The sequence below is a fragment of the Streptomyces sp. NPDC003034 genome (genome assembly GCF_053591375.1).
In genome coordinates this window covers 1-51,875 of the sequence record NZ_JBSFTS010000034.1, presented here as the reverse complement: position 1 = coordinate 51,875, position 51,875 = coordinate 1, and the positions used below count along the sequence as shown (strand labels likewise).

Here is a 51,875-nt window from a genome sequence, read left to right as displayed (position 1 = left end):
CTACCGAACACCGATACCACCCGGCCCACCAACAGCGCCCCCAAGCACAACGTACGCACAGACCGTTGGCGAACCTTCGATACGCCGTCCTCGAATCCCCAGGACAGGCCACCCACACCAACCAACACACCCACCACAACGCCGACGCCGGAACAGATCCCGGATAGATCCCGCTGTCCGGGGGCAAACGCGCCGCATGAACGCACTCCGCCACTGGGAAAATGTCGTTGAGCAGTGGGAAAACGCACTGCTCACCAGACTGTCGCCACGCGAGCCGGTCGAACTCCTCGAAGCCCTACGACAGGAATGCGACCAGCAGGCAGTCATCTGCAGCCACGACCGCGTCGTGGTTCCCAACGCCTACGAAGTGGAACTGCCTCCAGAAATCCACAGAGAACTGGCACCCCAGGCCCACCGCATCGGTCCGCTGCTCACCGACGCCCTCGCCCGCCATGGCGAGGCACACAACTACGAATGGGCCGGCCCCCTGACCGTACGGCTCCGCCCGTCACCCCACCTCCGCGACAACCGCTACCGCATCACCAGCACACCCACCGCCCACATCAGCACCCAGGCGTTCACCGACTGACACACACGCCAGCGCAGCACACCACCGCGCTAGCGGGATGAAAGAAGGGTGGAAATCCTGGAAGCGGGGCAGCCCTCCCCCGCTCTTCCCGCCCGTGAGCGACGGCGCTCCAGCTGCGCCGCCGCCCGTGCCTTCAGTCCCGCTTCCCACCCTCGAAGCTCCACGCGTCCACATCGCGGTAACGGATCGGCCCGGGCCCGCGCGCGGCGTTGCTGGCCACCAGATGCAGACGTCCGGCCTGCCAGCAGCCGCCCACGAAGCCGGTCAGCCCAGCGGCAGCCTCCACCACGGACGACGGATCGTCCCGACGTGCGCGGGCCAGCGTCAGATGTGGACGCAGCGGTCGGCCCTCGAAGGCGATACCGCACTCCTTGACGGCGGCGCGCACTTCGCCGGCGAGCAGGTGCAGCCCTTCCAGATCGCCGCCGATCCCGGTCCACAAGACCCGCTCGTCGAAGTGCCCTCCGCCTCGCAGAGTGAGTTCCAGAGGCCGCCGCGTCGCCGCTAGGCCGGCGAGCGGCGGCCGCAGGAGCGAAACGGTCTCAACGGGGAGCTCCCCGAGGAACGCCAGGGTGATGTGCCAGTCCTCGATACGGTTCCACCGCATGCGCGGGTAGGCGGCATAGGCAGGCCGCAGCTCCCGCGCCAGTTCCTCTTTCGCGACGTCGGGCGGGGCGAGAGCGATGAACACGCGAACGGCCGCAGCCCGCATGCGTTCGTCCGCGAAGGACTTCGTACCGTGTTCGGATGGTTCAGTCATCTTCTGTTCCGTACTCGCAGCCCGGCCGTCGCCAAGCCTCCCGCCCGCGCACCGGCCCCCCGGTCCCCGATTGCCAGCGCGAGGGCACCCGGCGGCGCACGCCTGGCACCGGCGCACGGGCGCGGTAGCTGGCGCAGGGCGGGCGCTGCGACGTCGCTGCCAGAGCCCTGAGAGCTGACCCCGCAGCTGCCTCCGTGAGGCCTGTATTGGCGTAAATAGTGTCATGCGATCCGAAGCCCCGGCATGCGGGGCTCATGCGGGGCTCACGTCTGCCGTGGAGGCCGCTTCGGCTTACGAACATCCGCAGGCCCGGCGGACGGGGCAAGAGCGCTGGTCGGCACCGCCCAGGCCCGGCCTCGGGGGCCGGGCCCGCGACGGTGCTGCGGCACTGGTCGCGCACGCCTTCTCCGACGGGGCCGGGCGCGGAGCCGGGTCACGTCTTCGGGCGACACCCCAGCGGCAGGAGGTACTGCAGCGGCTGGTCGAGGTCGTCCAGTCCGAGGAGTTCGTGGGCCAGGTCGTCGTGGAAGCCGCCCAGCGGGGTGCCTCCCAGGCCCAGGGCGGCCCCCGTGAGCAGCAGCGTCTGGGCCAGATGGCCGGTCTCCAGCAGGGCCAGCCGCAGAGCGCGCAGGCCGTAGCGGCGGCGCAGCAGACCGAGGTCCGCGTAAAGGGCCAGGACCACGGGCGCCTGGTTGATGCCGATCCAGTCGGGGTCCGTCGCCGGACGGGACAGGTAGGTCGACAGCGGTTTGATCTCCGACACCGGGGGCACCGGCCCGATGTGACGCAGGGTCCGGCGTTCCGGAACACAGTCGTACGTGCCCGCCGGGACACCGGCGACCTCCAGCACCAGCAACCGCACCCGGGCCGTGTACAGCGCGCCCGCGCTGGGATAGGGCCGGTGGACCAGCGCCCGGACCGAGCCGTCGTCGAGGTGCTGTTCGGAGCGGCTGCTCTCGGACAGGGAATGCCACAGCAACGCGCCCAGGGTGCCGGCGTCCAGCGGGCCCCCGAGCGCGCCGCGTGCCGATGACCGGTCGGCCAGCACGGTGCGCAGCGGAACGTCCGGAAGCGGATCTGCCGGCAGGGCGACCTCAGGGCGGGGCGCCAGCGTACGGGACGGCGGCGTACGCGGCGGCAGCGGCCGCAGCGCCGTGTCCTCATTGCGGCCGATCTGGAACTTGCTCCGTTCCAGGTACTGGAGGTCGGGCGCGGTGTGTCCGGACGGGAAGTAGCCGGGATGCTCCTCGGTCTCCAGCAGGGTTCGGGCGGCCAGCCGGCACACCGCCCGCTCCTCGTCGGGGGTGACGCCGAGCCGGTTGAGCAGCATGTGGAGCTGCGAGGCCCATACCTGGGCGGCCGCGGCCTCGGGCAGGTCCTCCCGGCCGCGCAGCAGTGCGTCGGCCTCGCGGACTCCGTCCGCCCACCGGTGGAGCCAGGGCGCGGCGGTGCCTGCCGCGAGCTGTTCCCGCAGGTGGGCCGCGCGCCCCGTCAGGCTGGTGCGCTGCGCGGCGTAGACGGAGTTGACCCGTGTGTGCACGGAGGCGCCGGGCAGCAGCGCCACCTCGGTGACCCACCGCCAGCCCGCCGCGTGCCGGCGCAGCCAGCGCGCCGCGGTGAGCCGGTCCATGCCGAGCGCGTAGCCCGTCGCGTGGGCCAGGTCCGCCGCGGATGTCAGCCGCGCCGCCGCCGTGCCGCCGTGCACCTGCCGCAGGGCCTCCAGCGCCACCTGTGTGGAGGTGGCGAAGACCTCCTCGGCTATGGCTTGTGTCTGCGGCCCGCCGCCGTAGCGCTGCGTTTCGGGTACGTACGCCGTGGCGCGGACCTCGCCGTGGCGGGACGGCCACGGGCCCGGCACCGCGGGCACTTCCTTCGCGGCCACGGCCAGCTCGTCCGGCAGTCGGGCGGCGGCCCGTGTGCTCAGGCCTCGTACCCGGATCCGGACGTGGGGGCCGTCCTCGCCGTAGCGGATGAAGAACCACTGGGCGGCTTCCCCCGATGCCACGAGCCCGTCGAGGAGCGCGGCCGCGTGCCGGGTCAGGAAGGTGTCGACGTCCTCGGTCGTGGAGTGGAGGAAGAGGTGGAGGCCGTGCCAGGTGTCGGTCGTCGTCATGTGCGGTCCTCGTGGTGGGGTCCGTGGGCGGCGGGCATCAGGGGAAGGGGTGCGGATGGATCGCGAGGTCCTCGTGGCGCAGCGGCCGGTCCGTACGGCCCAGCCGGTACGGCACCTCCAGCAGCCGCGGCAGCCCACGGGTGCGGTGGTTGACGTGCCCGAAGGTCATCGGCAAGGAACCGGGTACGACGACCTTCACGCAGTGCAGGCCGAGCCGGTCGCGCAGCCCCGGCTCGGTCTGGTCGACGGCGATCACCTCCAGGCCGGCCCGGGACAGCCGCTCCACGGTCGCCTCGAGCAGGGCGGTCAGGTCGTCCACCGGTGCGGGGGCCCCCGGCCAGGCTTCCGCGATCGTCGTGTGCGGTGTGTCGGCGAAGAGGAACTCCAGGCGGGGGCCCGCCTCAGGAAGGGTGTTGAGGCCGACGTGGTCGTCCAGGCTGGTCACCAGTTCCGGCTGGTCCAGCATCGGCCGCAGCCGCCCGGGATCGCGCGGGCGGCCGGGGGCGAGGGAGCGGTGCCCCGACTCCAGCACGTTGGTGACGACCTCGGCCACCGCGGACCGGATCGCCGCGCGCGGGTCGTGGTGGGCTCCCGCCGCCAGGAACATCCGCGGCGCGTCGGGATGGGAGCCTTCGTACCGGCAGACCGCCACGACGGCCGGGATGCCGAAGTCGTTCGTCGCGTCCAGCAGGATCAGCCGGTAGCCCGCCAGGGCCGCCCGGTCGGTCAGCAGGGCCGTGTCGAGGTCGTCCGGGGCCGGTTCGACGCGTCGCAGCGGCGTCGCCGCGTACCACGCCATCAGGAAGGCGTCGCGCTCCGCCACCTCGAACAGGCCGTAGAGCGCGGCCTCTTCGGGGCTGTTGCCCAGTCCGCAGCCGTTGGAGGACTCGTACACCACGCGGGGCCGGCCGGCGCCCGGCACGTCCCAGTACGCGACGTGTTCGGGGACGGCGATCGCCCGTCGCCGGGTGAGCGACCAGCCGTGCACCCAGTCCAGTTCCAGATCCGGTGTGTACGGGACGGTCGTCGACGCCGGATGCCCGTGGTAGGCGGGGTCGGGCAGGCCGAGCCGCCGCGGGTCCAGCGCCCGGTCGGGGCCCAGCTCGGCGAAGGAGGCCCGCAGGTTCGTGCGCCGGCCGGTCGGCCGCATCCCCGCGTACCTCTCGACGCTTTCGAACAGCGCGATGCGCTCGCTGTCCGCGAAGTCCGCGGCCCGCCCGTATCCGCCGTCGTCCACGAGCCGTCCGTCCGTCACGAACGCGGTCGTCAGGCAGAAGGCCGAGTCCTCGGTCCGGAACAGGCGGCGTACCGGACCGAACCGCTCGTCGTGCAGTGCGCCGCGCAACCGGTTCAACCCCGTGCGGGGGTTGGCGGCGCGCAGCACGTACGGGTCGTCCAGCGGGCGGGGCGCCGAGGGCAGCGGGGCGGCGCCGGCCGCGGAGTCCGGGGGCAGGGGACGGCACACCGGGCAGCCCCCGACGGGCCGGACGTGGTGGGTGGACCAGGTGCCGCGCCCCTGGTGCACCACATGGACGACGGCTGTTCCCGGGTGCTCGCCGGGCGGCGGGTCCCCGCCGTCCAGCAGGTCCGTCGCGAGGGCGCCGACAGCTTCGGCCAGGGCGGGGGACGGTACGCCGGCCAGCGCCAGGGCCGGGCTCTGCCAGGGCACCCGGCCGCCCGCCGTGGCCAGCCGCTGGTATTCGGCACAGCACAGGCAGGCTGCCGCGCCCGGCCGCAGCACGGGCCCGACCACCGCCTGGGCGCCGTCGAAGCGTACGGGGACGAGGGTGACCGGATGACTGAGCGCGTGCCGGCTCAGTTCCTCGGCGAGCCCCAGTGTCCACTGGGTCAGCAGCACCACGGCCGGGCCGGTCGTCGTCCCGGTCGCGGACGCGGAGTCGAGCACCGGCACGGGCAGGACGCCGAGCTGCCCGGGCCCGGGCGGGGACTTCGTCGGTTCGTTCATCGTGCTTCCTCGGGGGTGCGCAGGACGGTGAAGCCGAAGGCCCGCAGCCGGTCGGCGAGTTCTGTGGGCCGCAACGGAACCTGCGACGGGGCCTGTGACGGCGCCTGCACGGGGACTTGCGACGAAACCTGCGGCGGGGCGGGCGCCGGGGCAGGTGCCCGTACGGGGACGGGCACTGCCGCAAGCCGGCGCAGCGCGTCCTGGAGCGCCTCTTCACGGGCGGCCACGTCCGCCAGCCAGCCGCCGGTCCACCCGCGGTCCTCCCATGCGGCCGTCCGGGCTCCCGCGCCGGCCAGCGGGGCGATCGCGCCGCCGGAGGGGCGGGTACGGCGGTCCGGCGCCCCCGTGGCGCAGACGGCGGTGACCGCGGCGAGGGCGGCGAACGCCGCCGCGTCACCGGGTGTGGCCTCGACCGCGCCGCCCAGTACGACGGGCGCAGACGGCTCTCGCAACGGATGCCCGTCCGTGCCCGCCTGACTGCCCGCGTCCCCAGCCGGTACGGTCCGGCGGACGGTGGCGTGGTACACCTCCTCGCCGCGGAAGGGACGGGAGACCTCCAGGTGGGCGGGAACGGCCAGACGGACGGTGAGCGTCGTCCACCAGTGGCGGACCTGTGGATGCCCGGACCACCGTGCCGCCGGCACGGACGTGTGCCCTGCCGAGGCTTCGAGCCGGCGGTGGGCAGCCGCGCGCAGGGCACGGCCCCAGGCGTGCCCGGGGTTCGCTCCGACGGTGAAGTGCTCCTGCGCCAGCAGCAGTTCGGCAGCCCGGCAGAACACCTCCAGGCGGGCGAGGTCCAGCCGCGGCGCGCCACCGACCAGGGGCCCACCGAGTCCGGCCGCCTCGGGCAGCGCGCAGGCGGCGAGCGGCACGGGCAGCTGCCGCAACGGCGCCGGGAGCGGCTCGGGCAAGGCCCCGCACCGCTCGTCACCGAGGGCCGCCGCCCGCCGCAGCGCGGCGCCGAGGGTCTCGGCAGGGGGCAGGTCCGTCCGACGGTCGGGATCGAGCCGGTCGGGCCCCAGCCAGGTCCGGTAATCGGCCCGCAGGGGGCGGGCGTCGGCCAGGAGCACCGCGGGAAGCCCGGGCAGCAGCCGCTCGTCGTCCCCTTCGCTCGCGGGGTCCGGCAGCCCGGCCACCTCACACAGCAGGCGGTGCGCCGCGGAGCCGGCGAGCAGGGCGGCGAACGCGGCGGCTCCGGCGGGCGCGGCGGCTCCAGCGGGCACGGCGGAGCCCGGAGGCTCGGCGGCTCCAGCCGGCGCCGCGGCTCCTGCGGCCGAGACGTGAGTGAGGCCTGCGGCGGGATCCGGGGGCGCGCCAAGAGCCAGCCGTGCCTCCAGAGCCGCCGCGTCGGAGCGGACCTGGGCCGCGCTGCCCGGGGCGGTGGCGTAGCCGCTCCCGCCGCACAGCCCGGCCGCGACGGCCCGGTCCGGTCCGTCACCGCGGGCGTACAGGAGGACCCGCCCTACGGGCAGGCCCGGATCGGCGGTGTACGCGACGGGCAGACCGCCGCGCGCCAGAGCCCGTCCGGCAGCCTTGGCCAGGGGGTCATCGAGGGCGCCGGCCACCACTTCGGCCCGCGTGGTGGTGAGCGAGGCCGCCGCCCGCGCGGGCCACTCGGCCGTCACGTCGAGCCACTGCTCGACCGGACCGGAGCCCCCGTCGTGCCCGTGCTCCGCCGGCCGGCCGGATCCGCCGACCGGTGGGGCGGGCTCCGCCACGAGCAGGTCATGGGCGTCGAGCTGTCCGACGAGGATGTCGACGGCCGCGCGCAGGGCCGAACCCCGCTCCATGCCGTCCAGGAGGTCTTCGAGTGCGCCGAGGCGCAGCGGTTCTTCCAGTAGCCGCCACAGGGCGGGCAGCGCGGTGCTGCCCTCCAGCGTGACGCTCCCGCGCCGGCCCCGCAGGTGCAGGCCGCTCCGCAAGGGGGTCACGGCGACGCCCGGACGCAGCCGCCGCACGATCCGGGCCCCGCCGGCCGGTGCCGGCAGAGCGGTGCCGCCGGGGGCGGCTGACGTTCCGGGGGTCATGCGCCCTCCACCGCGTGGACGGCCGCGCCGAGCTCCGCGCGCCAGTCGCAGCCGGTCAGACCGGGGACCGTACGGACGACGAGGTACGCCGCGAGGTACCGCTCCAGCGGGCGGACGTCGCAGATGGTGAAGAGCCGGTACAGGGCGTTGGTGCAGGCCCGGTACACCAGGTAGTCGGGGCGGCTCCACATCGTGGCCTGCGGGTCGCAGCGCCGTAGCAGGTCGTGGAACTCGCTGTACCGGGTCCGGACGTCGGGGTTCCAGCGTTCGGCCGCCGCGGTGTCGCCGGTGGCAGCGGCCCGTGCCCGGTATTCCAGCGGGGCACCGTGGAGGTCCGCGCCGGCGTCGTACCGGCTCTGCGCCAGTTGCCAGGCGCCCGCCGAGTAGAGCGCCCAGTCCCGTTCCCCGCCGTGGGCTCCGCCGTCGGTGATCCGCCCGACGAGCCCGGTCACCGCGGCGCCCGCGCGCCGCCAGTGGCCTTCGAAAGTCTCCCGCAGCCGTCCGTCCGGATCGTCGTGGAGCAGGAAGTCCTCCAGGTGGGAGACGTACGAGTAGTGGCCGTCCGCGAGGCCGCCGGGGTGGGCGCGGGCATGCGCGGCGAGTCCCGCCACGGCGAGCTGAATGCGGGCCTGCGCGGAGTCGCCGTGCTGCGCGAGGAATGCGGCGCCGGCCCGCAGCGCGCCGAGGCCGGCTCGCAGCAGGTCGTCGCGCAGGTCCGCGCCGTCGTCGCCGAGCAGGGCGCGCACGCTCGATCGGTCGACCGCCTCGATCCGGACCGTGTTGTCCGCCTCGATGGGGCCGTAGGGCGGGGCGATCAGTTCGGCGCGCCCGGCCTCGGCGGCCCGTTCCAGTAACTGAGCGTGCGTCAGGTCGCCTTGCGAGGGATGGGCGCGCAGCCAGTCGCGGATCCGGGCGGCAGCGGACTCGGCGGCGGACTCCACCTGCACGGGCGGGCCCTGGAGACGCAGCCGCAGGTGGGGGCCGTGCAACCAGTGCCGTTCGACGTGGGCGGCCAGTCCGTCGGCCGCGCAGGCCTCGGCGAGCGGCAGCAGCACTCCGCGCAGCAGCGGCGCCTTGACGGGGTGGTGGAAGTAGGCGACCACGTCGCGGGCGCCGTGGTGGTCGGGTTGTGCTCCTGGCACGATGCGTTCCTCCGTCGTCTGCGGGCAGGTCATGCGGGCCGCCCGGCCCGGTAGACCTCCAGTACGAGCTCCACCGCGCGGGTCGGCGTCGCGAGGCCGCCGGACGCGGGCATGGCCTCCTCCAGGACCGCTCCGCCAGGGTGGCGGGAGAGCCACTTGGCCAGGCAGCGCAGGTGCAGCGCGTTGCCGAGGTCCACGAAGTGGGGCTTTGGGCGGTCCAGGGCGCTCAGGAAGTCGTCGGCGGCCCGCCCGGTGGAGGTGTTTGCGACCGGGTGCAGGAAGACCTGCTCGGGGAGGCCCAGCAGCGCGCGCCAGCGGGCGGCGGCCTCCGCCGGGACCGTGCCGGAGCCGAGGTCGGCGCGCAGTTCCCGCACCACCTCGGGCGGCAGCGTCCAGCGGCGGCGCTGGAGCACGACGTGGCGGTGGCGCAGTGCGTGGCTGCGCGTCACCCGGCCGCCCGGCGCCGGGATGCTCTGGCGGGGGCCGAGCGCCCGGAAGTCGACCGCTCCGTTGGGCTGGTCGGCCAGGTGGGCGCCGAGGCGGCGCGGGAGCAGGAGGGGGGCCAGGAAGCCCGCGTACAGCACGTCCAGGAACTCGCCGGTGCTCCGCAGCCGCAAACGCACCTGGTCGGTGGCCTCGTCGTGGTGGAGCTCCACGTCCGCCTCGCCGATCGACGCCCAGCGGCGGTCGGGGCCGATCTCGTCCGGGACGAGCAGGGGGTGGAGGTTGGCGTTGAACCCGCCGACGGGCCGGATCTGCGCGGCCCGCGCGCCGGGCCCCAGCCCGCACCGGATCTGGTGGGACACCTCAGCGGTCGCGCGGGGGTCCAGGGCGTCCAGGAACCGGCTGGTGAACCGGCCCCATCCGCCGTACACGTGGTTCACGCAGAGCAGGCCCCGGGCCGGGTCCCGCTGGAGGAAGTACGCGTAGCTGAGCGCCCGTTCGCGGGCCCAGCCGGGCAGCCGCTCGCCGAGGGACGTGACGAGGCCGGGTGGCAGGACGACCTCGTCGCCGTCAGCCGCCCCAGCGGCCATGGCCTCCCGGACCCCGGCGGCGAACTCCGCGCGGAGTGCGGCGAGCTCGCCGGTTCCCGTGGGGAAGGCGGTCCGGTCGGCCGGGGCGAGGGCGGCGATGCGTCCGGCGGCCTCCCAGGCCTGCGCGACCTCGGCTCCGAACTCCCACGGGTGGGGGCAGCTGCCGCCGTGGCCGTATCGCCCGACGAAGCGGTCCCGTACGAGGCGGCGGACGATGTGGCCGAGGTCGAAGAGCTCCGCCAGGGCGGTGACCTCGCCGAGGGCCTCATGGTCGGCGGCGTCGAGATAGCCGTCGAGCTCCAGCGGGCGGGGGGCGACGACGTCCTCGGACAGTACGGTGAGCGGGGCGGAGGCGGGCGGGACGGGACGCCCGGCGTCGGACAGCTCGCTCCTCCAGCGCTCTGCCAGGTCGGCGAGGAGGGCGGGCCGCTCTGCGGCGGGCGCTGCTCCGAACTGCGCTGTCAGGCGGCCTATTTCACCGATGCGGTCGGCGCGTGCCGCATCCTCGGGGTGTGTCGCGCCGAGCGCCGACAGCCATGCCGTGAGCCGGGCCACGGGGTCGGTGTCCTGTGGCGGGAGGGGGTCGCCCGGTACCAGCAGGCCCGCCTGTACGAGGCGGTCGAGGAAGGTGACGGCGGCGGCGCGGCCATCCTCCGCACCCTTCAGGGCCGCGCCCAGCAGGTCGGTCAACTCATGGAGGGGTACGAGGTGTTGGGCGTGCCCGGTGACCAGGCTCAGGGGACCGCCGAAGGGCAGCTCCACCTCGTCCTCCCCGGACACGAGGTAGCGGCCCCCGGCGAAGGTGGCGCGGTCCCGGGAGTACGCTGCCCGGCCCGCCGTGACCCGGGCCGTACTGGTGATGCGGTGGGGGATCGAGGCCCGGCGGTGCGCAGCGTCCAGGAGGGCGAGGGTGAGGGCGGTCGTCAGGGTGCGGTTGACCTTCACGACCGCGCGCAGTGCGCCCCCGGACAGCCGCGGGGCATCCCAGGACGGGACCGGGCGGCCCGGCGATTGGGGCAGCGTGCCCCACCCGACGGCGGTGAACCAGGACAGCGGGCTGGTCTTGGTGCTGGCCCGCAGGGCGTAGCGCAGCACGGCCGGTTCTTCCTTGCGCGCCCTGCGGTCCGCCGCGCCGGTGCCCGCCCGTTGGACGGCCCGGAGCAGGTCGGCGCTGGTGAGGGCGACGGCCTTGCCGAGGGCCGGTTCCCCGCACTGGGCCGCCAGGGCCGTGCGTTCGGCGGCGAGGGCCCGCTCGCCGGTGGCACCCAGCTCGGCGACGAGCGCGCTGCGGCGCTCGCGGAGGGTGATCCAGGAGGCGAGCCGGGGCACCCGGTCCGGCAGGTCGCCGAGGCGTCGCAGCAGGGCGGAGCGGGGTTCGCGCCCGTTGTGCAGGGCGCGGCGCAGCGGAAGGACGACCTCGCGGTGGAATTGCGCCGGATGGTGGTCCCGGCTGTCGTACAGGTCGTCGCAGAGCGGCGCGTTGGTCTGGAGCAGCTGCGCGTCGACCCGGTGGAGGCGGGCGAGGAGTGCGCGGAACTCCGCTGCGGCCGGCGCCTGGGCCGGATGGGCGAGCACGCTGGCACGGAGGAGCGCGTACGACGCGGACCGCACCCGGTAGCCGTCTTCGCGTGCGGCCGTACGGTGCGGCGGCTGCGGCTGCGGCTGCGGCTGCGGCTGCGGCTGCGGCTGCGGCTGCGGCATGGTGGCCTCGTCCTGTCGGTGATGGCGCGCGGACCTCCCGCCGCACGCGAGGCGCGGCGGGAGGCGTTCGCCGTACTGGTGAGTGGTTACAGCGAGGGAACGTCCGGCGTGGGCTGCGCGCAGGAGGACGAGCCCTGGCAGGAACAGGAGCCGTGGGAGGCTCCGCCCTCGGGCAGCGCCACCGTGTCCCGCATGGAGGTCACGGTGAGGTCGCCGAGGTCGAGTTCACCGAGTTCGAAGCTCGGGGTCCGGGTGTCATGGGTCATGGACATCTCCTCTGCTGGAAGGCCTGGGGTCGGATATTGCGCGTACGGGCGGTCAGCCCACGAGTCCCTCGGCCTGCAGCTGCGGCTGGGCACAGGAGGACGAGCCCTGGCAGGAACAGGAGCCGTGGGAGGCTCCGCCCTCGGGCAGCGCCACCGTGTCCCGCATGGAGGTCACGGTGAGGTCGCCGAGGTCCAGCTCCAGGTCCTGGAGGGCGAATTGCGGGGTGTGTGCTGTGTCGGACATACGTGTCTCCCGGAAGTGGTGGGGAAGCCGAAGGTGCACTGAGACGAAACGCCGCGGTCCAAGGGGGCCGAACGGCCTGCCCGCACGGGCTGGCTCTCGTGGTGATCCGGTCAAGCGCGAGGCCGGACGGCCTGTTCTCGACGGCTGGAAGAGACTGATTCGGCCCCCCGGACCGGACGTTGTCCGGCCGATGATGCGACCGGAGTCGAATGATCGCCCAGCCGGCTGAGGAATCGCTAGCGCGGGACTGACAAAGGTCATGTCGTGGCGCGGCAGCGTTACCCCTGGGGCACGTGACGCCCTGTGTGGGGGATGGGAGGGCCCTGCCCCGCCAGCCCAGGACGGCGGTCCGGGCCGTGAACGCGTAGGCGTACGCGTGGAGGCGCGCCCGTCGGACGTCGTGAACCGCCCCGGAGAGCTGCCGGGCGAGGACGCGCCGTTCCCGGGCCGGTGCGTAGCACGACCCGCGAGGGGTAAGCGCGCGGCACTGCCCGCGAGTGGAGGAGGACCCCGCATGCCTGCCCGGCCCGTCCCCGCGTACGGAGCGCTCCCCGAAGGCGACACCCTGCTGGGTGGTCGCTACCGGCTTGAAGCCCCCATAGGGTCCGGCGGTACGGCGGACGTATTCCGCGCCGTCGACCAAGTGCTCGGGCGTGAGGTGGCCGTCAAAGTGTTCCGCGCCGGCACGGACACGGTCACCGCCGACCGTTTCTGCGACGAAGCGCGCACGCTGGCCCGCCTCTCCCACCCCGCCCTGGTCACCGTCTACGACGCCGGCCGCCACGGGCAGGGCGCGTTCATGGTCACGGAGTTCATCCGCGGTGTCACCTTGCGCACCCGGATGGACGCCGGCCCCCTCAGCCCCGTCCAGGTGGCACGGCTCGGCGCCGACATCGCTTCGGCCCTCGACCACGTACACGCCCACGGCATCATCCACCACGACGTGAAACCCTCCAACGTCCTGCTGCGCGAGGACGGTTCTCCGCACCTGGCCGACTTCGGGCTGTCCAGGACCGTGCACGACCGGTCGCACAGCGGGCCTGACACACTGGTCGGCACGCTCGCCTACATGGCCCCCGAGCAGTTGCTCGGCCAAGGCGCGAGTACGGCCAGCGACGTCTACGCCTTGGGAGTGACCCTCCTCGAAGCACTCACCGGCGACCGCGCGTGCCGGGGAACACCCTTGGAGGTCGCCACCACCCACCTCCTGCATCCGCCCCGCGTACCCGAGGGGCTGCCGGACGGCCTGCGCCGCTTGCTGAAGGCGATGACCGACCAGGATCCCCAGGCGCGCCCCGACGCGACCGGCGTCCATCTGCGCCTGCGGGACATCGCGTACGCAGGCATCTCGCACGCAACGGAATCCCGCGCCGAGGTGAGTCCGGCGCGCACGGACGCCTCCACGCACCGCTCACCGCTGCCGCCCCTCGCCGCCGGCCGCCCTGCCGCTGAACCGGTGCGACGGCTCGCACCGACGGAGAGGCTCGCTCCGGCCCGTCGGCATGCCGCTGCACTCGGTCTCGCGGCGGTGAGTGTCGCCGGCGCCTGTGCGCTCCTGCTGGGCGGCGTTCCCGGGGGCGAGGAGACACCTGCGACCGCGCCCTCGCGCCGGCCGCCGGCATCGGAGGGAGCCGAGGCGGCGGGCCCCCGGGGAACGCCGCCCGCGCCGACGCCCCCCGCACAGTCAGCGTCACAGTCGGCGTCACAGTCAGCGTCCGGAACCCGGGAGCTTCCGGTCGCAGCGCCGTCCGACGCCCCGGACCGGCCGGCGTCCAGCACGTCTGGGGACTCGTACGCCCCGCACCCCGGCGGTGACCGCCCGGCGAAGGCACCGGGGCCGACGAAGGCACCGCGGCCGGCGAAGGCCAAGGACGACAACAAGAAGGCGAAGGGCGATCAGGGCAAGGGACGGTGATCGAGCCGGCGCCCGGCGGTGGCTCGCTCTGCCGTCAGGGCCCGGCACCGACTTTGATCACACGGCAAGGACGCCGACGATGGCGGCGCGGCGTGCGGCGTGCGACTCTGGAGGCAGAACGCGCCCGCGAGCGCCCGGAGCCGAGCCCCGGGGGACTCGGGAGGTCCGATGGGACGGGATGTCCCGGCGCTGGTGTTCACTCGGGAGGACCGGCGTCGTTACCGCAGCAAGACGCAGTCCTGCCTCGACGCATTCGCCCGCATGCTGCGCGAGGCCCGGTTCGACTACGAGAGGCCGCAGGTCGGCCTGGAGATCGAGCTCAACCTGGTCGACGGTTCCGGCGAACCGGCCCTGCGCAACAACGACGTCCTCGCCGCCATCGCCGACCCCGCCTGGTCGACCGAGCTGGGCCGGTTCAACCTGGAAGTCAACATGCCGCCTCGGCGGCTGGCCGAGGGCGGCGGCACCGATGCCTGGGAGCGCGAGATCCGTGACGCGCTCAACCACGCCGAGGAGCGGGCCGCAAGGGTCGGCGCGCACCTCGTCATGATCGGCATCCTGCCCACGCTCCAGCAGCAGGACGTGGGAGCGCACGCCCTCTCGGAGAATCCGCGCTACCACCTGCTGAACGAGCAGGTGTTCGCCGCCCGCGGCGAGGACCTGCGGATCGCGATCGACGGGGTCGAACGGCTGCGTGCGTACGCCGACACGATCACCCCGGAGGCAGCGTGTACCAGCACGCAGTTCCACCTTCAGGTCGCCCCCGAGGACTTCCCCGCCTACTGGAACGCGGCGCAGGCCGTCGCGGGGATCCAAGTGGCCCTCGCCGCGAACTCCCCCTTCCTGTTCGGCAAGGAGCTGTGGCGCGAGACCCGCATCCCGCTGTTCGAGCAGGCCACCGACACCCGCTCCGAGGAGATCAAGGTGCAGGGAGTACGGCCCCGGGTGTGGTTCGGGGAGCGCTGGATCACGAGCGTCTTCGACCTCTTCGAGGAGAACCAGCGCTACTTCCCCGCCCTGCTGCCGCTCTGCGAGGACGAGGATCCGCACGCCACCCTCGAAGCGGGAGACATCCCCGAACTGGCCGAGCTGACCCTGCACAACGGAACCATCTACCGGTGGAACCGCCCCGTCTACGCCGTCGCCCACGGCAAACCGCACCTGCGCGTGGAGAACCGGGTCCTGCCGGCCGGGCCGACCGTGGCCGACATCCTCGCCAACGGCGCCTTCTACTACGGCCTGACCCGGGCGCTGGTGGAGGAGGAACGCCCGGTGTGGTCCCGGATGTCCTTCTCCGCCGCGGAGGACAACCTGCACACGGCCGCCCGGCACGGCATCGACGCCTCCCTGTACTGGCCGGGCATGGGTGAGGTCCCGGCCGCCGAACTGGTCCTGCGCCGGCTGCTGCCGTTGGCGCACCGGGGGCTGGAGGCCACCGGCATGGACGCCGTCCGGCGCGAGCCGCTGCTGGGTGTGATCGAGCAGCGTTGCGTGTCCGGGCGCAACGGCGCCACCTGGCAGTCGGAGATGTTCCACCACCTCGACGACCACCTGCACCGCCACGAGTCGCTGCGCCGGATGACGTGCCGGTACACGGAGTTCATGCACATGAACGCCCCGGCACACACCTGGCCCGTCGACTGACCGCTTCGCGCCCCTTGGCCGGCGGGCGGTGGCCGCGAGCACCTGCACCTCATCGCGGCTCGCGCGGGGGGACCCCTGGACCGGGGTGAGGTTCTCCGGCGCGTCGGGCGGTCGCGCGGGCGTCGGCTCCTTCGGCGCGGCCCTCGGTCCGGCTGCGCTCACCCGCATCTTGCGCGGGCTCCTCGGCGGCGGAGCCCTTCGCGGAACGCGGCCGAGAGCGGGACACCACCACCCCCGCCAGGCAGAGCACCCCACCGAGCAGGGTGAGCCAGGCCGGGACCTCGCCCAGCAGCATCCAGCTCAGCAGCACCACGATGGCGGGCACGGCGTACGTCGTCGCGCCCAGCTTCGCCGCCGGCATGCGCTTCAGGGCGTAAGTCCACGTGGTGAAGGCGAGCGCGGTGGGCACGACCCCCAGATAGACCATGTTGAGCGTCGCCGACAGCGGCGCCCCCGGGAGCTCCGTGGCAAGCTGCCCGGCGAACGGCAGACAGGCCACGGCGCCGACCAGACAGCTGTACGCGGTGACCTGCAGGGGTGTCCCGAAGGACAGCGCGGGCTTCTGAGCGACCACACCACTCGCATACGCCACCGCGGCGAGCAGGCACAGGACGACTCCCAGCACCGAGGTCGAACCGCCTTCCCCCGATGACATGGACAGGCCCACGATCACCGCTCCGCCGAAGGAGACGGCCATACCTGCCAGCAGCCGCGGTGGCAGCGCCTCGCCGAGCAGCCGCGCCGCGAGCAGGGCCATGAGGATCGGCCCGACGTTGACCAGGAGGGCCGCCGTACCGGCATCGACCAGACGTTCACCCCAGTTCAGCGCGACCGTGTAGCCGCCGAACCAGACCACTCCGGACAGCAGGATCCCGCCCCGGGCTCCCCTCGGTGGCAGGCCCTCGCGGCGTATCACCAGCAGGACGACCAGGACCAGCGACGCGGCCAGTAGCCGACCGAGGGCCAGTGCTCCGGGTGAGAACACCGTCCCCGCGCTGCGGATCGAGACGAAGGCGGACGCCCAGGCGAACACAGTGAAGCTGACGGCGCCGATGGTGAGCACGCGCGGTGGGGTCAAAGGGAGCTTCATCTCTCCACTCTAAACACGCGACGTTTCGGCGTCCACCGAAATGATTTCGTATCGACCAGGCTGCCGCCCCGCTGCCGGGCGGCAGGCCCATCCCCTCAGCTCCAGACCTGCGGGGCGATTCCCAGGAGCTCGCCGAAAGCCCGCTCACCCGCCGCGGTCACCTGGAGCACCCGGCCCCCTCCCGCCGGCCGCACCACCCACTTCTCGTCCAACGCCCGTGCACACAGCCGGGCGCCGGCCAATCCGCCCAGATGGCGACGCCGCTCGGTCCAGTCGAGGCAGGAGCTCACCAGCGGTCGGCGCCCCTCCCGGGCGAGGCCGACGCCCGCCCGCTCACACCATTCCCGACCCGCCTCGGTCAGCTCGAAGACCCCGTCCGTGAGCAGCAGCCCGCGTCGCTCCATGGCGTCCGTGACCGCCATGCCCAGTCGCCCGGCGAAGTGGTCGTAGCAGGTGCGGGCGCAGGCCAGCGGGTCGGGCGCGGAGACCACGGGCGCCGCGTGGGCCGCGTCCCGGTACGGGATGGCGTGCGAGGCCAGCTCGTCGACGAGGCGAGCCGTAGCGGCATCGGCGATCCGCACGTAACTGTGGCGGCCCTGCCGCTCGCTCACGCAGATCCCCGCATCGAGCAGGCGGCCCAAGTGCCCGCTGACGGTGGACGGCGCGACTCCCGCGACCCGGGCCAGCTCACCCGCGGTCCAGGCACGTCCTTCGAGCAAGGTCAGGCAGATGGCCGCCCGCGTCTCGTCGGCCAACGCCCCGGCGAGAGCGGCGAGCCGCGCGGCGGGTGCGACGGCGTCGGCCCGAGCCCCGGCATGCGTATTCATGCTCCCAGCATGCCCTAAAAGTTCGGGCTGTGCCGAAGGGCCCCTGAGTCTGCCCAGGTAAGCGCGCCCCTCCCGATCACCACCTGGATGCCCTTGAAGCTCGTCGGCGGTATCAACAAGCGGCGGCCGAACGTCGAGGACCTCGCCGCCGCAAGGGCGTTCGCCGAGCGGCTGCGGGACGGGAAGGGGCCCGTGCTGTGACCGTGCCGCCTCGGGCGCGCTGCCGGGGAAGGCGAGGCAGGAGGCGGCTTCGGCCAGGGGCGGGGTTGCGCGTACCGCAGTGCCGGCTCTGCGTCCGCGAAGGCCGGCGCACATAATGGGCGCCACCCTGGGCTGGCCCCATGCGCGCGCCCTGGTCGGGCCGGACCGGGCGGACAGCAGGCGCCGATCGAGAGATGACATAGAGATGACGCTCAAAGAAGGCCAGCGAGTGAAACTGGCGGCGGATGTCAGGCTGACCGATTCGGTCGCCACGACGGGGGACCCATCGGCCTCGGCCGCGGCCGTCGCCGGTTTTCTGTCCCTGGGAGCCGGCACCGAGGGAACCGTCGAACGGGTGGTGGTCGAGGACCGGCCCCAGAGCCAGGAGGTCCGCGAGTACGAACGGCTCAAGTCACTTCTGGTCACCTTCGGCCATGAGATGCCCGCGGAGAGCAGGAAGCAGCTCGAAGAGCAGGTCGGCTCTCTGGAGCCCGCATGGATCGCGTACCAGGAACTCAGCTTCCGCGTCGTGGTACGCGTCCACTTCGACAACGGTCTCATCCTCGACGACGCCCCCGAAGACATCTTCACGCCCGCCTGATCCACCCGGCCCACGCACGCCCCGGGCCCCTGCCCCACCACGGGCAGATGGGCCTGGCGCAGGGGCCGGGGGCTCGTACGCGGAGGCTAGTGCGGGAAGGCGGCGAGGGAGTCGGGGAGCCGCCGCGGCGGAGACGACGGCTTTCCGGTCGGGTCCGGCGCCTTGCCGCAGAACTCCGCTTCGATCACGTTTATGTAGAGCGATCCGTCCCGCAGCCAGTCGCCGTTGGCGTTGAACGTCAGCTGGTGCGTCCCGTCCCGCGTGCCGACCATCGCGGACAGGGAACCGTTCGTACGGCCGCTCTTGCCCACGACCTTCACGCCGCAGGACAGTTCCGCGAACTCGACTCCGAGCCCGTACCCGAACCCGTCCCCCGCCGGTACCTCATCGAGCATTTCCCTCATCTCCGCAGAGGGCAGTAACTCGCCCCGCATCAGGGCATGCTGGAAGCGGTTGAGGTCACCGCTGGTGGAGATGATGTCGCCGGCCGCGCCCAGCCAGGTCATGTTCTGCTCGGTGGCGTCATGGACCTTGGCGTCGGGGGCATCCTGGTGGAGCCGGGAGTAGCCGATCGGGTGCGGGTTCGGCATCTGCGGCGACGTGCCGGGGAACGACGTCCCGTGCAGTTTCAGCGGCTGGATGATGCGGCGGGTGACCTCCTGCTCGTACGCGTGGCCCGTCGCACTTTCGATGACCATCCCGGCGATCACAAAGTTCGTGTTCGAGTACGACGGCGCCCTCTGCGGATACGGCTGCGGCGGGTACTCGAGCGCGATCCGCACCAACTCCTCGGGGGTATGGGTGTCATACCGGTGCTCCGGAAAACCGAGGCCGGCGGCGTCGTGCAGGAACGCGCGGTCGTCGGTGTAGTTGGCGATGCCGCTCGTGTGATTGAGCAGTTGACGCAGACGGATCTGGCTGCCGTCGTACCCGTTGCCCTGCACCAAGCCGGGCAGCCAGGTCTCGACGCTGTCGTCCAGGCTCAGTGTCCCCTCCGCCTGCAGTTGGAGCAGGACGGTCGCGATGAACGTCTTGGTGATGCTGGCCCCGCGGAAGTGGTCGCCCGCGGTGCGCTTGCGGCCCGTGCCGGTATCCGCGTAACCGGCCGCGCCGGCCCACCTCCCCTTGGCATCCTGGGCCTTGGCGGCCACCCCGGGCAGTCCGCCCTTCGCGACCAGATCGCGCAGTGCGGCCCGGGTCGCCTCGTGTCCGCGCTGCGGCTGCGCCGCGGATACGGGCACGGGCGCGGACGGGGACGCGTACGCGGGCGGGGCGAGCGTGGCCGCTCCCAACGCTGCCGCCCAGGCGAGAGCGAGTGAGGCGGTACGTACAGCCGGCTGCTTCATGGGTGTCGGCCTCCAAGTCACCGAGGGGGGGCCGGTTGTGCCCCCGCGGTGTGGATGACGCCGGACCGGGGCTCCTGGGTTGACCGGCTCGGCCCCCTTCACTCCCTCCCCCGTCGCTCCCCCTCCTGAGGCACCTGGGTGGAATACGCCTGCGGAGGGGTGACCCGAGAGCGCGGGGCACGGCCAGGACGGTGTACCGGGGCAGGATGTCGTCGGCCGCTCGGCCGCCCGTTCACCGGGTCACCCATCACCAGATCGCGAGGACGTGCTCATGGACACCGATCCCCTCTCCCGGTTCCTCCAGGCCCTCACCCCGACGAGACGGGAGGCCGTACGGCAGTTGCCGCGCGACCGGCAGGAGGCGATGGCCGCGGAGTGGGAGAGGCGGCTCAGCGACGACGTCTCCCTCCTGACGGTGAGCGAACTCGACCCGCACGCAGCGGAGGCCCGGGCGGCCGCGGAAGTCGCCGGGGAATACCTCTGACGGAAGGCGTCCGGCGCACCGATTTCGGGGCGGAGAGGGGGCCGCGGGCACGACGGCCGGACAGGCTGTCGCGTACCTGCCGCCGTACCCGCCCCCGCCCCACCCTGGGCACGGCCTGCGGCTATTCGTCGTCCGCGAAGTGCCGCACCACGGTGTCCGGGCCGGGGCTCATGATGGTTTCGTGCCCGTCTTCGAACCGGACCCGGTAGGGCGGGGTGCCGTTCTCTCCCAGCACCTCGATGACCTCCGCCGTCCGGTCGTGTTGACCGACGATCCGCCCGTGCACCACAAGCCGGTCGCCCACAGTCGCCTGCATCCCACATCTCCGTTCAGTAGCTGTGATGGCCCTCGCCGAGGTACCCGGTCCGGCCCTGCCCCACGCCCTGTATCACCCGAACGCGGCCCCGTAAATTGCGGCGCGCGCCGGTCAGTCAGGACAGGGAGAACTGGTCGCGGTGCGCGGCCAGCCAGGTCCGGAAGTCCTGCAGGCCGGGGTGGAGCGCGCGGACGGCTTTGAGGTCGCGGGCCGCGGTGAAGGCATGCTCGCAGTCGGCGTAGTACTGGAACATGTTGCCGGACTCCTCGGCGCCGGGGAAGCCGAGCGCGCGGAAGGCGTCCGGTGTCAGGGACCGGTAGCGGAACGGTCGCCCCAGGACCTCCGTCATCGCCGCGGCCATGTCGGCGACCTTCAGGTGCTCCCCGGCGATGCTGATGGTGGCGGCGATGAAGTCGGTGCCGCCCTGGAAGACGGCCAGCGCGGTCCTGCCGATGTCCTCGACGGCGATGCCGGAGAGCTTGCTGTCTCCCATGGGGAAGACGAGCTCGAAGGTGCCGTCCGCACCCCGCTGGGGGGCGAACATGCCGAGCAGGTTGTCCCAGTAGAAGGTGGTGCGCAGGAACGTGGTGGGGACGCCCGCGTCGAGGAAGAAGTGGTCGGCCTCCGCCTTGGCGTCGAAGTGCGGCACCTTGTACGAGCCCTGGAGGGTCGGCATCCGGTCGTCATCGAGCGGAATGCACTCGCGGGTGTCCTCCAGCGTGGACCAGATCGCGTGCTGCACCCCGGCGTGCCCGGCCGCCCGCGCCATGGCCTGTGCCTGTGCCTGCTCGCGCTCCGCTGACGTGTGCTCCCAGAAATTGGTCATCAGGAAGGCGCCGTAGGCCCCTTCCATCGCCGGCCCGAGGCTCGCCTCGTCATCGATGTCGGCCTTGACCACCTCGGCACCGAGCCGTTCCAGCTCCCTGGCCCGCTCCGAATCCGGATTGCGCGTCACGGCCCGCACCGCGAAACCGCTGTCCTTGTCCTCCAAGGCCGCCCGCGCCAGGGCCCCGCCCTGCTGCCCCGTCGCGCCGAACACGGTGATGATCCGCCTGCCGTCCATCGCCAGCACCTCTCCTTGTCGCAGCCGCTGCAGGAACCTGCTAGCGCAACCTACGGCGGTGAAACCCCCCAGCCGCGCCGTACACGCCGACACACCCCCGGGCCGCCCACGAGAGCGGTCCTCCCGTACTGTCCCGCAGACGGAACGGCATCCGGCATGCCACGCCCCGCTCCCCCGCCCGGAGCTGCTGCTCAGTCGCCGGGGCCCGGGACGGTCAGTGGATGCGGCTGACGCGCTGGCTGGAGAGCTCGTAGCGGGCTCCGACCACCGCCAGCGTCCCCGCGGCGACCCGGGGTGCCAGGTCCGGCTCGGCCGCGAGCCGTGCGCCTACCCGGCGGACGTTCGCGGTGACGGCCGCATCCAGCCGGGCGGCGCTTGGCAGCGTGTGGTCGATCGCCGGGCGGATCTGGTCCGCGAGGTAGCGGACGTGGGCCGGCAGGGCATCGCCGCTTTCGTCGGCGAGGACCGCTGCCGCGATGGCCCCGCAGCCCTGGTGGCCCAGCACCACGATCAGCGGCACGCTCAGCTCCAGGACCCCGTACGAGATGCTCCCCAGGATCGCCTCGTCCAGGACTTCGCCCGCCGACCGGACGGTCAACAGGTCGCCCAGCCCTTGGTCGAAGACGAGCTCCGGGGGCACCCGGGAGTCGACGCAGCCCAGCACCACGGCGAAGGGGTGCTGCCCGGCCACCAGCGTCCGCCGCAGGGCCTGGCCCTCGTCCGGATGCCGCTCGTGCAGGGTGCGCCAGCGGCGGTTCCCGGCCTCCAGTTCCCGCAGGGCGCTCTCCGGCGTGGCCGGCCTCGCCCGCGGTGCCCCGGAGGCGGTGGAGATTCCGGAATCGCCGGACACCAGCCCGGCTCCCACCGCCGTCGCCGCCGCCACCGCCCACAGGAACCGGCGCCGACCCCGTGCCCCTTCCGCGCCCGGGCGGTCGGGTGCCTCATCCTTCCTCATACCGGCCCACGGTAGCCGCCGTTCGTCCAGCCCGGTCTACCGCGCACCGTCGGCACCCGCACGGCGGCCGCCGTGCGGGTGCTGTTGCGGAACTCCTGGCCGGGTAGGAGCAGCGCATATGTCAGCAAGGGAAGAGGAGCGCGGGCGATGACGGGAGCGTTGACTGCCGGAGGATGGGGGCTGTTCGCCGGGGCGGCTCTGCTGATCGGGGCGGGCATCGGCTCGCTGGTGCGCGTCCCACCGCGGCTGATCGCTCTGGTCATGGCCTTCGGCAGCGGCGTACTGATGGCCGCGGTGTCGTTCGAGCTGATCGCCGACGCGTACGAACGCTCGGGTATGTGGCCGGTGGCCACCGGAGCGGTCGGCGGAGCCGCGGTGTACTCGGGTGCCAATGCCCTCCTCGCGCGCCGTGGCGCGCAGCACCGCAAGCGTTCGGGGGGCGTGCAGCCTTCCGAGGACGAGGTGCCGGGGTCGGGCAACGCCATCGCTCTGGGCGCGCTGCTCGACGGGATCCCCGAGTCCGTCGTGATCGGCACGAGCCTGCTGGGCGGGGGCCACCTCGGTGTGGCGACGGTGGGGGCGGTGTTCATCAGCAACATTCCCGAGGGGCTGGCCAGTTCCGCCGGCATGCGGAGCGCCGGACGCAGCCGCACCTACGTGTTCGTGCTGTGGGGCGCCATCGCCGTGATCAGCGGGCTCGCGGCGCTGGCGGGTTACACCCTGCTGGGCGGGGCTTCCGAGGCGGTGATGGCAGTGATCACCGCCGTGGCCGGAGGAGCGATTCTGGCAATGATCGCCGACACCATGATCCCCGAGGCGTACAGCAAGGTCCATCTGATGACGGGGCTGGTGACCGTGATCGGCTTCCTGTCGGCCTTCGCCCTCTCGCACCTGTAAGTCCGAGCGCGCGGCGCGTCGCGGCGGGGCTTACGCCCGTTTGCCGTCCGCTGACGGGGCATACGGCCCCGGGGAGGTGATTCATCGTGCCTGAACCGGACCAGGCGCCGGGAAGAGTCAGGGCGACGGTCACGGCGAGGGCCGACTACCTTCGGCGTGCCGTGCGGGCGGCGGGAAGCGAGCGGGACGACCTGCTCCTCGGCGCCAAGTCCGTGGTCGCGGCCATGGCCGCGTGGATGCTGGCGCGCTACCTGCTGCCGCCGGCGGTCGCTACGTTCGCTCCGTTCACCACCTTGGTGGCTCTGCAGACGACCGTGTACCGCTCGGTGCGGGACAGTGTCCAGTACCTGCTGGCGATGGCCGTGGGGGCCACGCTCGCCGCCACCCTGGCGGCCAGCGCCGGCATCCACGGCTGGACTTTCGGCCTCCTCACCCTGATCGCGCTCTGTGTGGGAAGGATCCGGCGGTTCGGGCAGCAGGGGATCCAGGTGGCCATCGTCGGCTTCTTCGCCTTCTCCTCCGGAGAGGGCCGGATCGACTACATCGGTCACCTGGCCGGCTCCGTGGTCATCGGCGCCCTCTGCGGGCTGGGCGCCCATCTCGTCCTGGCCCCCGCCCGGCACACCCGCCACCGGCAGCAGGCCGTCGCCGATCTCTACCAGGGCATGAGCCGGCGCATCGACGGCCTGGCCGACACCTTCGAGGCGAGCGCCCCGGACGCAGAAGGCGTACGACAGTGGCGCCGGGACTGGCGGCGGTTGTCCGAGGACTGCGAGCGCATCCGGCGCGGCATCGAAACGGAGATCGAGAACGGCCGCCTGAACCCTCGGCGCAGCTTCGCGGGCGCCGACGAGGCCCTTCCGCGGGCCCGCGACGCGGTCACCGCGGCGGAACGCGGCCTGGATCACCTGCGCTCCATGACCCGCACCTTGGACTACGCCCTCGACAGTGAAGAGTTCGAGAACCTGCCCGGCTTCTTCCGGACGGGCTTGGGCTCCGTGTTGCGGACGGTGGCCGCAGCCATGGAGGAGAGGGGCAAGACGTCCCGTACGGACGCCGAGCACCTCGCCGGTGTGCTCGACGAGGCGGAGGAGGAACTCGACCGAGTCCAGGAGCGGGCCCGGGCATTTCCGGACGCCTCATCGGCCGTCCACACCCTGCAGGGCACCCTCCTGACGGATGCCGCCCGCCTCCTGTCCGAACTCCACCCGGACCGCCAGATCCTCACCCCGAGGTCCTGAGCTTGCCAGTGCAGTAGGGCGGGACGGGATGGGGCTGGTCAGCGGAGGTCGAGGCGCATCAGGACGCGGGGGTGGCCGGCCAGGACCGAGGTGGTGTCGGCGGCGTGGACGAAGCCGGCGCGCTCGAAGTTCTTGCGGATTCCGGCGTAGGCCATCGTCAGGTCGACCTTGGCGTCACCGTTGTCGAGGGGGTACGCCTCGATCGCCGGTGCGCCGTGGGCGCGGGCGAAGTCGACCGCACCGGCGATGAGGGCGTGCGAGATGCCCTTCTTCCTGTGACCGGGGCGTACGCGGATGCACCACAGCGACCAGACCGGCAGGTCGTCGACGTGCGGGATCTTGCGGTTGCGCGCGAACGAGGTGTCCGAGCGCGGCGCCACGGCGGCCCAGCCGACCGGCTCGCCATTGTCGTACGCGAGCACCCCCGGAGCGGGCTTTTTGCGGCACAGCTCGGCGACGTACTCCCCCCGGGCCGGCCCGCGCAGCTCGTTGTTGGGCTTGGAGGGGATCCGGTAGCTCAGGCACCAGCAGACGTTGGCCCCGGGGGACTTCGGTCCGAGGAGGGTACGGACGTCCTCGAAGACGGAAGCGGGGCGAACTTCGATGGCCATGCCACCACGATGTCACGGCGTACGGGGCGACGCCCCCGATCTCCGCGCCGTGACGTCGGCGGCGGCGGTGTCCCCGACGCGGCGAATAAAGCGGCAAGTGCGATAATCCCTTCCGTGCGCGACGTCGCGTACCACGCAAGGGGGGATTTAATGCGTCGTTTTATCAGCCTGCTCACAGTGTTCTGCGCTCTGATAGCGGGGTTTCATACACTGACAGCGGCTCCGGCAAACGCCACGGAGATATCCGGCGACGCTCATGTGACCCGAAAGTCGGCGGGCCAGAAATGGGCGCTCAAGTCCCTGGCGAACGGCAAGTACGTATCCGCCGGAATGAAGGAAAACGTTGCGGAATATGAATGGAGCCTGCGAGCGCGAAGTGACGCTCCAAACGGGTGGGAGCGCTTTACCCTGCACACCAACCATGCCGCGAAGACCATCGGCATGCGCTTCGATGCCACGGGATTCTTCGCCTCCGCGGAGTTCGCCGACCCCGCCCCTCGTACGGGGATGCTTCGTGCCGCGGGTGTCAGACTCGGGCAGTGGCAGCAGTTCCACCCCGAGTACCTGGCCGATATCCCACCGGCGGGTTCTCCCGTCGGCTCACGCGTCGTGGCACTGGGGGCCAGGAAGGCAGCCACGGGCTCGGAGGCGCCCGCGGAAGACGAAGTGCTGCGATATGTGTCGGCCGATGTGAGTGAGTCGGGGCAGGGTATGTTGCGTGCCCGCGCATCGAAGATCGGCTCTTGGGAGAAATTCGCTCTGGAGCCCGTCGCGAATGACGAGGGTGCGGCTGACGAAGGGGAGCAGCCCCCGACCGCCGGGTCGGCCCCCGCCAGTGAGCTCAACGTGATGACCTGGAATGTCTGTGCGAACAACAAGGATTGCACGGGATGGAGCGGCGGACTTGCCGGTCATGAGCAATTGACCGCTGAAATCCAGGCGCGCCTGCGCAATCCGCATCCGGACAACGAGCGGCTGCCGGATGTGATTTTCTTTCAGGAGTTCTGCGAGAAGCACGCCGGCCATGTTGAGCTGATGCTGGAGAAGCCGGTTGCGGAGGGTGGGACGGGGCGCGGCTGGGATGTCCGGTTCGCGCCCATCCATCAGCAGCTGGGCGGGCCGCTGATCCAGAAGCAGTGTTCCCTTACCGATCGCTACGGAAAGAGCGTTCCCGACCGTGGCTCCTACGGCGTCGCCATCGCCGTCCCGGATGACAACGTCTGGTACAAGCGCCACGATCTTCCCTCTCCGGACTATGAGAAGCGCACTGCCCTGTGTGCCGTCATGCCCGCACAAGCCGTTGCCGCTTGCTCCGCCCACTTCAGCTCCGGCTACACGTTCGATGACCCTGCGGGGACTCAACGCACAGAACAAGCGCAGAAGATGCTGGACATCACGGCGGAGTACGAGGCGAGGGGCTACCGCGTCGTTTTCGGAGGTGATTTCAATCTTGTTCCCCCCTTCCCCGGTGCCGACGCGAGCCAAGGAGGCCCGAGCGACGCATTGAACGTTGTCTACGATCGCTACCAGGAGTGCGGACAGTCCGGTCGTCCGGATGCCCTTCGTACGGGCCGCCCGACGGCCAACGAGAACAAGGAGACCGGCGAGCCTACCAGGAAGCTGGACTACATCTTCTCCCCCAAGGACGCGCCGATCACGGACTGCACGGTCTCTGCCACCCCGGGCGCATCGGATCACTGGACTTTGTACGGCAAGGTGTCCCTGCCGGCCAAGTAAGTGCGGATTCAGGTGACATCGCACCGGCGGCCCGCCAACCCCAATTGAGCGGTTCTTCGAGAACCCCGGCGTCCGACCGAGGAAGTCGCCCGGAGCCACCTGTGTCCCCTGCCCGCCCCGCCGACCGACCCGGGCGGCGGAAGCGGGGCACATACGCAGGACATGGGGGAGGGCTACTTCGAGGAAGCGTTCTGCGCCGTCTGAAGGGCTTGGGCCGCGATGGTGATCGCCTCTTCGTCGTGGCCCGACGCCTTCTTTTCCTGGGCGTCGTAGAGCGACATGCGGAGCAGCTCCATGGTGTGTTCCGGCAGCGCGTTCGAGGCGACGATGTCTTCGAGTTGCCGGATGGTCTGTGTTGCCAGGTCGTCGGGCATGGGTGGTCTCCTCTGTTGTGGATCAAGACCAAGGGACGGTGCCACGCCACGGAGAGAGGAACACGGCGGCTTGTTGCCAAACCACTCTCACGTGTGACCGGAGGCACCCTCATGCCCGGCGGACCGGAAGCGGCCCCGGACCGGCCTGTTACGCCCCCTCCCGTGCGAGCACCGCGTTGAACTGCGCGCCCGTGAGGAGCGCCAGGTTGCTGAACCACAGCCATACGAGAAAGACGACGATCCCGGCCAGGGAACCGTAGAGCCGGCTGTACGTCCCGAACTCGGCGTAGAGAGTGAAGAGCACGGAGGCCCCGAGCCACAGGAAGGCCGCCAGGACCCCGCCCGGCAGCCCCCGGCGCGTTCCCCTGACTTGGCGGGGCCCGGTCCGGAAAAGGATGAGGATCAAGGACGTGACGATGGCCAGGAGGACCGGCCACCGCAGGAGGAGCACGGTCTCCACGCCCCCGTAACCGGCCGCCATCGCGAGGCGGCGGGCCAGAGGCGCGGCCGCGACCAGGCTCGCGGCACCCGCTACGAGCAGGGCCAGCAGCACGCCGGCGGTCAGGACGAGGATGTGTGCCGCGCGCAGGGGCGGCCGGGTGTCCGGTAGCCGGTGCATCGTGTGCAGGGCGCGGCGGAAGACCGCCAGGTAGCTGGAGGCGGACCACAGGGCGCTCACGACACCGCTGATGAGCAGTCCCCACATGGAAGACGGCTGTGAGGTCAGACCGTCCAGCGCGTCCCGCAGCATCTGAGCGGATTCGGCAGGGGCGTACGAGGTGATGTCGAGGATCAGGCGCTCACGGGTGCTGGCACCGGCCAGCCCCACGAGGGAGACGGCGACGAGGAGGGCGGGCACCAGACTCAGCACCGCGTAGTAGGTGAGGGCGGCCGCGTAGTCAGCGATGTTGTCGTCCCAGAGGCGTACCGCGGTGCGGCGCAAGGCCGTGCGTACCCGCGCCACGAGTGCGGCGGCGCCGGTTCCCGATGCGCCCGAGGGCCTGCGGACCGTGTTCGTTGTCACGAGGCGCTCTTGCCCGTCGCTACCGTTCTCACCCGTCGCGGCACGGCGCGCGCGGCGGGGTCACGCGAGTCCCGGCCTGCGGCGTCGGCGGGGCTGGGCAACATGTACGGCGCTCGCGCCTCCGCCGCCGGAACGCCCGGCCGCGGGGGCCGGGCGGGCGGGGCGGGACCGACCCAGGTGAGCACCGGGGCCGGTCAGTACATGACCGGGCAGCACACGGTCAGAAGGCGAAGACCGCCTTGTCGTTCAAAGTGGCGGACATGACGCAGGAGTTGGAGAAGGTGTGCTTCCAGGCGACACGGCCGCCCTGCCAGACTCCGTCCGCGGTCACGGTGACGGGGTCGTAGTGCATGGGGCAGGCCCGGTCCGGGCTCGGCGCGGCCAGCAGACGGTCGAACGCGCCGCCGGTGGCAGACAGGGCCTTGCAGGCGGCCTTCGGGTCGGGGTGCGTCCCCTGTGCGGTCGGCGCGCAGCTGAGGGTGGATGCCCGGACGACGGAGGACGTGGCGGCGTCGTCCCCTTGGGCAACGGTGAAGACCAGCGCGGACGGGGCGTACAGGCTTGCGGGCTGGGCCGCCGCCATCCCGGTGGCGCCCGCGAGGCAGAGGAGGGCAGCGGCAGAGACAGCAGCGAAGCGGTGACGCACGACAGACTCCCTTTCAATCTGAAGGTTCAGCGCGATTTTTTCTTTCGGTATCGCGCCCTGATGACACTCAGCCTGTCTGACATGAAGGCCAGATGCATATCGACGGCCGATTTACGGACAGGGCGTCCGCATGCCGGTTACCGAATGGTCGTTCGGGCAGCTCATAGGGGGTGCGCCGGCTCCGGAACGGCGCACGAATCCCCGGTGAGACCGACCATGACCTGCTCTCATGAGCCCGCTGACCTGCTGCCGGCCGGGCGCGGTTCATCTGACGTCCATCCAGCTTGACCGGATGTGTGCGGTTGGGCCGAGGCATTGGGTGGCATCGAAGCCCGGCTGTGCGGATCGGGCCGGGGCGGGGCGGGGCGGTTCCCCACCCGCCGCAGCCGGAAATGCGATGGACGCCCGGCGGTGTCGGGCGATCGAATGGCTGCCCATGAGCACAGGACGGATCCATGCGCGCATGCACTGCATCGACGAGGACCTCGTACGGCGGCTCGTCGCCGGGCAGTTCCCGCAGTGGGCGGGGCTGACGGTGGCGCGGTTTCCGTCCGGCGGCACGGTCAACGCCATGTACCGGCTGGGTGAGGGCATGGTCGTACGGCTGCCGCTGGGGAACGGCGGGGCGCAGGACGTGACGATGGAGCGGGAGTGGCTGCCTCGCCTGGCCTCCCGGCTGCCCACGGCCGTCCCCGAGGTGCTGGCGGCCGGGGAGCCCGCCGAGGGGTATCCGTGGGCGTGGTCGGTCTACCGGTGGCGGAGCGGAAAGAACCCCGAGGCCGGGGCGCTGAGCCAGCCCGTTCCGATGGCCGAGGACCTGGCCGGCTTCGTGTCGGCGATGCGGAGCATCACCCTGCCCGGGGCACCGCAGGCCCATCGCGGCGGTCCGCTCTCCTCGCTCGACGCCGCGACCCGGGCGGCGATCGAGGAACTGCGGGGGATCCCTCAGGAGGGCGTCGACTGCGATGCCGCGGCCGCCGTATGGGAGGACGCGCTGCGGGCGCCGGCCTGGGACGGGCCGCCGGTGTGGCTGCACGCCGACCTCATGCCGGGCAATCTGCTGGTGCACGGCGGCAGGCTGACCTCGGTGATCGACTTCGGGTGCACGGGGGTGGGCGATCCGGCGTGCGACCTGTTCCCGGCGTGGAATCTGCTGCCGGCCGGTGCGCGGGAGGTCTTCCGCGAGAAGCTCGGCGTGGACGACGCGACGTGGATTCGCGGTCGCGGGCGGACGCTCTCACAGGCACTGATCGCGCTGCCGTACTACCGCGGGACGAACCCGGCCATGGCGCACAACGCCCGGCACGTGATCCGGGCGGTACTGGGAGCGGGCTGAGCCCCGCCCGTACGGAGCCGCGGTTACGAGGGCTGCCGCCGAGACCTGCCGCCGAGACCTCCCCCAGAGGGCTGCCGGCGCGTGAGCCGATTCCATGAGCCGGGCTGCGTGAGGCCGAGCCCGTGGGGGGCCGCCTGCGGACGTGCGGGCTCCTCCCCCGCCCGCAGGGGGTGGTCCTCGTCGCGGGGCGGCGGCGCGGGCGCGGGGGTGCTGCCCGTCCCAGCGGTCCGAGCGGCAGGCGCGATCCACGCCCGCCCACAACGCTCGTGCCCCATACACCTGGCCCGCCTCCGCCGTGCCGGCGGGGCGGGCTCGAGAATGCCGGCCTGGGGTGGCTCAGCCGCCGAGAACCAGCGCTGTGGCGATGGCCGGGCCGAAGGCGCCGCCCAGTTGGTAGCAGAGGGCGAACAGGCCGATCGCCGTGGGGCGCTGGGGGTCGGGGGCGGTCGACGCGGCGTGCATCGAGAGGACGGCGTTGCCTGCCGTGGCGGCGAACACTCCGCCCATGGTGGCGGCCAGCAGGAGCGGCGCGGAGCCGCTGAACGCCGCCAGCAGAGCGGCCAGCACGCCGATCCCGATCAGCACCGCCAGTACGGCCGTCCGCCCGATCCGTGCCGAAGCCGCCGCCAGCAGCCAGGACAGCGCCGACCCGGCGAGCAGAGCCACGAGCTGCCCGGCTCCGGCGGAGCCGCTGTCCCAGCCCGCCCGGTCGGCCAGCAGCCGGGGCACGGCGAACAACAGGGTGAAGTACGAGGCCGACAGGACCAGGGCCAGCAGCGCCGAGCTGACGAAGACGGGCTTGCGGAGCAGGGCGGCCGGTACGAATCCGTCGGGGTGCCGCCGTACGTGCAGCGCGAGCACCACCCCGGCGAAGGCGGCCGAACCGACCGCGGCCAGCGGCGCGTGCGGCAACAGGACCAGCGCCGTGGCCAGTACGGTCAGCAGCCCGGCGCCGCGCGCGTCGAACCTGCCCTGAGCGGGTGCGGCCGCCGTCGCGTACTTGCTCACGGCGGGCACCGCCAGCAGGGCGATCGCCGAGACGGAGAGCGAGAGCCGCCAGGACACCGCCTGCGAGAGCTGGGCACCGAGCAGCGGGCCGGCCGCGCCGAGCATCCCGAAGCCGGCGCTGACGACGCCCATCCTGCGGGCGGAGCCGGCGAGGCTCATCGTCGCGGCCACGAGCCCGGCGCCGCCGCCCGCCTGCGCCGCGCGCCCCAGCAGGGTCAGGGGCAGCCAGGGTGAGGCCGCGACCAGGAGCGTGCCGCCCAGTACGAGCACGGTGCACAGCTGGAGTAAGGCCCGCAGGCCCCGGCGGCGCAGTAACCCGGCCATCAGGGGGGTGCCGACGGCCATGGCCCAGGCGAAGGCGGCGACGAGCCAGGCCGCGGTCGAGGTGTCCGCTCCGAGGGAGCGGGCCATGTCCGGAAGGATCAGTACCGGAGAGTTGGCTCCGGCGGCGATGGGGGTGGCCAGCAGCACCAGCCAGAAGACGGGGACCGGTCGTGGAGCGGCGGGCTTGGGGCGCTGCCCGACCGTGGGGGTGACTGAGGTACGGGCGGTGGGCGTGGCCATGGGCTCCGCTCCAATCCATCTCAAGATTGATTATCTTAACGTTAAAATAAAAGCACGACGGCGTCTCAACGTCAAGTCTCTTAACATTGAGCTAACCTGAATCAGTCAGCAGCGCGCGGGACCGGAAGCGGTAGCGAGGAGCATCATGGGTGACGCGGTGGACGTGATCGTCGGCCAGTGGGTGGCGGAGCGGCCTGACCTGTCCGAGGAGCTGTGGCCCATCGAGGTACTGGCCCGGATCCAGCGGATGAACCGGATCATCGAGAAGCAGCTCAAAGCCTTCGTGGCGGAACGCGAGCTGGAGGTGGGCGAGTTGGACATCCTGACCACCCTCCGCCGGTCGGGCCCCCCGTACACGCTGACCGCCGGCGCCCTCATCCCGGCGGCCATGGTGACCTCGGGGGCGATCACCAACCGCATCGACCGGATGGAAGCCAAAGGTCTGGTCGAGCGGATACGGGATGCCCAGGACCGCCGTTCGGTCCGGATCCGGTTGACGAAGCACGGCCACGAGATCACCGAAACCCTGATGGCCGAACACCTGCGCCACTACGCCGGACTCCTCGCCCCCCTCGACCGCACCACCTGCGCGACGGTCTCCGATGCCTTGCGCACCCTCCTGGAGGCCCACGGCGACACCTCGATCACCTGAGGCCTTCGCGCGCCAACCCTCCCGACGGACCTGATGTCAGGGCGGCTTGGCACCATTGCGATCATGAGTCACAACATCGCTTACTCCACCGCGGACAAGGCCGACGTCCTCGCCTACCTGGGCAGCAAGGGCCACCTCACGCCGGATCAGCTGCGCCGCCTCGACGGCATGCGCAAGGCAGCCAAGGCACACCAGAACAACCTCGATTACCAGGAGGTCGACTGGGGCCTGTCCATCCCCGACGCCCTCGACCACCTCATCGCCGGGCGCACCGACTCCACCGCGGAGTGCGCGGGCAACGCCTACACCTCCGCTCTCCAGCACATCATCGACTACAACGCTTCCGACCCCTCCCAGCTGGGCACGTACTCCAAGCCCTCGACCTTCTTCGGCCTGGTGGACGACGAGATGCGCCGCCTCGGCGTGCCCGCCGACCTCCTGCCCCACGGCTTCCTCTACGGCGGCCCGCCCGACGACTTCCCCTACCTCCCGTACTCGGTAGACGGCTATCCGGCCATCGGCCACCTTCCGCTGGCCAAGACCAAGCCCGCGGCAGACGCCTACCGGGCCGTCCTGGACCGGATGGATCCCGGCTTCCGGTACGACGTCCGGGAACTCATCGAGAAGCTCGAATTCGAGCACGAGGCGTGGGAGAACTCCACGAGGAACGTCGACTGGTACACCCAGGACACGCTCTTCTTCAAGCTCGCCTGACCGACATGCTCGGACGTGCGGAGGTCCGCCGGCCGTCCGGTGGCCCTCCGCACGTCTCTGCGGCCGTCCCCCCGCCAGCGCCCGGGGAGGAGCCCGTCCATCGCCCGCCGGTGACTCGCGCAAGGGCGTGAGGGTACCGCCTCCAGGTCTGCCGCGCCTTGGACTCGGCTCTTCTTCACCCGCAGGAGACCGAGTCTCAGCACTCTTTCGTCGCGCACGCCTCGCGGACTGTGTTCTTGCCCTTGGTGCTCGCGGTCCGACCGGTCCAACGGGCCCAAACCGGTCCGCGACACGCTTCGGCATCCCTTACCCGTTCCCGTTCCCGTTCCCCCGCCGACTAGGAGAGGGCAGCGCCATGACGCACGAGCTCACCCGCGCCGAGCGCATCGAGTACCAGCAGCACCAGGACGCCGCTTACCGGGCCGGTGAGGAAGCAGTTGCCCGTCTCCGGGCAGCGCTGACGCTCGCCGGGCTGACCCTTCCCTCCCTGGGCAACGACGGACCGGTGGCCGGCCACGGATTCGTCAAGCTCGGCGGGTGCGGCGCAGCCCTCGCCGAGCGGCTCGCCGAGGTCATCACGGCCGGTGCGCACGCGCTGCAGGACGGGCAACGGTGAACAGCAGCGGGACACAACAGAGCTGAACGGCACAGCGCCCCTACCGAATCGGCTTTCTTAGCGGAACGTTAGATCTGCGGGCGGGTCCTTGTCCGGCTGCGGCGCCAGACGCATGCTCTGGATACTTCCCCGCCGCTGGGGGCACGCTGGGGCAGGTCCCCGTCTCCCGTCAGGGACTTTCCGTCTGGAGCCGCCATGTCTTCGTCCACCGTCATGCCCGGGTCGCCGCCCGAGGACGAGCGCAAGAAGCGCCGCCTCGCTCTGGTCGGCGGATCGCTGGGCAATCTCGTGGAGTGGTACGACTGGTTCGTCTACGCCAGCTTCGCCATCTATTTCGCCGACTCCTTCTTCCCCGGCGACAACCCGACCACGCAGCTGATGAACACGGCGGGGATCTTCGCGGTCGGATTCCTGATGCGCCCTGTCGGCGGATGGGTCCTCGGCCGCGCCGCCGACCGGCACGGCCGCAAGAGCGCGCTCACGCTGACCGTCACCATGATGTCGGTGGCCGCCCTGCTCATCGCCGTCGCCCCGACCTACGGCCAAGCCGGTTACTTCGGCGCGCTCGTGCTGCTGCTCGCGCGCCTGCTCCAGGGGATGAGCATCGGGGGCGAGTACGCGGCCAGTGCCACCTACCTGACGGAGGCGTCGGCCCGCAATCGGCGCGGCCTGGGCTCCTCCTTCCAGTACGTGTCGATGACCTGCGGCCAGTTGCTGGGTCTGGGCATCCTGATCACGCTGCAGCACACGCTCACCACCGCCCAGTTGGAGAGCTGGGGATGGCGGATTCCGTTCGTCCTCGGGGCGCTGTTCGCGGTGGTCGTCTTCTGGTTGCGGCGCCGGCTCCAGGAAACCGACGCGTTCAAGGAGGAGTCGTCGGGCGAGGACGCTCACGACGACAGCACGCGCGGCACGCTGAAGGCCCTGTGGCAGTACCGGCGGCAGGCGGGCCTGGTCATGGCGCTCACGCTCGGCGGCACCGTGGCCTACTACACGTACACCACGTACCTCACCAAGTACCTGGTCGGCAGCGCGGGCATGGAGAAGACGACCGCCACGCTGGTCAGCTTCACCGCTCTGACCCTCTTCGCCGTCCTGCAGCCTTTCGCCGGCATGCTGTCCGACCGCATCGGGCGACGGCCCCTGCTGATCACCTTCGCGGTGGGCTGCACCGTCGGCACGTATCCGATCATGACCGCCCTCGGGTCGGCCTCCTCGTACTGGTCCGCGCTGGGCCTGTCCCTGCTGGCCCTGGTGATCATCACCGGCTACACCTCGATCAACGCGGCGGTCAAGGCCGAGCTGTTCCCGACGCGCGTGCGGGCCCTGGGCGTTGCACTGCCGTACGCCATCGCCAACGCGCTCTTCGGCGGTACGGCGGAGTACGTGGCGCTGTGGTTCAAAAGCAGTGGCCACGAAACGATGTTCTTCTGGTACGTCTCCGGGTGCGCACTGATCTCCCTCGTGACCTACGTCCTGATGCCGGACACCCGCAACGCCGCGCTCAGCCGCGCCGAGGCCGAGGAGGATCAGGCCAACAGCCAGCGCCCCGGCACGGGCAAGGGCCAGGGCCACCGGAAGGGCAAGGGCCCTGATCAGCCCGCGGCGCCCGCCGGGGCCGCGCGCTGATCCGCCACGGCTGCCTGGACGGCGGCTCCCGTAAGCTGCTGCCCCAGGTCGGGGGTCAAGCGTCACCGCGCACGGGCGACGGGTGACGGGTCACGAGGGAACTGTCTATGCACGCGCTGCTCGTCGAGGACGACGACCGGATGGCCCACGCCCTCGGCACCGCACTCGCCCAGCGCGGTCACACCGTCCGCAGGGTCGGCCGTGCCGTGGACGCGCTGCGGCACGTCCACGAGGCCGAGTTCGTGCTGCTGGACTTGGGCCTGCCGGATCTGGACGGGCTGGAGCTGCTGCGGCGGCTGCGTACCGTCTGCGACGCGCCGCTGATCGTCGTGACGGCGCGCTGCGAGGAGCGTGACATCGTGCAGGGGCTGCGGGCGGGCGCCGACGACTACGTCGTCAAGCCGTTCCGGATGGCCGAGCTGATGGCCCGTATCGATACCGTGCGCCGCCGGACCGGCACGCACTCCGGCCGCTTCGGCGCGGACCCGGCGGACACCGGTGGACGGCCCGTGCGGGCCGGGGACGTGCGGGTGGACCTGGCGGGCCGCACCGTCACCGTAGCGGGCGCCGAAGTGCGCTTGACCCGCCGGGAGTTCGATGTGCTGGCCTTCCTGGCCGCCCGTCCGGACGAGGTGCATTCCCGTGAGGAGATCCTGGACCGGATCTGGGGTGACGTCTTCCACGCCGCCTCCCGCTCACTGGACGTGCATGTGGCGGGCATCCGCGCCAAGACCGGCCGCTCGGGCCTGGTGCGTACGGTCCGCGGCTTCGGCTACCAGCTCGGCTCCCCCACCGCGCACATCGCGCGGGACGGCGAGCGATGAGACGCAGGCTCCTCGCCGTGCTGATGGTGTTCATGGGGGCAGCCGCGCTCCTGCTCTGCCTCCCCCTGGCCGACGCCTACGCTCGCGGACGGACCGAACACCTGCTGCTGCAGCGGCGCTCCGAGGCGGTACGGTTCGCCGATCTCGCCGACCGGATGCGTACCGGCGCCGACCGGGCGGAGCTGCTCGCCGAGATCAGCCGGTACGCGGAGCTGTACGGGGCCGGGGTGGTCGTGGTCGACACGGCGGGAGAGACCATCGCACGGGCCGGCGCGGGGCCTTCGCCGGAAGCCGCCCCACGGGCCATCACAGACGCTGACGCCCTCACCGGCAACCAGTCGAACGCCACGGCCGACTCGGGGGACTCCGCGGACTCGGCCGACTCGGCGGAGGCCCGCCGTCGCGCCCTCACCGGCCGCTCCACCGACCGGCTGCCCACCGTACGCCCCTGGGGCCCGAAGAGCGTCGTGCTCGCCGAACCGGTGGGCCGGGACGAGCGGGTCAGCGGAGCGGTGCTGCTGGCCGTACCCACCGATGCCGCCCGCCGGGACGTGACCGTCCGCTGGGCTCTCATCGCCGCCGGGGCGGTCGCCGCCTTCGCGGCGGCGGCCCTGGTCGCGGCGGGGATCGCGCGCTGGCTCATGCGCCCGGTCCTGGATCTGGACCGGGCGGTGGAGGGACTGACCGCAGGCAGCCTCCAGGCACGGGCGGTGTCCGATACGGGGCCGCCCGAACTGCGCCATCTGCGGCAGCACTTCAACATCATGGCGGAGGCCGTGGCCGCCTCCATCGGCCGCCAGCGCGACTTCGTCGCCGACGCCTCCCACCAGTTGCGCAATCCGCTGGCCACCCTGGTGCTTCAGCTGGAGAACGTCGAACCGCACATCGCCCCCGGCCCCGGCCGGGCCGAGCACACCCGCGCCCTGGACGAGGCCGAACGCCTGGAGGAGCTGCTCGACGGCCTGCTCGCCCTGGCACGGGTGGAGTCCGGCACGGTGGAGCTGAGCGACCAGGACGTGTCGCAGGCGGTACGGGAACGGGTGCGGGCCTGGACTCCGGTCTTCCGCGACGCCGGACTGGCACTGAGGGCCGCCGGCCTTCCGGAGGGCCTGCGGGCACGGGCGCTTCCCGACGCGGCGGGCCGGATCCTGGACACGCTCTTCGACAACGCCGTCAAGTTCGTACCGCGCGACGGCCGCGTCGAGGTGCGCGCCGAACGCGGCGCGGACGGGCACGTCATCGTCACGGTCGCCGACGACGGCCCAGGCGTGCCGGAGGACCAATTGCCCCTGCTGCTGAGGCGCTTCGCGCGCTGCCCCGGGCATCAGAACGTCCCCGGCAGCGGGCTGGGGCTGGCCATCGCCGACGAGATCGCCCGCGTGAGCGGCGGCCGGCTCACCGTCACCGGGAACACGCCGCACGGCCTGGTCGTCGAGCTCCGGTTGCCCTCCTCGTGACGGCTCAGCCGTACAGCGCCCGGTAGTAGGCGACCGCGCCCGGGTGGAGCGGCACTCCCCCCGTCGAGATGGCGAACGGGGGCTCCAACCGGGCCCCCGCCGTCACCTCCCGCAGCAGGTCACGCCGCCGGTCGAAAACGACTTGGAGGAGGGCGCGTACGGCGCTCCGGGGGACGTCCGCACGGGCGAGCAGGTAGTTTCCGACCCCGACCGTCCCCACCGGCTCCCTCAGCCCGTACGCTCCGGCCGGCAGGGTGACCGCCGTGTAGACAGGTCCGTACCGCTCCCGGAGGGTGCCCGCATAGCCGTCCAGCGGGAGGAACCGCAGCGGCAGCTCGCCCGCCAGCCCCGACAGCGTGGGCGTGGGTACCCCTCCGGACCAGAACAAGGCGTCGACCGCGCCCTCGCGCAGCGCCTTCGCCGACGCCGCGAGGCCCAGGTGCCGCTCATGGGCCGGCGAAGGGCCGCCGCTCAGCCCGGCCGCCCGCAGCACCCGCCCTGCCACCACCTGCACCCCCGACCCCTCCGCTCCCGCCGCGACGGGACGTCCGGCGAGATCGCTCACGGATCGCACGGGCCCGTGCGCCGGCACCAGGAGGTGGGTGTAGTTCACGTAGATCCGGGCCAGCGCCGTCACCGCGGCCGGCCCGGAGAACGGCTGCCGCCCCAGCACCGCGTCCTCGGCGACGTCCGCCATGGCCAGGGCCACGTCGACGGATCCGTCGTCCAGCTTCCGCAGGTTGTCCACGCTCGCCGCGGTGCTCACCGGCACGATCTCCAGTCGGCGCCCGCTCGCGGCGACGGCCTGCGCCAGCGCCTTCCCGAAGGCGTTGTACGGACCGCCCTCCGGGCCCGTCGCGAGCCGTAGCCGTCGCACCGGGCCGAAGTCCCCGGAACATCCGGCCGGCGCCGCCGCGAGCACGACCGCCCCGACCCCGGCACGCATCACCCGTCGGCGGCTGAACCGCGCGCTCTTCACGTCCGAAGCGTAGCCAGTCCCCCGCCGCAACCGGCAGCCGGCAGCCGCCGAGGAGTGGCGCGGGTGGCTCCCGCTCCCGGGAGCCACCCGCTCGTCCGTCGGTGACGGGCCGGCCGTTTGCGCTGCCCGGCCGGTCCGTCGAGGTTACGGAGCCATCTCGTACGCCCCGGCCAGTGCCTCCACGCGCGACCAGACGCGCGCCGAACGGTCCGCGTCGACCACGGGGCGCCGGACCGCGCCGAGCGCCCAGTCCTGCTGGTCCGCGGTGGCGGAGTCCTTGCCGTGCAGCTCGACCGCGTGGGCGGAGAAGTCCCGTACGAGGACGGCGAAGAGTTCGTCGAGCACGTCCTCGTCCAGACCGGTCAGGCGTGCCTGCTCCAGGATCAGCTGACCGTGCACGACCAGCGCGAACAGCTGTCCCACGGCCAGGAGGAGGTCGAGGTCACGGCTCTGCTCCTCGCCGGGGGCGGCCGTCGTGACGAACTCGCACAGGGCGTCGGCCTGCTCGCGGAAGCGGCCGACGTTGGGCACGTCGGCATACGCGTCGAAGGCGGTGCGCCAGTCGTGGAAACGTACGGAGCCCAGGCCGCGAGCCGGTCCCTGCCGGAAGAGGAAGGCGTCGTCGGCCGCGTCGAGGCGGGTCGGCACGGGCGCGTACTCGACCGGTTCCAGCAGGTGGTTGCGCATGAACTTGAGGATCAGCGCCAGATTGACGTGAACCGTGCCCTCCAGCTTCGGCAGCCCCCGGATCTCGACGGCCGCCTGGGCGAAGTACGTGTCCTTCTCGAAGCCCTTGGCGGCGATGACGTCCCACATGAGGTCGATGACCTTCTCGCCCTCCGTGGTCACCTTCATCTTGGTCATCGGGTTGAACAGCAGGTAGCGGCGGTCGTCCGGTCCCGCCGAACGGAAGTAGTCGACGGCGCGGTCGCTGAACAGCTTCATCCCGACGAGGCGGACGTACGCGTCGGTCAGCTCACGGCGCACGTGCGGGAAAGCGGTGACGGGCCGCCCGTAGAGGATGCGGCCGTGCGCGTGGGTGACGGCCTCGTACATCGCGTGCTCGCAGATGCCGATCGACGCGGTGCAGAGATTGAACTTGCCGACGTTGACGGTGTTGAGGGCGGCGTCGAAGGCGGCGCGGCCGGTGTGCAGGACGTCGTCGGCGCCGACCGGATAGTCGTCGAGGCGGAACTCGCTGACGTACTTCGAGGAGTCCACGACGTTCTTCACCAGGTGGTACGCCGGGTGGCGGCTGTCGGCGGCGAAGAAGACGTACCCGTCGGGGCCCTCCACATCGGTGCGGCGGCCGAAGACGGAGACGAGGCCGGCGGCGTTGCCGTTGCCGATGTAGTACTTGGAGCCGCTGGCCCGGAAGCCGCCGTCACCGTCGGGCTCCAGCAGCATGTCGGTGGAGTAGATGTCGGCGCCGTGGGTCTTCTCGGACAGGCCGAACGCGAACACCTCGCCCTCGGAGAGGAGCTCCGCCGCGCGAGCGCGGGCGGCGGCGTTGTCGCTCTGCCAGACCGGGCCGAGGCCGAGGATGGTGACCTGCCACGCGTACCAGTAGTCCAGGCCGTAGAAGCCGAAGATCTCGTTGAGGGCGGCGATCCGTGCGGTGTCCCAGCGCTTGTCCGGCTGTTCCGGGCCGGCGGCGGGCGCCGGGGTCAGGAAAGTCGCGAAGAGCCCCTCCTTCGCGGAGAAGGCGAGGAAGTCCGCCAGCCAGGCGCGGGTGCGGTAGTCCTCGATCAGCCGGCGCTTGCCGCGGTCCTCGAACCAGTCGACGGTGGCGCGCAGCAGCCTGCGCGTCTCGGGGTCGAAGTGCGCGGGGTCGTAGGTGCGCGGGTTGAACAGCAGCGGGTCGGTCATGAGGGGTCGCCTTTCGGGTCGAGGGATGAGGGGTCGGGGGATGAGGGAGGGCGGGATGAGAGCCGCTCACTCCCCCACTGCGGCCGTGCAGGGCCGTGGGGAGGGTCGGCGTCGAGGTTCCGTGCCTGCGGGTGCGCAGGGCCGTCGGCGCCGGGAGTGGGCCTTCGGGGTGTCCGGCCCGGGGCTGTCCGGCGCCCACGGGCGCCGTCCACGGCGGCTCAGCGCTCGGCAAGCCGGCGGAGCGTGGCGAGCACGTCCTGGAGCCAGGCGAGCATCATCCGCTCGTAGGCGATGCCGCCGCGGAGCACGACGTGCTGGAGCTCGCGCCCGGCGTCCGACGTCGCGGGAGCGTCCGGGCCGGTGAAGTCCCGCAGCTCTCCAGCGAGGTAGTGGGTGAGCTGGTCGGTGTGCGCCTGTTGGTGCCTCTCGACCTCGCGGATCAGCGCGGCAGGGTCGTCGAAGGCCGCGCCGCGGATCTTCACGGCGAGCTCGTGCCGGACGCTGTCGGGCTGGATCGGCTCGTGGAGCCAAGCGGCGAGGGCGGCCCGGCCGGCTGCGGGGACGGAGTACTCCTTCTTGTCCGGCCTCCCCTGTTGCGGCACGTCACGGACGTCCACCCAGCCCTCGCCCTCCATGCGTTTGAGGACGCGATAGATCTGCTGGTGGGTCGCGGTCCAGAAGTAACCGATGGACCGGTCGAACCGACGGGCCAGCTCATATCCGGAGCCCGGCTTCTCCAGCAGAGAGACGAGGATCGCGTGTTCAAGCGCCATACCCGGATCCTTCTATGCAACTCGTTGCATAGACAAGCGCCACCGCCCCGGTGAGACACGTCTCACCCCGACGCGACGGCGCCCGGGCGCTGCCGATGGCGCCGGGGGCCGGGGGCCGGGGGCCGGCCGGGAAGCGGTGGCGCGCCCGGTACGCGATCGGACGCGGCCGGGCGGCGGCTCCGGTCAGGGGGCCTACGCCTCACCGTCCGGTCAGCGGCCACCCTGTTCGGCACCGGCAAGGTACGGCTGGTCGTCGCCGGCCCCGGAGATGGCCCAGGCGAGGGCGTGCTCCTCGGCGGACAGGCCCAGCGTGCTTCCCTCAGCCTCCAGCTGCCGGCGCAACTCGCGCTGCTGGTCCGCGTGGGTACGCAGGGCGGTGCGGGCCTCGTCCGCGCTGACGCCGAGGGCGGCGGCGACCTCGTTCCAGGTGGCGCCCAGCAGCACCGCCTCATGGATCCGGTTGCCGTAATGGGCGGTGACGGTGCGGCGAATCGCCTCCCCCAAGGCCAGGCGGGCCACCGCGTCCTGGGCGGTGCCCCGCTCGGCGGCGTGGTCGAAGTCCGGCGGCAGCGCGTTGTTGGACAGCCGGTCACCGTGATCGTCGTAGCGCTCGGCCAGCCAGGCCAGCGGCAAGCCGTCCGGGAGGTCGTCGGGGGTACGGACCGGGAGCTCCTGGAAGTTCTTGCGGGCATCGGTGCTCATGGGGCGGGTCTCCTCGACGGCCGGGTGGGTAACGCAAGCGGACGTTTCGTCATGTCCCCTTTACCGCTCGCGTGTTGCATGCCATCCGAGGCGGCTCAGGGCCGGGATGGAATGCTGTCTTCCCACTGTCCGGAGCCCTATGCCTCACTCTTCCGTATTCGTCGCCCGCCTCTGGGTTCCGAGGAGAGCGCTGATCGGAAACTCGTCAGGAAGAGCGCAGGCGCAGGTGCGTCGTGAGGTGGTGCTGCATCGGCTGGCCCACCGCCGCCATATCGTGAACCACCGTCATCTCCCCGGCGTCCAGGATGTACCGGCGCCGTGTGCCGGTGACCTCCTTGGCGAGGGGAGTGAGGGCAACGTCCTTGGTTTCGATCTCGATCTCCGCGTCGGACACGCGTCCGACGTACGTCTCGACGATGCCGGTCGGGTGGGCGAGTACGACTTCCAGGCCCGCGTCGGGCGTCACCCGCCACCACCCGGCCTCACGGCCGGCGGGGCGCACCGGGGCCCCGGACCCGTCGATCAGCCATGCGCGTGCCTCGTAGCGCAGGAAAGGGCGGCCGTCGTGGCTGAAGGTGATCTCCTGCTCGTACTGGAAATCTCGCGTGAGCGTCGGATACTGACCCCGCCCCCGGCCGTGCCAGCGCCCCAGCAGGGGCAGCACCGGCCGCAGCAGCGGGTGCGGCTCGGGTCCCTCCCCCAGGATGTGGCTGTCGGGGTACGGATTGTCCTGCGGCGACTCGATCACTTCTCACCCTTGCCTTCTGCGTGTCCCGCCCCCGGTGGTGTGCAGTCTAGGGTGCGTCTTTCGGATCGTGCCGGGCCCGCGCTGTCGTACCGCGTGAACGTGAGGACGGCGTGGCCCGGAGTCGTTCTCGGGCCACGCCGTCCTCGGCTCGGAGTCGGCTACTCAGTGCCAGTCGAGGGATCCGGCCTCGCAGGCTCCGTTGAACAGCGGGTTGCCCTCGACGACACCGGCGGACATGCCGCAGGCGCCGTAGTGGACGGCCCCGCCGTGCGGCTGATCGTCGTCACCGTAGGCCACGGCGGCGGTGGCGCCCCCGAGGACCAAGGCGGCGACGAAGGTGGCGGTGGTGACTGCGGCCCGGATGCGCATGACTGCTCCTTGAGGGAGTGAGGGGGTATTGGGCTTTTCAGAGATCACCTCTGCGACGGACCGCGAAACACCCCCCGGGTCGAATGGAGGAGCGAGTCGCGGTCCCGGTTGCGAAGGCGGGCGTTTCGCGGAAGTCCACCTTCCGCGGAGCACGGTTGCCCCTCCGGGCCATGCCGACCCGGGCGGGGACGGCATCGGCGCGCACCCGGCGGCGGCCCGCCCCTGCGGCCCCGTGCTCCCTGGTGGGGCGGAGAGACGCTGGAATGGCCTCACACCAGCCAGTGAAGTCTTCCGAGCACGCCTGGACGCCGGCGGGCGGGTCCGTCGTAGCGCAGCATGCGGGGGCCGTGTGCCGGCTCGCTGATCGCGGCAGGCCCCCCCGTACGGGACACTCGACGGCCGCCGGCCCCTCGTGACGGCTGCGGTGGCGCGGAACGGGCCGCACGGCTCGGCTGGGGAGGGTCCCGCGCGGAGCCGGACCGGCCTCTGGCAGCAGTTCGGCCATGATCACGCTCAGGCCCGGGAGCCGGCTGCCCCGCCTGCTCGGCCGGTCATCCTCCGAGCTCACGGGCACCCGTACGCCCGCTCCGGTCCTTCGGCGGCGCCCGTCCCCTGACTCCGGGGTGAAATCTCCCGATCGGACGGGATACGAACACGCGCCAGGCGGTCAGGGGACGACAAAGCGCCCACATGCCCAGTTCGTGCTCCGATGGCCTGAAGTACCTCGAACACGCCCTATGCCCCATGAACTTTGACGAACTGGCCAATTCCTCCGTAGCCGTCCGACCGACGCACCGGCGAGACTCCTTCGGTGGCGGCCCGGGTCTCAAGGGCGCGCGCTGCCACGGCAGTTTCGCCTCATACGAACGATGGAGGGGTCATGAACCGTCGGACAAAGTTCAGCCTGGCCGTGACGGCCGGACTCGTCGGCGCTGCGCTCGCGCTCGCACCCGCCGCCCAGGCCGAGGGCGTATCCACCAGCGGCTACGACAACTGCGCGTCCGGATGGATCTGCTTCTACTCGGAAAGGGACGGGGGCGGTCAGAAGTGCCAGTGGTCCCGGAACTCCACCGACACCCGTTCCCAGTGTTCGTGGATGCGGGCCGGTACGAATACGCGGTCGGTGTACAACCGCACCGGTAGCAGGTTCCACTACTACCACAACACCAACTACACCCATCGGATCGGCAGCACTACCGCCGGGAACAGGGGAAACCTCGCGGGGACCTACACCATCGGCTCTCTGTGCGCCGGTTCCTGCCCGGGCTGAGGGTCCGCCGGGTTCGTGCGCGGCTGACGGCCCGTCGGCCGCCCGCTCCGGCCGTCAGGGAGAGGGGGGAGGCGGGCCACCGCACGGCCTTCCCATGCCGCAGCCCGGGTCGGGCTGGTCCGGCGGATGGAAGCAGGCGGTGATGGTCTTGCCGCCGTGAAAGGCGTGGGCGTCCCACCGGTCGGCGAGCGCGTCGATGATGGCGAGGCCCCGCCCGGACGTCGCTCCGTCCGGAGCCTCGCGCGGGGCGGGCAGGCGGGGGTCGGCGTCGGCGACGCTGACGTGCAGGCAGCGGCCGTCCCAGGTGAGCACGAGGTGGGCGCTGCTGTGGGCGTGGACGTGGGCGTTGGTGACGAGTTCGGACACCGTCAGAAGCACGGAGTGGACGGTATCGGGGGCGTCGGCGGTCCAGCTGAGCGTGTCGAGGTGCTCCAGGCACCACCGACGGGCTTCCCTGGGGCCCCGGTACACCGGGAACGACCTGGCCCACCCCACGGCACGGAGCGACAACGCACCCACCTCGCTTCTCAGTCGTCCGCTGTCGGCTCAGGACCGGTCGGCCCGGTGCCTCGGGCGGTGCGTGCCCCGGGAGTTGACGAGCAGCAGCGCCAGCAGCATCGGCGCGATCAGCAGGATCATCGTTCCCATGAGGGCTTCCTCTCCTCGTTGGAGCGTTACCTCTGCCCGTTTGACCGCCAAGCCCGGGCCGAAACCCCCGGGGACCGAGGCAGCACCGAACGGGTGGGCTCCGGCCAGGTGCCACATCTCGCGCGGAGCCGCCGCCTCGGCCGCCGTCTCATGGATCGTCACGTCATGCGCCGGCCGGGCGGCCTTCAGCCGGGGCGTTCGAGCCGATTGTCCGGCCGCCGGGCGGATCGGCGTGCAGAGGCGGCCGGACGGGGCAGGTGCGGGAGGGAACTGGCAGGCCCGAGAAGGGACCGACACCGTGGCACGACCGAGGATTCTCGTAGTGGGCGCCGGCTTCGCCGGAGTCGAGTGCGTCCGCCGGCTGGAACGCAGGCTGTCCCCCGCCGAAGCGGACATCACGATGGTGACACCACACTCCTACCAGTTGTACCTGCCGCTGTTGCCGCAGGTGGCCTCAGGTGTGCTGACCCCACAGTCCGTCGCCGTCTCGCTGCGGCGCAGCAGCCGCCACCGGACCCGCATCGTTCCCGGTGGCGCGATCGGGGTGGATCCCGAGGCGAAGCTGTGCATCATCCGCAAGATCACCGGGGAGGTCACCGAGCGGGCTTACGACCATCTCGTGCTGGCTCCCGGCAGCATCACCCGTACCTTCGACATCCCGGGGCTCACCGAGCACGCGCGGGGCATGAAGACGCTCGCCGAAGCCGCGTACCTGCGCGACCACGTCATCGCCCAGCTCGACCTCGCCGACGCGAGCGAGGACGAGGCGGAGCGGGCGGCGCGGCTGTGTTTCGTCGTGGTCGGCGGGGGCTACGCCGGCACGGAGACGGCGGCCTGCCTCCAGCGGCTGACCCAGCACGCGGTGAAACGCTATCCGCGCCTGGATCCCCGGCAGATCTCCTGGCACCTGCTCGACCTCGCGCCGAAGCTGATGCCGGAGCTGGGCGATTCCCTCGGTCGCGCGGCGCTGGACATCCTGCGCCGGCGCGGGATCCAGGTATCGCTCGGGGTGAGCGTCGCCAAGGCGGGCCCGGAGGAAGTGACCCTGACCGACGGACGGGTGCTGCCGAGCCGGACCTTGATCTGGACGGCCGGGGTGGCGGCGAGCCCGCTGATCGCCACGCTGGGCGCGGAGACCGCCCGGGGCCGGCTGGTGGTGACCCCGGAGATGACCGTTCCCGGCGCGGCCGGGGTCTTCGCACTGGGGGACGCGGCGGCGGTGCCCGACCTCGCGAAGGGCGAGGAGGGCGCGATCTGCCCGCCCACGGCGCAGCATGCCCTGCGCCAGGGGCGGGCCGTCGCCGACAACCTGATCGCGACCTTGCGGCAACTGCCGCTGCGGCCGTACGAGCACAAGGATCTGGGCCTGGTGGTCGACCTCGGGGGCAAGGACGCCGTCTCCAAACCGCTGGGCGTCCCGCTGCGCGGCCTGCCCGCGCAAGCGGTGGCCCGGGGGTACCACTGGTCGGCGCTGCGTACGAATGTGGCCAAGACGCGGGTCCTGACCAACTGGCTGCTCAACGCGATGGCCGGGGACGACTTCGTCCGTACCGGCTTCCAGTCCGCCACGCGGCCCACGCTGCGGGAGTTCGAGCAGACCGATGTCTACTTGACGCCCGAGCAGGTCCGGTCCCACACGGCGGCCCTGCGCGCCTCGGGCTGAGGCACGCCCCGGGGGCGGCGGCCGCTGGCCGCCGCCCCCGGAGGGCGCCCGTACGCCGTGTGTCAGTGCTTGCCGCGGAGGCGGGCGAGCAGGCCGCGAGCCTGCGTCCGCCTGCGCGGGTCAGCGGCCGCACGGCGGGCCGAGGCGATCGTCCGCCGGCCCTGAGGACTGCGGCCGAACTGCTTGATCTTGGCGAGTAGTCCCGGCATGGATCCTCCCAGCGTGAGTCGTTCGTGAATCGTTCACGACAGTGCGTCTTGTACCCCTGGCCGGCCCGCTGAACCGCCGCAGACCGCAGCCGCACCGGGCGGCCTGGCCGGTGGGCGTGGCCTTGGACGTGATGCGACGGGTGTGAGTGGCGCAACCCGCCGCCCACCCGTTTCCATCCCGCTCGTCCGGGTACACAACGTTTCGTCCGATCTTGTCAGACAGCTGCGGCAGGCCCGCGCACGGCGCGGCGCGTGTCGTCGGCGATCCCACGAACAACGCGAAATGGAGATCTCTGTGTCCGTCGTCAAGAGCGCCCTCCCGGATGCCGACCTGAAAGTCGTCGGCGAAGCGCTGCAGGGCGCGCTGGTGGATCTGGTCGACCTGGCCCTCACGGCCAAGCAGGTGCACTGGAACGTGGTCGGTCCCCGTTTCCGCTCCGTCCACCTCCAGCTCGATGATGTCGTCACCTCGGCCCGTACCCATTCCGACGTGGTGGCCGAGCGGGCCTCCGCCCTCGGGGTGACCCCGGACGGACGGGCGGCCACGGTGGCCTCGACGAGCGCGATCTCCGGCGTGCCGGAGGGGTGGGTGAAGGACGAGGACGCGGTACGGATCCTGGTGGACGCTCTGAGCGCGGTGATCACCCGCATGCGCGAACGCATCCAGGCGACGGCCGACCCCGACCCGGTGACCCAGGACCTGCTGATCGGCCTCACCGGCGACCTGGAGAAGCACCACTGGATGTTCCAGGCCGAGAGCGCCTGAGCAGGTCAAGGGCAGGTCAGCGCTCTGACCAGCCGCACAGTGGTGCGGGCGCGTGGATGCCGCCGTTTCCGTCGGTCGACGGGCGGCGGCATCCAGCATCCAGCGGGTCGCAAGCCCGGCCGGGCCCCCTGTGAGCGGCCTAACCGCTCTGTCGCCGCCCGGACGAGACACCCGACCGGCAGGGGACGCCCCGCTCCCACTCGACGGCGCTGAAGCGCTCGGCCGTCTCCTCGTCCGTGGAAGTGGTGGCGGCAGTCGCCGTGGCGATGCGGGGCAGCGCGTACGGGTGCTTCTCCGCGAGCCAGGCGACCAGCTGTTCCCGTACCGCGCACCGTACGGTCCACAGGTCGTCCGGATCCTTGGCCGTGACGATGGCCCGCACCGTGATGGTGCTGGGCGAGGTGTCGGTGACGGCGAGATCCCAGCCGCGGCCGTCCCACTCCGGGCTGGCCTCCAGGATCTCCAGCAGCTTGTCCCGCATGAGGGCCACGGGCGCGGCGTGATCACAGTGGATGAAGACCGTGCCCGTCATCTGGATGCCGCCGCGCGACCAGTTCTCGAAGGGACGGGCGGTGAAATAGGAGACGGGCATGGTGATGCGGCGCTCGTCCCAGGTGCGCACGGCCAGGAACGTCAGGGTGACCTCCTCGACCACACCCCATTCGCCGTTGACCACCACCGTGTCGCCGATGCGCACCATGTCGCCGAAGGCGATCTGGAAGCCGGCGAAGAGATTGCCGAGGGTGGACTGGGCGGCCACACCGGCCACGATGCCGATGATGCCGGCCGAGGCCAGCATGGACGTGCCGAGCGTGCGGAAGCCGGGGAAGGTGAGCAGGATGGCCGCCGCCGCGACCACGGCGACGACGGCGGTGACGACGCGCATGAGCAGGGTCACCTGCGTGCGCACCCGCCGCACCCGCGCGGGGTCACGGGTCCCGGTCGCGTAGCGGGCGTACGTCGACTCCACGGCGGCCGACGTGATGTGCACCACGAGCCACGCCCCGGCGGCTATGAGGACCAGCCCGAGCATCCGGTCCACGCCCGCCGCGTGATCCCTCAGCGGCTTCCACGGGACCTCCTGGTGGACCGCTCTGAGCAGCGCGGCCAGCAGGACGATCCGAAGGGACAGGCGGCAGCGGCGCAGAAGGCCCCACAGGGGCGTTTCGGGATGGCGGGCGTCCGCACGGCGCAGCAGCAGGTCGGCGATCCAGCCGACGGCGAACGTCAGCAGGAGCGCGCCACCCAGGACGGTCAGCAAACTCAGAACGCTGTTCATAACTCCTCGGTGAATGATGTCGGCAGGCATGATCCCGGCGCACGCGCCGGCCGTCGTAAGCGGCGGGCAGGTGGGCGGACCATGTACCGCGCATGCTGCGCCGGACGGATTTCATGCGCCCCGCGGGACGGGTCCTGCACCACACTGCCCTTCCGTCCGCCCCGAAGGCGGAACGGGCGGCCGCTAAGACGTGTGCTGCCCGTCACGACCCGAGGCGGGTGGTTGCACGCGGTCACGGGTGTGGTGGGGGTGGGCGGGCGGGCTTCCGGCTTGGAATTCTCCGCTCGCATACGTTTTGACGGCTTCGTTGATGAGGTCCCGGGTGCCGGTCGGATTCAGCGCCTGGGCCTGCATGTGCGCGTACATGTTGCTGTAGATCCGCACGTCGGATCGTTTCTCCAAGTAGAGATCGCTGGTGAACCTCTCCACGTACACCACGCTCACATCGCTGGTGTCGGCGAACTCAAGCAGCGAGAACTGCCCCGAAACACCCGGGTGCGCACCCAGTTCGTGAGGAAGAACCTGCACGGTGACATGCGGTTGGGTACCGAGGTGGACCACATGCTCCAGTTGCTCGCGCATGACCTCGTGGCTGCCCACGACGCGCCGCAGTACCGACTCGTCCAGCACGGCCCATAAACGCAGCGGATTGTCCGGGTCACTCAGCCGCTCCTGGCGGCGCAGCCGCACCTGGAGGCGTACGGCTGCTTGTTCGGCGGTGGCATGTGAAACTGCTCCGGCGATGACTTCCCGGGCGTAGGCGGGGGTCTGCAGCAGGCCCGGGATCACGAGCGGCTCGTAGGTCCGGATCGCGGCGGCCTGGGCCTCCAGGCCGATGTAGGGGCCGTACGGCACGTCCCCGTAGGCGTTCCACCAACCCTGTCGGCCCGATTCCCGGGCCAGCCGCATCAGATCGTCGACGAGCCGCTGGTCCCGGACTCCGTACAGCCGGCACAGATCGCGCACATCGCGCGGCTTGATGAGGCGGCGGCCGTTCTCCAAGAGGCTGATCTTGGGCTGCGAGATCAGCAGACTCGCCGCGACCTGCTGCGTCGTCATGCCGCTGACGTGCCGGAGGCGACGTAGCTCCGATCCCAGTCGGCGCCTGCTGACGGTGGGATTGGTTCCGAGACCCACGAGACCTGTTCCTCCGCTCCGAAGATCTTGCTCTGGCGAGCAGAGTGCCACGGCCCGGGGCAGTCGGATCCGGATGAGCACCGTGTCGCACAGGGGCACACGCCCCGACGGGCAGTGCCGCCCAACCGGCCTGGACCCGCCTTTGCTCATGGATTTTCGCCGCTCCATTCGGCGAAAGCGCGGATATTTTGACGCCCTCACAAGCCCGATCAGTCCATTCGATTGGTTGTGTCATTTTCCCCCGCACGCGCATGGTGAGTTGCGAGAAACGCCCGAATAAATACCGGTCCGGTGCATGTTGGTACGTAATATGCCAGCGACAGAGAGACGGTCGTGTGTGACCGAGACCGTCAATTACGCCACCGTCCACCTACAGGAGATGGCCCTTCGATGACGCTGAATACCTCTGGCGCGGCACTACGGCGCACAACGCCGGTCTGGATCGCGACGGTACTCGCCACGGTGATCGCTTCTGCCGTGGTCGCCGTGACACCCGACCGGGCAGACGCGCTCGCCACACCTGTTCCCCTCGGCACGGCAACCAGCTTCGCGGTGCTGGCCGGCGCCGCCGTCACCAACACCGGCCCCTCAGTCATCACCGGAGACGTCGGAGTGCACCCGGGAACGTCCATTTCCGGCTTCCCGCCCGGGCTGGTGCTCGGAACTCTGCATTCCGCGGACAGCGTGGCCCAACAAGCCAAGACCGACCTGGTCGCGGCGTACAACAACGCCGCCGGACAGGCCACGGACGGCGCCCTTCCTCCGGACGCCGGTGGTCTGACACTGGTGCCCGGCGTCTACACCGCGTCCTCCACCCTCGGGCTCACCGGCACGCTCACCCTCGACGCCCAGGGTGACCCCAACGCCGTCTGGGTCTTCCAGGTCGGCTCCGGACTGACGACGGCCTCCGGGAGCCGGGTGCTCCTCGTGAACGGCGCGGCACCCTGCAATGTCTTCTGGCAGGTGGGCAGTTCCGCCACTCTCGGCACCGACTCCACCTTCGTGGGCACCATCATGGCCGGCGCGGCCGTCTCCGTGACCACCGGAGCTTCCATCGACGGCCGCGCGCTGGCCATCAACGAGGCCGTGACGCTGGACACCAACCGGATCACCCGGGCTACGTGTGACGCAGGCACCAACGGCGGCACCACGAACGGTGGCACCACGAACGGCGGCACCACGAACGGCGGCACCACGACCGGTGGCACCGCAACGGGTGGCACGGCGACCGGTGGTACCACCGGCGGTGTGCTGGGCGGCGTGCTCGGCGGAGCGACAACGGGCGGTGGCGTGCTCGGCGGCGTGCTCGGCGGAGCCACGACAGGCGGTGGCGTGCTCGGCGGCGTGCTCGGCGGGGCGACGGGCGGCGTTGTAGCCGGCCCCACCACAGGCGGCACCACAGGCGGCACGGCGGGCCCGATCACGGGCGGAACCCTGGGTGGCACCACAGGCGGAGGCGGCCCCAAGCCACCCGGCAAGCCCGGCAAGCCCGGCCATCCCAAGCCGCCCGGCAAGCCCGGCCACCACAAGCCCGGCAAGCCGGGTCACGAGAAGCCGGGCAGGCCCGGTCACGACCATCAGGGCGAGCACGGCAAGCCCGGCGAGCACCACGGGCACGGCGGCGACAAGTGAGTGCTCCGCACGCACTGGTCAGCGCGGTAGCGGGTCGCGCACAGGCCCCCATGGCGGGCTGACTGCCGGGGGCGGTCACCCGTGCGCGAGCGGGACGGCGGCGTGCGACGGAACTTCGATTCCTCACCGGCAAACAGCCGGACGAACACCACCGCTCTTCGATCCCACGGAGATACCCATGAGCGTCAAGAAGATCGCCGCAGCACTGGTGCCGACC

At 71.8% G+C, this 51,875-nt stretch carries 48 protein-coding genes; 19 read left to right on the top strand and 29 right to left on the bottom strand.

Annotated elements, in window-relative coordinates:
- The first annotated feature begins 196 nt into the window (after positions 1-196).
- Complete coding sequence (locus tag ACWDX7_RS25895; protein ID WP_451491897.1) at positions 197-589, top strand: DUF3662 domain-containing protein; 393 nt, start codon at positions 197-199, stop codon at positions 587-589.
- 133 nt (positions 590-722) lie between these two features.
- Here the strand turns inward: ACWDX7_RS25895 and thpR are convergent, their stop codons facing one another.
- From thpR to ACWDX7_RS25855, 8 genes are all read right to left on the bottom strand, one after another.
- Complete coding sequence (thpR, locus tag ACWDX7_RS25890; protein WP_451491896.1) at positions 723-1,349, bottom strand: RNA 2',3'-cyclic phosphodiesterase; 627 nt, start codon at positions 1,347-1,349, stop codon at positions 723-725.
- A gap of 433 nt (positions 1,350-1,782) precedes the next feature.
- On the bottom strand, positions 1,783-3,462 hold the full coding sequence (locus tag ACWDX7_RS25885; RefSeq protein ID WP_451491895.1) for a thiopeptide-type bacteriocin biosynthesis protein: 1,680 nt from the start codon (positions 3,460-3,462) through the stop codon (positions 1,783-1,785).
- A gap of 37 nt (positions 3,463-3,499) precedes the next feature.
- The gene (locus ACWDX7_RS25880) at positions 3,500-5,428 is read right to left on the bottom strand and encodes a TOMM precursor leader peptide-binding protein (protein WP_451491894.1); all 1,929 of its coding nucleotides are present in this window, start codon (positions 5,426-5,428) and stop codon (positions 3,500-3,502) included.
- The gene (locus ACWDX7_RS25875; protein WP_451491893.1) at positions 5,425-7,455 is read right to left on the bottom strand and encodes a hypothetical protein; all 2,031 of its coding nucleotides are present in this window, start codon (positions 7,453-7,455) and stop codon (positions 5,425-5,427) included. Before ACWDX7_RS25875 ends, ACWDX7_RS25880 begins: the two co-directional genes overlap by 4 nt.
- Entirely contained in the window at positions 7,452-8,597 is a 1,146-nt protein-coding gene (locus tag ACWDX7_RS25870) for a lantibiotic dehydratase C-terminal domain-containing protein (protein ID WP_451491892.1), read from the bottom strand. Before ACWDX7_RS25870 ends, ACWDX7_RS25875 begins: the two co-directional genes overlap by 4 nt.
- Before the next feature lie 29 nt (positions 8,598-8,626).
- Entirely contained in the window at positions 8,627-11,332 is a 2,706-nt protein-coding gene (locus ACWDX7_RS25865) for a lantibiotic dehydratase (RefSeq protein WP_451491891.1), read from the bottom strand.
- A gap of 86 nt (positions 11,333-11,418) precedes the next feature.
- Entirely contained in the window at positions 11,419-11,598 is a 180-nt protein-coding gene (locus ACWDX7_RS25860; RefSeq protein ID WP_451491890.1) for a thiazolylpeptide-type bacteriocin, read from the bottom strand.
- A 52-nt stretch (positions 11,599-11,650) separates the two neighbouring features.
- A complete protein-coding gene (locus ACWDX7_RS25855) occupies positions 11,651-11,842 on the bottom strand; it encodes a thiazolylpeptide-type bacteriocin (RefSeq protein ID WP_451491889.1) in 192 nt (63 codons plus the stop codon).
- A 514-nt stretch (positions 11,843-12,356) separates the two neighbouring features.
- Between ACWDX7_RS25855 and ACWDX7_RS25850 the strand changes: the two genes are divergently transcribed.
- The gene (locus tag ACWDX7_RS25850) at positions 12,357-13,757 is read left to right on the top strand and encodes a protein kinase domain-containing protein (protein WP_451491888.1); all 1,401 of its coding nucleotides are present in this window, start codon (positions 12,357-12,359) and stop codon (positions 13,755-13,757) included.
- A gap of 168 nt (positions 13,758-13,925) precedes the next feature.
- On the top strand, positions 13,926-15,401 hold the full coding sequence (locus ACWDX7_RS25845) for a glutamate--cysteine ligase (RefSeq protein WP_451491887.1): 1,476 nt from the start codon (positions 13,926-13,928) through the stop codon (positions 15,399-15,401).
- Positions 15,402-15,450: 49 nt separating this feature from the next.
- Here the strand turns inward: ACWDX7_RS25845 and ACWDX7_RS25840 are convergent, their stop codons facing one another.
- Both ACWDX7_RS25840 and ACWDX7_RS25835 read right to left on the bottom strand, forming a co-directional pair.
- Positions 15,451-16,491 carry a DMT family transporter gene (locus ACWDX7_RS25840; RefSeq protein ID WP_451491886.1) on the bottom strand — a complete coding sequence of 347 codons (1,041 nt, stop codon included), beginning with the start codon at positions 16,489-16,491 and terminating at the stop codon, positions 15,451-15,453.
- A 95-nt stretch (positions 16,492-16,586) separates the two neighbouring features.
- Positions 16,587-17,318: an ArsR/SmtB family transcription factor gene (locus tag ACWDX7_RS25835; RefSeq protein ID WP_451491885.1), complete on the bottom strand. Its 732-nt coding sequence runs from the start codon at positions 17,316-17,318 to the stop codon at positions 16,587-16,589.
- 406 nt (positions 17,319-17,724) lie between these two features.
- Between ACWDX7_RS25835 and ACWDX7_RS25830 the strand changes: the two genes are divergently transcribed.
- Positions 17,725-18,120, top strand: coding sequence for a hypothetical protein (locus ACWDX7_RS25830; RefSeq protein ID WP_451491884.1), 396 nt, complete (start codon positions 17,725-17,727; stop codon positions 18,118-18,120).
- 86 nt (positions 18,121-18,206) lie between these two features.
- On the opposite strand, the gene ACWDX7_RS25825 is transcribed toward ACWDX7_RS25830, so the two are convergent.
- Positions 18,207-19,466, bottom strand: coding sequence for a serine hydrolase domain-containing protein (locus tag ACWDX7_RS25825; protein WP_451491883.1), 1,260 nt, complete (start codon positions 19,464-19,466; stop codon positions 18,207-18,209).
- A 271-nt stretch (positions 19,467-19,737) separates the two neighbouring features.
- Between ACWDX7_RS25825 and ACWDX7_RS25820 the strand changes: the two genes are divergently transcribed.
- Positions 19,738-19,950, top strand: a complete 213-nt coding sequence (locus ACWDX7_RS25820) for a hypothetical protein (protein WP_451491882.1) — start codon at positions 19,738-19,740, stop codon at positions 19,948-19,950.
- 121 nt (positions 19,951-20,071) lie between these two features.
- Here the strand turns inward: ACWDX7_RS25820 and ACWDX7_RS25815 are convergent, their stop codons facing one another.
- The 3 genes from ACWDX7_RS25815 to ACWDX7_RS25805 all read right to left on the bottom strand — a co-directional run bounded on the left by ACWDX7_RS25815 (position 20,072) and on the right by ACWDX7_RS25805 (position 22,284).
- Entirely contained in the window at positions 20,072-20,266 is a 195-nt protein-coding gene (locus ACWDX7_RS25815; RefSeq protein WP_451491881.1) for a DUF1918 domain-containing protein, read from the bottom strand.
- Positions 20,267-20,381: 115 nt separating this feature from the next.
- Positions 20,382-21,329: an NmrA/HSCARG family protein gene (locus tag ACWDX7_RS25810; RefSeq protein ID WP_451491880.1), complete on the bottom strand. Its 948-nt coding sequence runs from the start codon at positions 21,327-21,329 to the stop codon at positions 20,382-20,384.
- 214 nt (positions 21,330-21,543) lie between these two features.
- Complete coding sequence (locus tag ACWDX7_RS25805) at positions 21,544-22,284, bottom strand: carbonic anhydrase (protein WP_451491879.1); 741 nt, start codon at positions 22,282-22,284, stop codon at positions 21,544-21,546.
- Between the two features lie 147 nt (positions 22,285-22,431).
- Between ACWDX7_RS25805 and ACWDX7_RS25800 the strand changes: the two genes are divergently transcribed.
- Both ACWDX7_RS25800 and ACWDX7_RS25795 read left to right on the top strand, forming a co-directional pair.
- Positions 22,432-23,181 (top strand): ZIP family metal transporter, encoded by a 750-nt coding sequence (locus tag ACWDX7_RS25800; RefSeq protein WP_451491878.1) that lies wholly within the window; start codon positions 22,432-22,434, stop codon positions 23,179-23,181.
- A gap of 161 nt (positions 23,182-23,342) precedes the next feature.
- On the top strand, positions 23,343-24,422 hold the full coding sequence (locus ACWDX7_RS25795; RefSeq protein WP_451491877.1) for an FUSC family protein: 1,080 nt from the start codon (positions 23,343-23,345) through the stop codon (positions 24,420-24,422).
- 38 nt (positions 24,423-24,460) lie between these two features.
- On the opposite strand, the gene ACWDX7_RS25790 is transcribed toward ACWDX7_RS25795, so the two are convergent.
- Positions 24,461-25,033 carry a GNAT family N-acetyltransferase gene (locus ACWDX7_RS25790; protein ID WP_451491876.1) on the bottom strand — a complete coding sequence of 191 codons (573 nt, stop codon included), beginning with the start codon at positions 25,031-25,033 and terminating at the stop codon, positions 24,461-24,463.
- Between the two features lie 114 nt (positions 25,034-25,147).
- Here ACWDX7_RS25790 and ACWDX7_RS25785 point away from each other — a divergent pair, with 114 nt between their 5' ends.
- Positions 25,148-26,770: an endonuclease/exonuclease/phosphatase family protein gene (locus ACWDX7_RS25785; protein ID WP_451491875.1), complete on the top strand. Its 1,623-nt coding sequence runs from the start codon at positions 25,148-25,150 to the stop codon at positions 26,768-26,770.
- A 173-nt stretch (positions 26,771-26,943) separates the two neighbouring features.
- On the opposite strand, the gene ACWDX7_RS25780 is transcribed toward ACWDX7_RS25785, so the two are convergent.
- The 3 genes from ACWDX7_RS25780 to ACWDX7_RS25770 all read right to left on the bottom strand — a co-directional run bounded on the left by ACWDX7_RS25780 (position 26,944) and on the right by ACWDX7_RS25770 (position 28,751).
- Positions 26,944-27,144 carry a hypothetical protein gene (locus tag ACWDX7_RS25780; RefSeq protein WP_451491874.1) on the bottom strand — a complete coding sequence of 67 codons (201 nt, stop codon included), beginning with the start codon at positions 27,142-27,144 and terminating at the stop codon, positions 26,944-26,946.
- Between the two features lie 148 nt (positions 27,145-27,292).
- On the bottom strand, positions 27,293-28,168 hold the full coding sequence (locus ACWDX7_RS25775; RefSeq protein WP_451491873.1) for a YihY/virulence factor BrkB family protein: 876 nt from the start codon (positions 28,166-28,168) through the stop codon (positions 27,293-27,295).
- Between the two features lie 220 nt (positions 28,169-28,388).
- Positions 28,389-28,751: a subtilase-type protease inhibitor gene (locus tag ACWDX7_RS25770; RefSeq protein WP_451491906.1), complete on the bottom strand. Its 363-nt coding sequence runs from the start codon at positions 28,749-28,751 to the stop codon at positions 28,389-28,391.
- 499 nt (positions 28,752-29,250) lie between these two features.
- On the opposite strand from ACWDX7_RS25770, the gene ACWDX7_RS25765 reads away from it, so the two are divergent.
- A complete protein-coding gene (locus ACWDX7_RS25765; protein ID WP_451491872.1) occupies positions 29,251-30,150 on the top strand; it encodes an aminoglycoside phosphotransferase family protein in 900 nt (299 codons plus the stop codon).
- Positions 30,151-30,486: 336 nt separating this feature from the next.
- On the opposite strand, the gene ACWDX7_RS25760 is transcribed toward ACWDX7_RS25765, so the two are convergent.
- Positions 30,487-31,722 (bottom strand): MFS transporter, encoded by a 1,236-nt coding sequence (locus ACWDX7_RS25760; protein ID WP_451491871.1) that lies wholly within the window; start codon positions 31,720-31,722, stop codon positions 30,487-30,489.
- A gap of 145 nt (positions 31,723-31,867) precedes the next feature.
- On the opposite strand from ACWDX7_RS25760, the gene ACWDX7_RS25755 reads away from it, so the two are divergent.
- The 6 genes from ACWDX7_RS25755 to ACWDX7_RS25730 all read left to right on the top strand — a co-directional run bounded on the left by ACWDX7_RS25755 (position 31,868) and on the right by ACWDX7_RS25730 (position 37,614).
- A complete protein-coding gene (locus ACWDX7_RS25755) occupies positions 31,868-32,374 on the top strand; it encodes a MarR family winged helix-turn-helix transcriptional regulator (RefSeq protein ID WP_451491870.1) in 507 nt (168 codons plus the stop codon).
- A gap of 63 nt (positions 32,375-32,437) precedes the next feature.
- On the top strand, positions 32,438-33,088 hold the full coding sequence (locus ACWDX7_RS25750) for a DUF7691 family protein (RefSeq protein WP_451491869.1): 651 nt from the start codon (positions 32,438-32,440) through the stop codon (positions 33,086-33,088).
- Positions 33,089-33,443: 355 nt separating this feature from the next.
- The gene (locus ACWDX7_RS25745; protein WP_451491868.1) at positions 33,444-33,704 is read left to right on the top strand and encodes a hypothetical protein; all 261 of its coding nucleotides are present in this window, start codon (positions 33,444-33,446) and stop codon (positions 33,702-33,704) included.
- Between the two features lie 213 nt (positions 33,705-33,917).
- Positions 33,918-35,333, top strand: a complete 1,416-nt coding sequence (locus ACWDX7_RS25740) for an MFS transporter (RefSeq protein ID WP_451491905.1) — start codon at positions 33,918-33,920, stop codon at positions 35,331-35,333.
- Between the two features lie 107 nt (positions 35,334-35,440).
- Complete coding sequence (locus tag ACWDX7_RS25735) at positions 35,441-36,157, top strand: response regulator transcription factor (protein WP_451491867.1); 717 nt, start codon at positions 35,441-35,443, stop codon at positions 36,155-36,157.
- A complete protein-coding gene (locus ACWDX7_RS25730; protein WP_451491866.1) occupies positions 36,154-37,614 on the top strand; it encodes a HAMP domain-containing sensor histidine kinase in 1,461 nt (486 codons plus the stop codon). Before ACWDX7_RS25735 ends, ACWDX7_RS25730 begins: the two co-directional genes overlap by 4 nt.
- Positions 37,615-37,618: 4 nt before the next feature.
- On the opposite strand, the gene ACWDX7_RS25725 is transcribed toward ACWDX7_RS25730, so the two are convergent.
- From ACWDX7_RS25725 to ACWDX7_RS25700, 6 genes are all read right to left on the bottom strand, one after another.
- Positions 37,619-38,593 carry a TAXI family TRAP transporter solute-binding subunit gene (locus ACWDX7_RS25725; RefSeq protein ID WP_451491865.1) on the bottom strand — a complete coding sequence of 325 codons (975 nt, stop codon included), beginning with the start codon at positions 38,591-38,593 and terminating at the stop codon, positions 37,619-37,621.
- A 144-nt stretch (positions 38,594-38,737) separates the two neighbouring features.
- Positions 38,738-40,462 carry an acyl-CoA dehydrogenase family protein gene (locus tag ACWDX7_RS25720; protein ID WP_451491864.1) on the bottom strand — a complete coding sequence of 575 codons (1,725 nt, stop codon included), beginning with the start codon at positions 40,460-40,462 and terminating at the stop codon, positions 38,738-38,740.
- 218 nt (positions 40,463-40,680) lie between these two features.
- A complete protein-coding gene (locus ACWDX7_RS25715) occupies positions 40,681-41,235 on the bottom strand; it encodes a PadR family transcriptional regulator (RefSeq protein WP_451491863.1) in 555 nt (184 codons plus the stop codon).
- 210 nt (positions 41,236-41,445) lie between these two features.
- Positions 41,446-41,937 carry a hypothetical protein gene (locus ACWDX7_RS25710; RefSeq protein ID WP_451491862.1) on the bottom strand — a complete coding sequence of 164 codons (492 nt, stop codon included), beginning with the start codon at positions 41,935-41,937 and terminating at the stop codon, positions 41,446-41,448.
- Positions 41,938-42,142: 205 nt separating this feature from the next.
- On the bottom strand, positions 42,143-42,685 hold the full coding sequence (locus tag ACWDX7_RS25705) for an FABP family protein (RefSeq protein ID WP_451491861.1): 543 nt from the start codon (positions 42,683-42,685) through the stop codon (positions 42,143-42,145).
- Between the two features lie 162 nt (positions 42,686-42,847).
- Positions 42,848-43,054, bottom strand: a complete 207-nt coding sequence (locus ACWDX7_RS25700) for a hypothetical protein (RefSeq protein ID WP_451491860.1) — start codon at positions 43,052-43,054, stop codon at positions 42,848-42,850.
- An 880-nt stretch (positions 43,055-43,934) separates the two neighbouring features.
- Here ACWDX7_RS25700 and ACWDX7_RS25695 point away from each other — a divergent pair.
- Complete coding sequence (locus tag ACWDX7_RS25695; RefSeq protein ID WP_451491859.1) at positions 43,935-44,324, top strand: peptidase inhibitor family I36 protein; 390 nt, start codon at positions 43,935-43,937, stop codon at positions 44,322-44,324.
- Positions 44,325-44,378: 54 nt separating this feature from the next.
- Here the strand turns inward: ACWDX7_RS25695 and ACWDX7_RS25690 are convergent, their stop codons facing one another.
- Complete coding sequence (locus ACWDX7_RS25690; RefSeq protein WP_451491904.1) at positions 44,379-44,795, bottom strand: ATP-binding protein; 417 nt, start codon at positions 44,793-44,795, stop codon at positions 44,379-44,381.
- Positions 44,796-45,270: 475 nt separating this feature from the next.
- Between ACWDX7_RS25690 and ACWDX7_RS25685 the strand changes: the two genes are divergently transcribed.
- The gene (locus ACWDX7_RS25685) at positions 45,271-46,635 is read left to right on the top strand and encodes an NAD(P)/FAD-dependent oxidoreductase (RefSeq protein WP_451491858.1); all 1,365 of its coding nucleotides are present in this window, start codon (positions 45,271-45,273) and stop codon (positions 46,633-46,635) included.
- Positions 46,636-46,697: 62 nt separating this feature from the next.
- On the opposite strand, the gene ACWDX7_RS25680 is transcribed toward ACWDX7_RS25685, so the two are convergent.
- Complete coding sequence (locus tag ACWDX7_RS25680) at positions 46,698-46,844, bottom strand: hypothetical protein (protein WP_451491857.1); 147 nt, start codon at positions 46,842-46,844, stop codon at positions 46,698-46,700.
- 295 nt (positions 46,845-47,139) lie between these two features.
- Here ACWDX7_RS25680 and ACWDX7_RS25675 point away from each other — a divergent pair, with 295 nt between their 5' ends.
- Positions 47,140-47,610 carry a Dps family protein gene (locus tag ACWDX7_RS25675; protein WP_451491903.1) on the top strand — a complete coding sequence of 157 codons (471 nt, stop codon included), beginning with the start codon at positions 47,140-47,142 and terminating at the stop codon, positions 47,608-47,610.
- Positions 47,611-47,749: 139 nt separating this feature from the next.
- Here ACWDX7_RS25675 and ACWDX7_RS25670 read toward each other — a convergent pair whose 3' ends face one another.
- Positions 47,750-48,889, bottom strand: a complete 1,140-nt coding sequence (locus tag ACWDX7_RS25670) for a mechanosensitive ion channel family protein (protein ID WP_451491856.1) — start codon at positions 48,887-48,889, stop codon at positions 47,750-47,752.
- 183 nt (positions 48,890-49,072) lie between these two features.
- Positions 49,073-50,026 carry a helix-turn-helix domain-containing protein gene (locus tag ACWDX7_RS25665; protein WP_451491855.1) on the bottom strand — a complete coding sequence of 318 codons (954 nt, stop codon included), beginning with the start codon at positions 50,024-50,026 and terminating at the stop codon, positions 49,073-49,075.
- A 462-nt stretch (positions 50,027-50,488) separates the two neighbouring features.
- On the opposite strand from ACWDX7_RS25665, the gene ACWDX7_RS25660 reads away from it, so the two are divergent.
- On the top strand, positions 50,489-51,658 hold the full coding sequence (locus ACWDX7_RS25660; RefSeq protein ID WP_451491854.1) for an ice-binding family protein: 1,170 nt from the start codon (positions 50,489-50,491) through the stop codon (positions 51,656-51,658).
- Positions 51,659-51,875 lie beyond the last annotated feature (217 nt).

Excerpts from the sequence above, each read along its gene's own strand:
- ACWDX7_RS25895 (WP_451491897.1), top strand. The coding sequence starts at position 197 with ATGAACGCACTCCGCCACTGGGAAAATGTCGTTGAGCAGTGGGAAAAC.
- thpR (WP_451491896.1), bottom strand. The coding sequence starts at position 1,349 with ATGACTGAACCATCCGAACACGGTACGAAGTCCTTCGCGGACGAACGC.
- ACWDX7_RS25885 (WP_451491895.1), bottom strand. The coding sequence starts at position 3,462 with ATGACGACGACCGACACCTGGCACGGCCTCCACCTCTTCCTCCACTCC.
- ACWDX7_RS25880 (WP_451491894.1), bottom strand. The coding sequence starts at position 5,428 with ATGAACGAACCGACGAAGTCCCCGCCCGGGCCCGGGCAGCTCGGCGTC.
- ACWDX7_RS25875 (WP_451491893.1), bottom strand. The coding sequence starts at position 7,455 with ATGACCCCCGGAACGTCAGCCGCCCCCGGCGGCACCGCTCTGCCGGCA.
- ACWDX7_RS25865 (WP_451491891.1), bottom strand. The coding sequence starts at position 11,332 with ATGCCGCAGCCGCAGCCGCAGCCGCAGCCGCAGCCGCAGCCGCAGCCG.
- ACWDX7_RS25860 (WP_451491890.1), bottom strand. The coding sequence starts at position 11,598 with ATGACCCATGACACCCGGACCCCGAGCTTCGAACTCGGTGAACTCGAC.
- ACWDX7_RS25855 (WP_451491889.1), bottom strand. The coding sequence starts at position 11,842 with ATGTCCGACACAGCACACACCCCGCAATTCGCCCTCCAGGACCTGGAG.
- ACWDX7_RS25850 (WP_451491888.1), top strand. The coding sequence starts at position 12,357 with ATGCCTGCCCGGCCCGTCCCCGCGTACGGAGCGCTCCCCGAAGGCGAC.
- ACWDX7_RS25845 (WP_451491887.1), top strand. The coding sequence starts at position 13,926 with ATGGGACGGGATGTCCCGGCGCTGGTGTTCACTCGGGAGGACCGGCGT.
- ACWDX7_RS25840 (WP_451491886.1), bottom strand. The coding sequence starts at position 16,491 with ATGAAGCTCCCTTTGACCCCACCGCGCGTGCTCACCATCGGCGCCGTC.
- ACWDX7_RS25835 (WP_451491885.1), bottom strand. The coding sequence starts at position 17,318 with ATGAATACGCATGCCGGGGCTCGGGCCGACGCCGTCGCACCCGCCGCG.
- ACWDX7_RS25830 (WP_451491884.1), top strand. The coding sequence starts at position 17,725 with ATGACGCTCAAAGAAGGCCAGCGAGTGAAACTGGCGGCGGATGTCAGG.
- ACWDX7_RS25825 (WP_451491883.1), bottom strand. The coding sequence starts at position 19,466 with ATGAAGCAGCCGGCTGTACGTACCGCCTCACTCGCTCTCGCCTGGGCG.
- ACWDX7_RS25820 (WP_451491882.1), top strand. The coding sequence starts at position 19,738 with ATGGACACCGATCCCCTCTCCCGGTTCCTCCAGGCCCTCACCCCGACG.
- ACWDX7_RS25815 (WP_451491881.1), bottom strand. The coding sequence starts at position 20,266 with ATGCAGGCGACTGTGGGCGACCGGCTTGTGGTGCACGGGCGGATCGTC.
- ACWDX7_RS25810 (WP_451491880.1), bottom strand. The coding sequence starts at position 21,329 with ATGGACGGCAGGCGGATCATCACCGTGTTCGGCGCGACGGGGCAGCAG.
- ACWDX7_RS25805 (WP_451491879.1), bottom strand. The coding sequence starts at position 22,284 with ATGAGGAAGGATGAGGCACCCGACCGCCCGGGCGCGGAAGGGGCACGG.
- ACWDX7_RS25800 (WP_451491878.1), top strand. The coding sequence starts at position 22,432 with ATGACGGGAGCGTTGACTGCCGGAGGATGGGGGCTGTTCGCCGGGGCG.
- ACWDX7_RS25790 (WP_451491876.1), bottom strand. The coding sequence starts at position 25,033 with ATGGCCATCGAAGTTCGCCCCGCTTCCGTCTTCGAGGACGTCCGTACC.
- ACWDX7_RS25780 (WP_451491874.1), bottom strand. The coding sequence starts at position 27,144 with ATGCCCGACGACCTGGCAACACAGACCATCCGGCAACTCGAAGACATC.
- ACWDX7_RS25770 (WP_451491906.1), bottom strand. The coding sequence starts at position 28,751 with ATGGCGGCGGCCCAGCCCGCAAGCCTGTACGCCCCGTCCGCGCTGGTC.
- ACWDX7_RS25765 (WP_451491872.1), top strand. The coding sequence starts at position 29,251 with ATGAGCACAGGACGGATCCATGCGCGCATGCACTGCATCGACGAGGAC.
- ACWDX7_RS25760 (WP_451491871.1), bottom strand. The coding sequence starts at position 31,722 with ATGGCCACGCCCACCGCCCGTACCTCAGTCACCCCCACGGTCGGGCAG.
- ACWDX7_RS25755 (WP_451491870.1), top strand. The coding sequence starts at position 31,868 with ATGGGTGACGCGGTGGACGTGATCGTCGGCCAGTGGGTGGCGGAGCGG.
- ACWDX7_RS25750 (WP_451491869.1), top strand. The coding sequence starts at position 32,438 with ATGAGTCACAACATCGCTTACTCCACCGCGGACAAGGCCGACGTCCTC.
- ACWDX7_RS25745 (WP_451491868.1), top strand. The coding sequence starts at position 33,444 with ATGACGCACGAGCTCACCCGCGCCGAGCGCATCGAGTACCAGCAGCAC.
- ACWDX7_RS25740 (WP_451491905.1), top strand. The coding sequence starts at position 33,918 with ATGCCCGGGTCGCCGCCCGAGGACGAGCGCAAGAAGCGCCGCCTCGCT.
- ACWDX7_RS25735 (WP_451491867.1), top strand. The coding sequence starts at position 35,441 with ATGCACGCGCTGCTCGTCGAGGACGACGACCGGATGGCCCACGCCCTC.
- ACWDX7_RS25730 (WP_451491866.1), top strand. The coding sequence starts at position 36,154 with ATGAGACGCAGGCTCCTCGCCGTGCTGATGGTGTTCATGGGGGCAGCC.
- ACWDX7_RS25720 (WP_451491864.1), bottom strand. The coding sequence starts at position 40,462 with ATGACCGACCCGCTGCTGTTCAACCCGCGCACCTACGACCCCGCGCAC.
- ACWDX7_RS25715 (WP_451491863.1), bottom strand. The coding sequence starts at position 41,235 with ATGGCGCTTGAACACGCGATCCTCGTCTCTCTGCTGGAGAAGCCGGGC.
- ACWDX7_RS25710 (WP_451491862.1), bottom strand. The coding sequence starts at position 41,937 with ATGAGCACCGATGCCCGCAAGAACTTCCAGGAGCTCCCGGTCCGTACC.
- ACWDX7_RS25700 (WP_451491860.1), bottom strand. The coding sequence starts at position 43,054 with ATGCGCATCCGGGCCGCAGTCACCACCGCCACCTTCGTCGCCGCCTTG.
- ACWDX7_RS25695 (WP_451491859.1), top strand. The coding sequence starts at position 43,935 with ATGAACCGTCGGACAAAGTTCAGCCTGGCCGTGACGGCCGGACTCGTC.
- ACWDX7_RS25680 (WP_451491857.1), bottom strand. The coding sequence starts at position 46,844 with ATGCCGGGACTACTCGCCAAGATCAAGCAGTTCGGCCGCAGTCCTCAG.
- ACWDX7_RS25670 (WP_451491856.1), bottom strand. The coding sequence starts at position 48,889 with ATGAACAGCGTTCTGAGTTTGCTGACCGTCCTGGGTGGCGCGCTCCTG.